The sequence below is a fragment of the Paraburkholderia sabiae genome (assembly GCF_030412785.1).
Taxonomy (GTDB): Bacteria; Pseudomonadota; Gammaproteobacteria; order Burkholderiales; family Burkholderiaceae; genus Paraburkholderia; species Paraburkholderia sabiae.
Genome location: NZ_CP125295.1, coordinates 6,200,705 through 6,257,549, shown reverse-complemented (window position 1 = coordinate 6,257,549; position 56,845 = coordinate 6,200,705). Strand labels below are relative to the sequence as shown.

Sequence of the window (56,845 nt, the reverse complement as noted above, 5' to 3'; positions counted from 1 at the left end):
CGCAGTTGAAAGCGCGCGCGTCGAACAGCGTACCGACCTCGACAAGCTCGTGATGAACATCGAAACCAATGGCGTGATTTCGCCGGAAGAAGCGATCCGTCAATCGGCGCGTATTCTGGTCGATCAGCTGTCGGTGTTCGCGGCGCTGGAAGGCACGGAAGCAGCGGCAGAAGCACCGTCGCGCGCTCCGCAGATCGACCCGATCCTGCTGCGTCCGGTCGATGATCTCGAACTGACGGTTCGTTCGGCGAACTGCCTGAAGGCCGAGAACATCTATTACATCGGCGACCTGATCCAGCGCACGGAAAACGAGCTGCTGAAGACGCCGAACCTGGGCCGCAAGTCGCTGAACGAGATCAAGGAAGTGCTCGCTTCGCGCGGTCTGACGCTCGGGATGAAGCTCGAAAACTGGCCGCCGGCTGGTCTCGACAAGTAATACGCGTCGAACAGAAGTCGTACCGCAAGTGGTCAAGACGCGGATTTTCCTTTAAAATCCGCGTCTTGCCTTTTTCACTACCGGCCTGTGCTTTCGGACTCACAGAAAGCGATAGAAGAGCTGGACCAAAACTTTGATTCAAGGAAATTGAAATGCGTCACCGTCATGGTCTGCGGAAACTGAACCGCACGAGCAGCCACCGTCTGGCAATGCTCCGTAATATGTCCAACTCGCTGATCGAGCACGAAGTCATCAAGACGACGCTGCCGAAGGCGAAGGAACTCCGTAAAGTCGTCGAGCCGCTGATCACGCTCGGCAAGAAGCCGTCGCTGGCAAATCGCCGTCTGGCATTCAACCGCCTGCGCGATCGTGACTCGGTCACGAAGCTGTTCGACGTGCTGGGCCCGCGCTTTGCAAACCGTCCGGGTGGCTATCTGCGCATCCTGAAGTTCGGTTTCCGCGTCGGCGACAACGCACCGATGGCACTGGTCGAACTGCTCGACCGTCCGGAAGTCGAGGAAGTCGAAAACGTTGCAGAAGCTGAATAAGCGTTCTGACAACAGCTAAAAAGCCAGGCGAAAGCCTGGCTTTTTTGTTTTCAGAGTGCGTTTTTCCTATGCCGTTCGACGCGCGAGCGAGGTGCCGGGACAAGGTGATACGATACCGTCACCCTGTTTTGGAATGCGTTGGAGCGGTCGGTGAACGTGAATGTTAGCTTGGTGTTGACGACCGTGCCGGACCTCGCGACGGCGCAGAAATTAGCTCAGGACGCGCTTTCAGCACGTCTTGCTGCCTGTGTGACGCAGCTCGGCAGCGTTCAATCGAGCTACCACTGGCAGGGCAAGATCGAATCGGCGGAAGAGATCCAGTTGATGTTCAAGACGAGCGTCGCGCGAGCGCTCGAACTCGAACGATTCATCCAGGCTCAGCATCCGTACGACACGCCCGAAATCCTTTCCTGGCAAGTCACCGCATCGGCCGCGTATGGCCAATGGGTGAACACCGAAACGCAACGCCCGATCCATGTTTAACGGTTTGTCCCGTCACTGGCGCGATCTCTCGCGCGTTCTCACCCTTATCGTCGGCATTTTGCTCCTGTCGTTGACTTCGGTCGGCGCTGTCCGCGCTGACGACTTCCTCGATCCCGCTGATGCGTTCAAATTCAGCGCGTCGGAGCAGCCGGGCGAGGTGCTGGTTCACTACAAGATCGCCGATGGTTATTACATGTATCGCGAGCGCTTCGCTTTTGCGACGCGCAACGGTACGGCCACGATCGGTGGGGCGCAATTGCCTGCGGGGCACGTGAAGTTCGATCAGACCTTCAATAAGAACGTCGAAACGTATCGTGGAGAACTGACCGTTCGCGTGCCCGTAAGCCAGGCGAACGGTCCGTTCGATCTCGCAGTGACGTCGCAAGGCTGCGCAGACGCAGGCATCTGCTATCCGCCAATGGAGCGGGTCTATCACGTTACGGGGGCCGCGCTGCATGCCGCCGTCGCCGGCACCGCGCAGAAGCCTGAGACACAGGAAGCGCCAGACGGCGCGTCGTGGTACGAGCGTGCAACAAGTGCCGACTACGCGCAATCGTTGCTTCAAGGCGGCGGCTTCTTCGCGATCGTAGGTCTCTATTTCGTCGCCGGCGTCGTGCTGAGCCTGTTGCCATGTTCGTATCCGATGATTCCGATTCTGTCGGCAATCATCATCGGCGAAGGGCCACGTGTCACGCGGGCGCGCGGTTTTTCGCTCTCGCTGGCTTATGTGGTCGGGATGGCGCTCGTGTACACGGTGCTCGGCATCGCGGCCGCGCTGGTTGGCCAGAGCCTCGGTGCCTGGCTTCAGAACCCATGGGTGTTGGGTGCATTTGCGGTTCTACTCACGCTGTTTGCGCTGACGCTGATCGCTGGCGTGGATATCGTGTTGCCCCAGCGCTGGCAGAGCGGCGTGTCGAAGGCTTCGGAGAGCCGGTCGGGCGGCAAGTTCGCCGCTGTCGCGGTGATGGGCGCGCTATCGGCGCTGGTGGTCGGTGCGTGCATGACGGCACCTCTCTTTGCGGTACTTGCCTTCATCGCGCACACAGGAAACGCGGTGTTAGGCGGCGCGGCCCTGTTTTCCATGGGCATCGGCCTCGGCGTGCCCTTGTTGATCATCGGGCTCGGCGCGGGTACGTTGCTGCCGCGCGCCGGGGCCTGGATGGACGGCGTGAAGATTTTCTTCGGCGTGATCCTGCTCGCGGCGGCACTGTGGATCGTCTGGCCAGTGTTGGCACCGATCCCGCAAATGTTGCTGGCAGCGTTGTGGCTGTTGATCGCGGCGGCCGCTCTGGGACTGTTTTCTCCTCATGCGGGCGCAGGCTCGATCTGGCGCGGACTGGGGCGCGGCGTCGGCGCCGCATTGGCGATCTGGGCCGCGACCTTGCTGGTCGGTCTGGCTGCGGGTTCGACGGATCCGCTGAAGCCGCTCGCGGTGCTCGCCGGTCATTCGTCGAACGGGGCCTCCGAGCAGGCCCAGCAGAGCGATCTCTCGTTTGCCCCGGTGCGCTCATCAGGTCAACTCGATGAAGCCGTCAAAACGGCTGCACAGCCCGCTATGCTCGATTTTTACGCAGACTGGTGCGTCAGCTGCAAGGAAATGGAGAAGTTCACGTTCAGTGACCCGCGCGTGCAGGCGAGGTTGAAGCAGATGAACCTGCTGCGGGCGGATGTCACCGCGAACAATACCGACGATCAGGTGCTTCTCAAACGCTTCAACCTGTTCGGGCCGCCCGGAATAATCTTTTTCGATCGCGGTGGGAAAGAGGTGCTGCGCGTCGTCGGGTATGAGTCGGCGGATACATTTCTGAAGAGTCTCGACCGGGCGATGCCCGGGCCTCAGACCTGAGTCCACGACCAACTGGCATCCAGACGCAGCCAAGCCCAGGAATGAAAAAGCGGAGGCCGCCGCAAGGCAACCTCCGCTTCTCGTCATAACCACGACACGGCCGCGTCTCGATCCGCGGCCGAAAGCTCACTTCTGCGCCCGCAGCAAGCGCGCAGCATCCAGCGCGAAATACGTCAGCACGCCATCAGCGCCCGCGCGTTTGAACGCGAGCAGCGACTCCATCATCACTTTGTCGTGATCCAGCCAGCCGTTCTGCGCGGCAGCCTTCAGCATCGCGTACTCGCCGCTCACCTGGTACACGTACGTCGGAAAGCGGAATTCGTCCTTTACGCGCCGGACGATATCCAGATACGGCATGCCCGGCTTGACCATCACCATATCCGCGCCTTCGTCGATGTCTGCGCGCACTTCGCGCAGCGCCTCGTCCGAATTGGCGGGATCGAGCTGATACGTCATCTTGTTGCCCTTGCCGAGGTTCGCTGCGGAACCCACGGCATCGCGGAACGGGCCGTAGAACGCGGACGCGAACTTCGCCGAGTAAGCCATGATCCGTGTGTGGATGTGGCCTTCGCTCTCGAGCATCTCGCGGATCGAGCCGATCCGGCCGTCCATCATGTCGGACGGCGCGACGATGTCGACACCTGCTTGCGCTTGAGTCTGTGCCTGCTCGACGAGAATCTCGACGGTTTCGTCGTTGATCACGTAGCCATTTTCATCGAGCACGCCGTCCTGACCGTGGCTCGTGTACGGATCGAGCGCAACGTCCGTCAGCACACCCAGTTCTGGGAAATGCTTCTTCAGTTCGCGTACGGCGCGCGGAATCAGTCCGGCTTCGTTGGTCGCCTCGCGGCCATCGGGCGTCTTCAGCGACGGCTCGATCACCGGAAACAGCGACAGCACAGGCACGCCGAGTTCCACGCATTGCTCGGCGACACCCAGCAGCAGGTCGACCGATACGCGCTCGACGCCCGGCATCGACGGAACGGCCTGACGCACGTTCGTCCCTTCGATCACGAAGACGGGGTAAATCAGATCATTGGTGGTGAGAATGTTTTCGCGCATCATGCGGCGCGAGAACTCGTCCCGGCGCATGCGGCGCGGGCGGTGATGCGGATAGAAGCTCATGTGAGGATATCTGCAAAAGTCAAAAATGCTGGCGGGCCCCTGCCAGAAACTTTTCGAGACAATGGTATATCATACCGATCGAGCAAGGCGCCTAGCGCTGACCTCCCCGCTTCTCCTCCCTGAGCGGGTGCCTGTCGTTTTTCGATTAGGCTGTTTAACCCGCCGTTAACAAGCGGCGGGTTTTTTTCTGGGCGAACGAAAAGCGCCGGGAGCGTGTCGCGGCGGGCGTTTCGGCCTTACAAAGGCTTTATTCTGCAGCGGCGGGATCGACGGAATCGCCCGCCAGATCGGGCGCGATCCAGCTTTCGATCAGTTCGTGCGCCTCATCGAGGCCAATCCGCTTGAGCGCCGAAAAGAGCTGGGCGCTCAGTTCGCCCTGATAACCCGCCGCGCGATATTCATCCAACCCTTTCTTCGTTGCGCGCAGCGCGTTCACGCTCTCTTGCCGGGTCAATTTGTCGCACTTGGTGAGCAAAGTGTGAATCGGCTTGCCCGTCGGCGCGAACCACTCGATCATCCGCCGATCCAGTTCCGTGAGCGGCCGGCGCGAGTCCATCATCAGGATCATGCCGCGCAGCTGCGAACGCGTTTGCAGATAGCTCGACAGCAACTGCTCCCAATGCGCCTTGGCCGCACCGGGCACTTCGGCGTAGCCGTAGCCGGGCAGGTCGACGAGATTCGCGATGGGTTCGTCCGCCGGCCCGACCGAGAAATAGTTGATGTGCTGTGTGCGCCCAGGCGTCTTACTGGCGAATGCGAGCCGCTTCTGGTTGCAGAGGATGTTGATGGCCGTCGACTTCCCCGCGTTCGACCGCCCGGCGAAAGCGACCTCTGGCTGCGTCGAAGGCGGAAGATCGCGCAAATGATTGACGGTCGTGAAGAAGCGGGCTTGGTGGAGCAGGAAAGACGACATGAGAAGACCAGAAGGACGGGTGAATGGACGTCGAGCGGACGTCCTGCGCACATCGACGGAGATGGTGAAATGCCGTGCAAGGCGATGCAGCTCCGCCGTGAAGGCCGCGCCGTGAAGCCCGTGGAGGCCCGACTGGCGCCAGATCGATTAGCGAGTTATTGTACAATACGATGGTTTACTGAAAACCTGTGAGGCCGCCGCGCGGGCCTCGGCGACCGGGTGGTCGCTGTCGTATTTTGCAGAACCTCTAATTCCCACAAGACGAAACAGGGTGTGCGAATGAATCGACTGGGCAAGTTTCTGGTGGTGCTTCACACAGCAGCAGGTCTTTCAGGTTTGGCAGCACAGGCAAGAGCGGCAGATCAGACAAAGCCGGATTTGAATCGGGGGCAGGCAATCGCAGCGCAGGTATGCGCTTCGTGTCACGGTGCAGATGGCAACAGCGCGGGCGGCGCCTATCCCAAGCTTGCCGGGCAACATCCCGAATATCTCGTCAAGCAACTCAAGGACTTCAAGACGCAAGCCGGCGCCAAGCAGGCCGCTCGCAACAATGCGATCATGGCAGGCATGGCGGCAGCGTTGACCGATCAGGACATGGTCAACGTGGCGGCGTACTTTGCGTCACAGGCACCGAAGCCGGGTTACGCGCACAACAAGGACACGGTGCCCCTCGGGCAGAAGATTTATCGCGCGGGCGTCGCCGATAAGGGCGTGCCGGCCTGCGCGAGCTGTCACGGGCCGACGGGTCAGGGCATTCCGTCGCAGTATCCGCGCATCTCGGGGCAATGGTCGGATTACACCGTGGCACAGTTGAACGCGTTCACGCAGGGGCCGGGCGCGCGCAACAACAACGAAGCGATGCACGCCATTGCATCCCGCCTGTCGGATAGCGAGATCAAGGCTGTCGCCGATTACATCGCGGGCTTGCATTAAGAGTCCGTACGAAAGCGAAGCCGGCTGCAAGACTGTCAAGCGGCTGGCGAGAAAACAAGAAAAGGGTGAGGGAATCGCAAGCAGCGATGTCCCTGCACCCTTTTTTGCTGTTCAGTCGGAGTTTGAATGAGCGTCACCACGTCGGGTCTGGAAGTGAAGTCGCGTCAGCGCTTCGTGCGCACGTCGGTCGAATTGCTGAGTTCGATGCGCTTTGCAATTTCGTTGCTCGTGATCCTGTCGATCGCGAGCATCATCGGCACAGTTCTTACGCAGGACGACCCGTATCCGAACTACGTGAACCAGTTCGGGCCGTTCTGGGCCGACATCTTCCGCTCGCTGAGCCTGTACAACGTGTACAGCGCGTGGTGGTTCATGCTGATCCTCGGCTTTCTGGTCGTGTCGGTCTCGCTGTGCGTGATCCGCAACACGCCGAAGATGATCGCGGACACGAAGAGCTGGAAGGACAAGGTCCGCGAAGGCAGCCTGCGCGCGTTCCATCACAAGGGCGAGTTCGCGGTGCCGAACGCGACGCGCGCGCAAGCTGCGGGCACGCTCGGCAAGCTCTCGACGAAGCTCGGCTACAAGTTCGTGACGCGCGAAAGCGAAGGCGCGACGCTGATCGCGGCGAAGCGTGGCGCGCTGACCAAGCTCGGCTACATCTCCGCGCACCTGGCGATCGTCATCATCTGTATCGGCGGGCTGCTGGACAGCAATCTGCCTATCAAGCTGCAGATGTGGCTGTTCGACAAGACGCCGATCCGCAGTAACACCGTCATCAACGACATTCCGCCCGAGCATCGGCTGGCGCAGGGCAATCCGACGTTCCGCGGCTATGCGTGGGTGCCCGAAGGCCAGCACGTGTCGACGGCGATCCTGAACCAGCAGGACGGCTCGCTGATCCAGGACCTGCCGTTTTCGATCGAACTGAAGAAGTTCATCGTCGATTACTACACGACGGGCATGCCGAAGCTCTTCGCGAGCGACATCGTCGTGATCGATCACAAGACGGGCGAGCGCATTCCGGCGCGCGTCGAAGTGAACAAGCCGTTCGAGTACGACGGCGTGTCGATCTATCAATCGAGCTTTCAGGACGGCGGTTCGCAGATGCAGATGACGGCCTGGCCGATGACGGGCAGCAACATCAAGACCGAACCGTTCAACGGTGAGATCGGCGGCTCGAAGGTGCTGGGCGCGTCGATTCCCGGCGCCGATGGCCAGACCGTCGAATTCGCCGATTTCCGCGCGATCAACGTCGAGAACATTTCGAACGGCAACGGCCAGAACGACGCTCGTGGCGTCGCGGCGCATCAGTCGCTGAAAGAAGCCTTCGACGAGCGGCTCGGCTCCGGCGCGAAGACGTCGAAGCCGGTCGACCTGCGCAACGTGGGCCCGTCGGTCCAGTACAAGGTGCGCGACAAGGACGGCCAGGCGCGCGAGTACAACAACTACATGCTGCCCGTCGACGTGAGCGGCGAGCGCGTGTTTCTCGCCGGCATGCGTGCCAATCCGGACGACGCGTTCCGCTACCTGCGCATTCCCGCCGACGCCGGCGGCACCGTCAACGAGTGGATGCACATCCGCTCGGCGCTCGAAGATCCGGCGGTGCGCGCCCAGGCGGCGCGCGATTTCGCGCTGCGCTCGGTGCAGTCGAACGCGGAACTGCAGCAGCATCTGGAAGAAAGCGCATCGCGCGTGCTGACGCTCTTCGCCGGCGACGACGCGACGCTCGGCAAGGCGGTCAATGGTCAGAAGGTTGGTGGCTTCCAGGCGATCGCCGCGTTCATCGACCGCTCCGTCCCCAAGGGCGAGCAGGAGAAGGCGGCAGGACTCTTGCTTCGTATGCTGGAGGGATCGATGTGGGACGTCTGGCAGATCGCGCGCAAGCAGGCGGGAGAACCGCCCGCAACGGCTGACGCCAACACGAGCCGCTTCGTCCAGAGCTCGATCAACGCGATATCCGACAGCTTTCTGTACGGTTCGCCCGTCTATTTGCAGCTTGACTCCTTCAAGCAGGTGCAAGCTTCGGTATTTCAGTTGACGCGCGCGCCGGGCAAAAAAGTCGTGTATCTTGGCAGCCTGCTCCTCGTGTTGGGCATCTTTTCGATGTTCTACGTCCGCGAGCGGCGCCTGTGGTTCTGGCTCAAGGACGCGGACCGCGGCGTGAACGTAGTGATGGCGATGTCGACGGCGCGCAAGACGTTCGATTTCGAAAAGGAATTCCTCCAGACGCGCGATGCGGTGGGCGCGGCGCTGGGCGGCAAGCCAGTCGATGCCGATTCCGCCCGCGAGGCAAAGAACGCCGACCACGCAACGAGCGAGGCGTCCGCAGATTCAACCGATTCGACCCGGTAAGCACATGGACCTGACTCAAGTTTCCTCATCTTCGCGCGCCAAGCCGCGCGCCGATACGGTGGCTCATTCGACCCCGCATCTGCCTGGCGAGACGTTGCTGGACGACCGTCCATTCCTGAAGCGCCTCGGTCTGACCGACTGGCTGTTCGCGCTGGCGCTGGTCGCGGGCGCGGGGTTCGCGCTGTCGCGCTACCACGAGTACATGAATTACTACGACAAGCTGGTGCTGGTGTGCACGGTGCCCGCGATGGTCGTGCTCGGCTGGCGCTGGAAGCCTTCCCGTCTGCTGATGGCGTGCATTGCCGTGCTGTCGCTCTCGGCGATCCAGATCTACGGCGGCGATCTGACTCGCGCCGATCACGCGTTCTTCCTCAAGTATTTCCTCTCGAGCCAGTCGGCCATCCTCTGGATGAGCGCGCTCTTCGTGCTCGCCACGCTGTTCTACTGGATCGGCATGCTGTCGCGTTCGCCGTCGGGCAGCGCGATCGGTTCGAAGATGACGTGGGTCGCGGTGCTGATGGGTTTCGTCGGCCTGATGGTGCGCTGGTACGAGTCGTATCTGATCGGCTCGGACGTCGGGCACATTCCCATCTCGAACCTGTACGAAGTGTTCGTGCTGTTCAGCCTGATCACCGCGCTGTTCTATCTGTACTACGAGCGGCACTACAACACGCGCTCGCTCGGCGCGTTCGTGCTGCTGGTGATCAGCGCGGCCGTCGGCTTCCTGATGTGGTACTCGATCTCGCGCGACGCGCAGCAGATCCAGCCGCTCGTCCCCGCGCTGCAAAGCTGGTGGATGAAGATTCACGTGCCGGCAAACTTCATCGGCTACGGCAGCTTTGCGCTGTCGGCGATGGTCGGCGTCGCGTATCTGATGAAGGAGCGAGGCGTGCTGTCCGACCGGCTGCCGACGCTCGATGTGCTCGACGACGTGATGTACAAATCGATCGCCGTCGGCTTCGCGTTCTTCACGATCGCGACGATTCTCGGCGCGCTGTGGGCCGCGGAAGCATGGGGCGGCTACTGGAGCTGGGACCCGAAGGAAACGTGGGCGCTGATCGTCTGGCTGAACTACGCGGCGTGGCTGCACATGCGGCTGATGAAGGGCCTGCGCGGCACGGTGGCGGCGTGGTGGGCGCTGACGGGCCTGCTCGTGACGAGCTTCGCGTTCCTCGGCGTCAACATGTTCCTGTCGGGGCTGCATAGCTACGGCAAGCTGTAAGATCCGTCCGTTTCGAATGATGAAAAACCGCCGTGTGCACTGCACCGGCGGTTTTTTTATGCCGATATGGAAGGATTGCGCGCCGCGTGTGTTAACAAAACGACGAACGACGACTCCCACGCGCGAGTCGAACGAATACCGATGGACGGGCAACGCCCGGCAAGGAGTTTCAGCATGTGGATCAAGCGAAGCGACCGGAGCCAACTGTATGGCGACGACATCGCGCGCAGCGAAATTACGCCGCAACGCGTGTTCGAGAATCGCCGGCGAATCTTGCAGGCGGCGGGCGCGGTCGCGCTCGGCGGACTGATCGGTGTGCACGGCGAGGCGTTCGCCGAGTATCCGGCGCAGGACCCGAAGGCGCAGAAGCTCGGCGCGAAGACCAATCCGAAGTTCGTCGTCACCGACAAGGTCACGCCGTACAAGGACATCACCACCTACAACAACTACTACGAGTTCGGCACCGACAAGAGCGACCCGGCGCACAACGCAGGTTCGTTGCGGGCGCGTCCGTGGAAGGTGAGTGTCGAAGGCGAGGTGAAGAACGCGAAGGTCTACGACATCGACGAATTGCTGAAGCTCGCGCCGCTCGAAGAGCGCGTGTACAGGCTGCGTTGCGTCGAGGGCTGGTCGATGGCGATTCCGTGGATCGGCATTCCGCTGTCGGAAGTGATCAAGCGCGCGCAGCCGACGGCCAACGCAAAGTATGTGCAGTTCATCACGCTCGCCGATCCGTCGCAGATGCCCGGTTTGTCCGAGCCGATTCTCGAATGGCCTTATTCCGAAGGCTTGCGGATGGACGAAGCGATGAACCCGCTGACGCTGCTGACGATGGGCGTTTACGGTCAGGTGCTGCCGAATCAAAACGGCGCGCCCGTGCGGATCATCGTGCCGTGGAAGTACGGCTTCAAGAGCGCGAAGTCGCTGGTGAAGATCCGCTTCGTCGACAAGCAGCCGCCGACCAGCTGGAACACCTACGCGCCGAATGAATACGGCTTCTATTCGAACGTGAATCCGAACGTCGATCACCCGCGCTGGAGTCAGGCGACGGAACGGCGCATCGGTGAGGACGGCTTTTTCACGCCGAAGCGCAAGACGCTGATGTACAACGGCTACGGCGATCTGGTCGCGTCGATGTATCAGGGCATGGACCTGAAGAAGAACTTCTGAGGCGGCGCGCATGGGAACCGACACGACACGAACTATGGCGGCGCGAGCGGACGCCAACGCGGCGAAGCGTGCCGCTACACCGCGCAAGACGAACGCAGGCGCAGCCGCGAACGGCTGGATCGTGCCCGCGAAGATCGCCGTATTCGCCGCGGCGCTGTATCCGCTCGCGCGCATCGTGCTGTTCGGCTTCACGGGCGGCCTCGGCGCGAATCCGATCGAATTCATCACGCGATCGACGGGCTTGTGGACGCTCGTGTTCATCTGCATCACGCTCGCTGTGACGCCGGTGCGCAAGCTGACAGGCTGGAACGCGTTGCTGCGCTTTCGCCGGATGCTCGGCCTCTACGCGTTCTTTTACGGCGCGCTGCATTTCACGACGTACTTCTGGTTCGACAAGTGGTTCGATCTCGCCGAGATCGTGAAAGACATCGGCAAGCGACCGTTCATCACGGTGGGCTTCGCAGCGTTCATGCTGCTGATTCCGCTGGCCGTCACGTCGCCGAAAGCGATGGTGCGCAAGCTTGGCCGTCGCTGGCAGACGCTGCACCGCGCGATCTACCTGATCGCGGCGCTCGCGATCCTGCATTTCTGGTGGATGAAGGCGGGCAAGCACGATCTGATCTTGCCGAAGATTTACGGTGCAATCGTGATCGCGCTACTGGGATGGCGTCTGGTTATCTGGGCGCGCGACCGGATTCGTGCGAGAAGCTGACCGCCCCAAAAGCTGAAAGCGACAAAAAAGGCGATGCGTTGTGAGCGCATCGCCTTTTTACTTTGAACGTCCGGAACGCGTTATTTCGGCAGAACCGTCTCGCCCGCGAACAGATCCTTCACTTCCTCGCGTTTGCGCACGACGTACGCCTTGTCTCCGTCGACCATCACTTCGGCCGCACGGCCACGCGTGTTGTAGTTCGAGCTCATCGCGAAACCGTACGCGCCTGCCGAAAGGATGGCGAGCAGATCACCGGGTTCGACGGCGAGTTCGCGGTCGCGGCCGAGCCAGTCGCCGCTCTCGCAAACGGGACCGACGATGTCGTAGACATGCTTGTCGCCGTCACGCTGCACGACGGGTTCGATTGCGTGATACGCCTCGTACATCGCGGGACGCGCGAGGTCGTTCATCGCAGCGTCGACGATCGCAAAGTTCTTCTCAGCACCGGGCTTGAGGAATTCGACGCGCGTGAGCAGCATGCCTGCGTTGCCGACCAGCGAGCGACCCGGCTCGAAATACACTTCGCGATGACCGTGGCCGCGCGCTTCGATCCGGTCGAGCAGCGTGCGCACGAAGTCGCCGATGTCGGGCGGCGTTTCATCGTCGTACGTGATGCCGAGACCGCCGCCTACGTCGACATGCTTGATCTTCACGCCGTCCGCTTCGATCTGATCGACGAGTTCGAGCAGCTTGTCGACGGCATCGAGATACGGCGCGACTTCCGTGATCTGCGAACCGATATGGCAATCGATGCCGACCACGTCGAGATGCTTCATCGCCGCGGCGGCGCGATACGTGGCGCGCGCGTCGTCGAACGCGACACCGAATTTGTTCGACTTGAGGCCCGTCGAAATATACGGATGCGTCTTCGCGTCGACATCGGGATTCACGCGCAGCGACACGGGCGCCGTCTTGCCCATTTCGCCCGCAACCGCATTGAGGCGGTCGAGTTCAGGAATCGATTCGACGTTGAAGCACTTCACGCCGGCCGCGAGCGCTTCGCGCATTTCCGCGACGCTCTTGCCGACGCCGGAAAACACCGTGTTTTCCGCTTTGCCGCCCGCCGCCAGCACACGCGCCAGTTCGCCGCCCGACACGATGTCGAACCCTGCGCCCATGCGCGCGAACAGGTTCAGCACGGCCAGGTTGCTGTTCGCCTTGACGGCGACGTGCACGGTGGCGCGGCGGCCAGCGCATGCGTCGGCGTATGCGTGCCACGCTTTGGTCAGCGCGTCGCGCGAGTAGACGTAGAGCGGCGTGCCGAACTGCTCGGCAAGCGACACGGCGGACACGCCTTCAGCGTGCAGTACGCCGTCGGTGTAAGCAAAAGCGGATTGAGTCATGCGACAGTCTTATTGAGCTTCGGATGCAGCCGATGCCGGTTGGGCAGGCGCAGTGCGCAATTCGGAATCGGGCGACAGGGACAGCGGCGTACCCGACGTATCGGGAATCGAACCTTGAGCGTCGGCGGCGGATTTCGCTTCGTCGGGCGAGGCGGGCTGCGTCTGTGCAGTCGGTTTGGCCGGAAGAGGCGGAACGGCCGGCAGATAGAGCGAGCCGCGTTGTCCGCAGCCGCTGAGCGCGACACCTGCGACAATAGCCAGAGTCGCTGCAATCGTGGCCGTGCCGCTCGTCCGGAAAACGACTCGCATGACTATCCCTGAATAAATAATCGCTGGAGTTTAGCATGTCCGACAGTGAATACCTGACCCGCGCCGAGGCCGTTCTTGCGGCCATCGAACGCTCTCTCGACGACTCGGATGCCGACATCGAATTCGAGCGCAGCGGCAATGTGCTGACACTCGAATTCGAGAACGGGACGAAGATCATCGTCAACCTGCAACCGCCGATGCAGGAAATCTGGATCGCCGCGAAATCGGGCGGTTATCACTTCCGTTTCGTCGACGACGAGTGGCGCGATACGCGCAATGGCACCGAGTTCTACGCCGCGTTGTCCGACTACGCGACGCAGCAGGCGGGCGAGGCGGTCGAGATTGCGCCGTAAGCGGATCGCCTTGACGCACTCGCAGCCCGTGCATGTGCGCAGAAATAAAAAAGCCGCCGCGTTCGATACGCGGCGGCTTTTTTTCGGGCAGCGGTCCGGACCTAGTGGCCTTTGAACAGGTTCATGATGTCCTCTTTCTCCTGCGCGCCGACGGCGGCGGGTGCACCGCTCGCATCGCTTGCTCCCGGCGGGGGCTGCGTCACGCCGACCGTCGACACGAAGCCGTTGCCCGGCGTGAAGTCGTCGAAGTACAGCTCGTCGCTGATCGTCACGACGTCTTCCGGCATCGGCATCTTGTACTCGGGCACGCCCTTTAGCGCGCGTCCCATGTAGTCGATCCACACGGGCAGCGCGAGCCCGCCGCCCGTTTCCTTGTCGCCGAGGCTGCGCGGATTGTCGTAGCCCATCCACGCGATCGCGCACAACGTGTGCTGATAGCCGGCGAACCACGCGTCGCGCGAATCGTTGGTGGTGCCCGTCTTGCCCGCGAGATCGGTGCGCTTCAATACGTTCGATTTCGCGCCTGTGCCGCGCTGTGCGACGCTCGTCAGCAGGCTGTTCATCACGTACGCGTTGCGCGGCTCGATTGCGTGCGGGGCGTTGCTGGCCGCGACGAGCGGTTCGGCGTGTGCGACCACCATGCCGCGCTGGTCCGTCACTTCGGCGATCAGATACGGGTTCACGCGATAACCGCCGTTCGCGAACACCGAGTAGCCGGCCGCCATCTGCAGCGGCGTGACGAGGCCCGCGCCGAGCGCCATCGGAAGATACGCGGGATGACGGTCCGCGTCGAAACCGAAGTGCGTGATGTACTGCTGCGCGTATTTCGTGCCGATGTGATTGAGGATACGGATCGACACGAGGTTCTTCGACTTCTGCAGCGCGGTGCGCATCGACATCGGGCCGTCGAAGCCGCCGCCGTAGTTCTTCGGCTCCCACGCCTGGCCGCCTGTTTCGGCGGCACTGAAGAAAAGCGGTGCGTCGTTGATGACGGTTGCCGGTCCAAGACCCTTTTCGAGCGACGCCGAGTAGATGAACGGCTTGAAGCTCGAACCCGGCTGGCGCCACGCCTGCGTCACGTGATTGAACTTGTTCTTGTTGAAGTCGAAGCCGCCGACGAGCGCGCGGATCGCGCCATCCTGCGGCACGACCGAGACGAACGCGCCTTCGATCTGCGGCAATTGCGTGATCGACCAGTCGCCGTCGTCGTTCTTCACGATACGGATGATCGCGCCCGGCCGCACGCGCTGGTTCGGCTGCGCGCGCGAACTCAACGCGAACGTTGCGTAGCGCAGGCCGTCGCCCTGAATCGTCACGCCGTTGCCGTCGATCAACGTGGCCTTCACCTGCTTCGGACTGGCAGACGTCACCACGGCCGCGATGATCTCGCCGTTGTCGGGATGTTCGAGCAGCGCGTCGTCGATTGCCTGCTCGCGCTCGTCGGCCTCGGCGGGCAAGTCGATGAACGCTTCCGGACCGCGATAGCCGTGACGCCGCTCGTAGTCCAGCAAGCCTTTGCGCAGCGCGTGGTAGGCGGCGTCCTGATCGGCGGAATCGATCGTCGTCACGACATTCAGGCCGCGCGTGTACGCCTCTTCACGATACTGCGCGTACATCATCTGCCGTACCATTTCCGCGACGTATTCCGCGTGCACGCTGAATTCCTTGCCCGCGCCCTTGACGATGAGCGGCTGGTGGCTCGCCGTCTCGTACTGGTCCTGCGTGATGTAGCCGAGTTCCAGCATGCGCTGGAGAATGTATTCCTGACGCACCTTCGCGCGCTTCGGATTCACCACCGGGTTGTACGCCGAAGGCGCCTTCGGCAGACCGGCCAGCATCGCGCATTCGGCCAGCGAGAGATCCTTCATGTCCTTGCCGAAGTACACGCGCGCCGCGCTCGCAAAGCCATACGCGCGCTGGCCGAGATAGATCTGATTCATGTACACCTCGAGAATCTGATCCTTGCTCAGCTTCGATTCGATCTTGTACGCGAGCAGCATCTCGTAGATCTTGCGTGTGTACGTCTTCTCGCTGGAGAGGAAGAAGTTGCGCGCCACCTGCATCGTGATCGTGCTCGCGCCTTGCGTGGCGTGGCCGTTCGTGAGCGCGACGATGCTCGCTCGCGCGATGCCCGTCAGATCGACGCCGCCGTGATCGTAGAAGCGGGCATCTTCGATCGCGAGCACGGCCTTCTTCAGATTGTCCGGCACCTCGCGCATGTGCACGATGTCGCGCCGCTCTTCGCCGAATTCGCCGATCAGCACGTGGTCGGCCGTATAGATGCGCAACGGCACTTTCGGACGATAGTCGGTGAGCGCGTCGAGCGACGGCAGATTGGGCGTCGCGACGACCAGCGCATAACCCAGCACGAGTACGACGCACATGATCCCGGCCAGAATCAGCCCGAAGAAACCCAGGAGGATCTTCAGCCAGAGGGGACGCTTGCGCTTCTGCGGTGCGGGAGGCGGAGACGTAGGAGTCGTGGATTGCATATGAACACCAGAAAACGGTCCCGCGATTATAGCCGCCCGATCTGGCAGCTTTCGGCGTGCTTACGGCTGCCGAAACCGCATGACTCTGAGAACACTGTAGTTCGTTTGATTGTCGCCGGATATCCGTTACGCAACCATTAGCCATTCGGCCGAATTTCGCTTCCGTGTCGCGCTGCGCAGAATTCTTCCCGTTGCCCGCGTCGTCGTAAATGGCGCGGGCCTTCAGTTTCCGTTGGTATCTGAGGGAGGCAGGAATGGCGTTGAAAGACTCGTTACGAATGGCGATGCGTCGTCAGGCAGTCGGAATCGATATCGCCGCGCAGGCGGTGAGGATCGTGGTGCTGAGTTGCAGCCCGCGAAAGATGAACCCTGTGCGCATCGAATGCGTGGCTATGGAGCCGCTTGCGCCGGGCGCAATGGCAGGCGCGGAGATCGTGGACCGGCAGGCCGTGGCGCGCGCGTTGTGCGCGGCGTTCGGCAACGTGCCGCAGCACTGCATGTCGGCGGCTTTGCGTTGCGCGATGGCGATACCCGGTTCCGCGACGTTCACCACGCGTCTGTACGGCGGCCACATGGACGGTCCGCCGCGTCCGTCGGCGTCGCTCGAACCTGCCGTATTGATGGAGGCCGAGCGGATCGCGGGCATCGAACGACATGCGCTGGCCGTCGACTGGTACGTCGAGGATTCGCCGCCGCATCCCGGCGCGGTGACGATTGCCGCGACGGCGCGCGAACATCTCGAAGCGCGCATCGAATGCGCCGCGATGGCAGGCGTGACACTGACCACCGTCGATGTCGAGCCGCACGCTGCGTTGCGGGCGCTGCGCCACGCAGCGAAGTTCGAACTCGAACTGCACGAACCGTACGCCGCGATCTGGATCGGCAGTGACGGCGTGTACGGCTGGCGTATCGAAGACGAAACCATCGCGGAAGAAATCCGCTATCCGTCGCCCGAGTATTCGTGCGTGGCCGACGCGTTGCGCGATCTCGCGCAAAACAACCTGAACGTGTGCGCGCTGGTGGGCGGCGAAATCGATCTGCTCGATGGCGTGTCGTTTTCGCTTGCCGATATCGGCGATGTGCTCGGTTGTTCCGTGCTGCCGTTCGACTGTTCTTCGCTGAGCGATGGCAACGTCATCCCGCATTCGGATCTGATGCAAGAGCCTTCGTTCGCGGTCGCATTCGGGCTGGCGTTGCGTGGCATCGCGCAATGACGGCGGCGCGTGTGGGCCTGCAGGGCTTCAATCTCTTGCCGCACCGGCAGCGCGACGCGCGGCTCGCGCGCCGGCGCTGCTTTGTCGAATGGACGAGCGCCGTGCTGTGCGGTTGTGTTGCCGTGGCGCTGCTGGCGACGTGGCAGACGTTCGAACGGGCGCATCTGGACAGAGAACGCTCAGCCGTCGAGCAGAAGCTTGCCGCGCTCGCGTCGCCTCTTGCCGAACATGTGCGGCTGACTGGCGAAGCCCGCAACGAACGCTTGCAGAACGAGCGCGCCGCGACGCTTTCCGAGCCGCTCGTGCATCTGCTCGATCTTCTCGATGCGTTGAGCCAGGAGTCGTCCGAGTCGGTCGTGGTCAAGCAGTTGCGGCACCGCGAGCACGAGACGGAACTGCTCGCGGTGTCCTCGGATCACGCGGCGTCGGCGGCGTGGCTGAATCGCCTCGCCGCGCTGAAAGGCGTGAAGGATTCGGATCTCAGCGACGTGCATCGCGCGACAAATGCAACAAACGCAACGAAGGCGGCCGATCCGGCGACGGCGTTCGAAGTCACCGCGCATCTGAAATGGGATGGCGGGCCAGTGAAGTCCAAAACACCGGCGGCTTCATCGCCGAACACGAGAGGTAAGAAATGAACATGACGATTGCTGGGCGCTTCGGCAGACCGGCGACGCGCAAGCGCGTGGGACATGTGCTCGTCGAACGGCTGCGCGTGCCGCTCGAAGCATGGAGCGTGCGACGACGCTGGCTCGTCGGATCGTGTTTCGCGGTGGCAGCATTCGCGCTTGGCGCGAATGCATGGCTCGCGACCGACATGAGCGGCGTGCAGTCGAGCCGCGAAGCATTGTCTGCCGCTCAACGCAAATTGAGCGAAGCCGAAGCGGCAGTCGCGCATTTGCCGGCTTTGCGCAAGGCAGCGAGCATCGTACACATGCCCGCCAACTGGACCTCTGCCGACGACATACGCGTGATCTCGCAACTCGCGTCGCGCAACGAGATGACGTTGCTGTCAATCGAACCGGGCGTAGTCACGGGAAGCGGACTCGAAGCGATGCGTCCGCTGCGAGTGACGGCGCTGGCTGACTTCGATCATGCCGCCGATTTCTTCGAGGCGCTCGCGAGCCTGCCTGTTCTCGTCGTGCCGGACGAAGTGACGCTCAAGCGCCAGGGCGAAAGCCTGGCTATGAACGCGACGCTGCATTCGTTCGCCGCGATTCATCCCGTGCAGGATGTCGCGCGCCGAAGCTTGCGCAACGATCCCGATGCATTCGATCCCGATGAAGAGATCGTTTTCTACGATCCGTTCCAGCCGGCATCGGTTGCGTCGGCACTGGAAGAGGACTCGTCGCCGATGCGGCTGGTCGGGCTGCTTGCCGACCGCATGCGCGGTCTTGCCTTGATCGAAACGGGAGAGGGCGGAACGACGCTCGAACCGGGACAGCAGTGGGGCGACGAGCGCGTCGCCAATGTCGATGCCCGTGCGCTGACGCTGGCGAAGCGGGACGGCAGCGCGCATTCGCTGACGTTACCGGAGGCCATCGAATGACATGGACCGCCACCCTGCGATGGACGCTCGTATGTGCCGCTTTCTTCACGATGACGGCGCGCGCGGCATTGCCTCCGCTTCCCGCCGACATACCGTTCGACGACGCAATGACGCCGTCCGGCATGCCGCCGCTGCCTCGCACGATCACGACGGACGCTGCCAACCCGTTCACGCCCGACGCGAGTGAGGATGGCGTAGCGCACGAAGTCATAGGTCCGCCTGCTCTTGCGCACGACGAAGCCGAGCCGAAACCTCAAACGCGAACAGAAGCGCAGCAGGAGGCGCTCGAAGGCCCGCCTGTTCCGCTCCCGCCCGCGGCGCGGCTGAGCACGAGTGTCGCAGCGTCGATTCCCGCCGACAGGCCGATCACGCTGCATTTCCAGCACGCCGAACTGGGCGCGGTGCTCGGCGCGTTCGCCAAGTTCACGGGCCTGAATATCGTCGCCAGCGAAAAGGCGCGCGGCACAGTCACACTGCATCTGGACAACGTGCCGTGGCGTGCCGCGTTCGATACGCTGCTCGACGTCAACGGACTCGCGATGGAGCAGCGCGGAAACGTGATCTGGGTCGCGCCGCTGTCGGAACTGGCCGCGCGCGAGCGTCAGCGTTTCGAAACGCATGCCCGCGCCGCCGAACTCGAACCGCTCGCCAGCCGCACGTTCGAGCTTCACTACGCGCACGCCGAAGAACTGCGCAAGCTGCTGACGGCGTCGGGCAATCAGCGCGTGCTGTCCAAGCGCGGCGCGGCGATGGCCGATGCACGCACCAATCTGCTGTTCGTCACGGATCTCGACGCGCGGCTCGCGCAGATCGCGGACCTGATCGCGTCGCTCGACCGGCCGACGCGTCAGGTGTTGATCGAGGCGCGCATCGTCGAAGCGGAGAAGGGCTTTTCGCGCAATCTCGGCGTGAAGCTGTCGATGACGGGCACCAACGAGGACGGCAAGGCGACGGGTGTGGTCGGAGGCAAGGACGGCGCGATCCTCGATCTTTCGGCGGGACCGATTTCCGGCTTCGACGCGGCGACGGCAGGGCTCACGCTGTTCGCGGCGCGGGCGACACGGCTCCTGAACATCGAGCTGAGCGCTCTCGAAGCCGACGGGCGCGGCCAGATCGTGTCGAGCCCGCGCGTCGTGACGGCGGACCGGATGAAGGCGATCGTCGAGCAGGGCACCGAGCTGCCGTATCAGGCGAAAGTCGGGCAGGGCGTGTCGGGCGTGCAGTTCCGTCGCGCGAGCCTCAAGCTGGAGGTCGAGCCGCAGATCACACCGGACGGCCGCGTCGTGCTGGATCTCGATGTCGCGAAGGACAGTGTCGGCGAGCAGACGGCATCCGGGCCGGCCATCAATACGAAGCACGTGCAGACGCGCGTCGAGGTGGAGGACGGCGGAACGGTGTCGATCGGCGGAATCTACGAGACGGACGACCGCGATGATGTGACGCGCGTGCCGCTCCTGGGCAAAATACCGCTTCTGGGCGCTTTTTTCCGTCATCGGGCCCATCGGGATCTGCGCAGCGAACTCGTCGTTTTCATCACCCCGAGGGTTGTGCAGACAAATTGACGAATCGGCGGCAAACTGCCGGCAAAGTGCCACGGGCGCGGGCCGAAAGCCTGACGCGCGGCAGCCGCGCCGGCCGTCAGGCTCGACAAGGCAGGCGCTTTGCCAGTAAGCTGCCGCACGAACTACACCGGATTAGCAGAGGATAAGTTGCAACCGCGGGACGCACACGCCAACGTTTTTTTTGTAGGGCTCATGGGGGCAGGCAAGACCACCGTGGGCCGGGCCGTGGCGCGCCGGCTGGATCGCCCGTTCTTCGACTCCGATCATGAAATCGAGGCGCGCACGGGCGCACGCATCCCGGTCATCTTCGAAATGGAAGGCGAATCGGGCTTCCGCGACCGCGAAGCGCAGGTGATCGCCGATCTCACCGGGCGCGACAGCATCGTCCTCGCCACGGGCGGCGGCGCGGTCCTGCGGCCGGAAAACCGCGAGGCGCTGCGCGCGCACGGCATTGTCGTCTATCTGCGCGCGAATCCGCACGATCTCTGGCTGCGTACGCGGCGCGACAAGAATCGACCGCTTCTGCAGACGGAAGACCCGAAAGGGCGCCTCGAAGCACTGTACGAAGTCCGCGATCCGCTTTACCGCGAATGCGCCGATTTCGTGATCGAAACAGGTCGTCCGTCTGTCAACGGGCTCGTCAACATGGTGCTGATGCAGCTCGAGATGGCGGGCGTCGCCAAGCCTACTGCGTCATAATGACGTGATGACTGCCATGATTACCGTCAACGTCGAACTGGGCGAGCGCGCCTATCCCATCCATATCGGCACCGATCTGATCGGCAACAGCGAGCTGTTCGCGCCGCACATTCGCGGCGCGTCGGTGACGATCGTCACCAACTCGACGGTCGATCCTCTGTATGGCGACACGCTGCGCCAGGCGCTCGCGCCGCTCGGCAAGGAAGTGACGACGGTCGTGCTGCCCGACGGCGAGGCGTACAAGAACTGGGAAACGCTGAATCTGATTTTCGACGCGCTGCTCGGTGCGCGGGCCGATCGCAAGACCACGCTGATCGCGCTCGGCGGCGGCGTGATCGGCGACATGACGGGGTTCGCGGCCGCCTGCTACATGCGCGGCGTGCCGTTCATCCAGGTGCCGACCACGCTGCTGTCGCAGGTCGATTCGTCGGTGGGCGGCAAGACGGGCATCAATCATCCGCTCGGCAAGAACATGATCGGCGCGTTCTACCAGCCGCAGGCCGTGATCGCCGATATCGGCGCGCTGCGCACGCTGCCGTCGCGCGAACTGGCGGCAGGCATCGCGGAAGTCATCAAGACGGGCGCGATTGCCGACGCCAAGTTCTTTGAGTGGATCGAAGCGAACATCGAAGCGCTCAACGCCTGCGAACCGCAAGCGCTGGCCGAAGCAGTGAAGCGTTCGTGCGAGATCAAGGCATCGGTTGTTGCGAAGGACGAGCGCGAAGGCGGCTTGCGCGCGATCCTCAACTTCGGCCACACGTTCGGTCACGCGATCGAAGCGGGTCTCGGCTACGGCGAGTGGCTGCACGGTGAAGCGGTGGGCTGCGGAATGGTGATGGCAGCCGACCTCTCCGTGCGTCTCGGCCATCTGGACGAAGCCGCCCGTGAGCGGCTCGTCGGCGTCATCAAGGCTGCGCATCTGCCTGTGCAGGCGCCCGCGCTCGGTGCCGCGCGCTACGTCGACCTGATGCGCGTCGACAAGAAAGCGGAAGCGGGCGAAATCAAGTTCATCCTGCTGAAGCGTTTCGGCGACACACTGATCACACCCGCACCTGACGACGCGGTGCTCAAAACGCTCGACGCCAGCGTCGGCACCTGACGAGACGCGCAGCGGCAGAATACACCGGCCGTCGCGTCTGATTCGGAGATATCGGTGAGTGAAATACACAGCGACAATCTGAGCGAATCGATCGACGTTCCGGCGACGCCTGCCACGGGCGTCGCGTCTCTGCCCACCATCGCCGCGCTCGAAGCGCATCTCGCACCGTACGCCGCGCATTCGTCGCAATCGCGCGGCCGACGTCATCACGAAGCGCCGCCCAGCGCGCGCACCGAGTTCCAGCGCGATCGCGACCGCATCGTGCACTCCACCGCGTTTCGGCGGCTCGAATACAAGACGCAGGTCTTCGTGAATCACGAAGGCGATCTGTTTCGTACGCGCCTCACGCACAGTCTCGAAGTTGCGCAGATCGCGCGTTCCGTTGCGCGCAATCTTCGTGTGAATGAGGATCTCGTCGAAGCCATCTCGCTTGCGCACGATCTCGGTCATACGCCGTTCGGCCACGCGGGCCAGGACGCGCTCAACGAATGCATGCGCGACTACGGCGGCTTCGAGCACAATCTGCAAAGCCTCGCCGTCGTCGATGATCTCGAGGAGCATTACGGCGCGTTCGACGGCCTGAACCTGTGCTTTGAGACGCGCGAAGGCATTCTCAAGCACTGCTCGCGCGAAAACGCACGACGTCTCGGTGAACTGGGCGAGCGCTTTCTGGAAGGCCGGCAACCGTCGATCGAAGCGCAGATCGCCAATCTCGCCGACGAAATCGCCTACAACAATCACGACGTCGACGACGGTCTGCGTTCGGGATTGCTCACGATCGATCAGCTCGCCGAAGTCGAGCTATGGCGCACGCACTACGAAGCCGCGCGGCGCGACTATCCCCAGATCGAAGGGCGCAGACTGGTTCACGAGACAGTGCGTCGAATCATCAACACGCTGATCGTCGATCTGATCGCGACGACGACGCGCAACATCGAGCGACATGCGCCCGCGTCGCTCGACGATGTGCGCCGCGCGCCTGCGCTCGTCGCGCACAGCGACGCGATCGCCGAACAGGCGACCGCGCTCAAGCGCTTTCTCTTCAAGAACCTGTATCGCCACTATCGCGTGATGCGCATGGCGAACAAGGCGCGACGCGTGATCGTCGGCCTGTTCGACGCGTTCATCGACGATCCTCGCCTGCTGCCGCCCAACTATCAGACGGCGGACGCAGCGAAGCAGCCGCGTCTGATCGCGCATTACATCGCGGGCATGACGGACCGTTACGCGTCGAAGGAATATCAACGGCTGTTCGTCGTCGGCGGCGATTGAAGTATCTACGCGCAGTCTTATACGCATTGCGAGGCGGCGGCGCACAGCAGCATGCGCCGCGCCCGTCCTTCGCAGCGATCCGATATACGTCTACCAGCAGAGCAAGCAGAGCAGGCTAGCCCGCTGATCGAAGCGTCAGCGCGAGCCGCCGCGAGCGATCAGCGCGCCGGCGATCAACGCCAGCCCGCCGACGACTGCAATCGTCCGCCACGGATTTTCATGCACGAAATCGTCCGCGTCGCTCATTGCGGCCTGCGCGCGATCGCGCATCACGTCGCGCGTGTCGTTCAGACGCGAGCGCGCGTCGTCGAGACGTTTGCGCAGCTGCGTCCGTAACACCGCTGCGTCGGCCTGCGTGCCGTCGCCTAGTGTGTTCTCGAGTTCGTTCATCAGAGTGCGCAACTCGCTGGCAATGTCTTCAGCAGCATGTCGACTGTGGCGCGCGATGCGCCGCGCACGACGGCCCGCCGTCGTCCAGGATTCGCCGAGTGCATCTCGCGTGTTAGGTAGTGCAGTCATGGTCGCTCCGTCGATGAGGGTGGTTGAGCATCCCCGCAACACAGCGCGGGAAATATCCTCCGACGCAACTTCGGTGCCCGCCAGGTCAGATGCGACAAGCAGGCGCTTTGCGCCGTTCGATGCACGCTGCATCCGGCAGAAATTGCACCGGCGGCGCGTGCGCCTCAGTCAAATTTACAACGGACGAGACGCGCCGCAATGCAGAGGGCGCGTGTGACGGGAATGATGTCGCTATTCGTGGGAGACGAAGTGGCATGCATACGAGTATCGTGAGCGCATGGAAAAACGCCGACACGCTTTTGCGAATCGGCGTTGTTCAAGCCCGAAAAACTCGTCTAACCTGTTGTGTTAGAACCGATAGCCGAGGTTCACATACGTGACGATCGGGTTCAGACGAATCTTCGTTTCCGATTGCACGTTGACGGGACCGATAGGCGTGTTCGCCGTGGTGTTCAGCTTGGCCGTCGTGGAAAGCGGCAGGTACGAAATCGAGAAGCCTGCGAACCAGTGATCCGTGAACGCGTAGGTGAAGCCGGCATTAAACACGGGCTCCCACGAACTATCCGTCGTGACTGTGGTCGGACCATGAAGTACGTTGGCCTCGAATGCGCCGTTCGTGATGTGCTCGTCGGTGAACGAGACGCGGCTCACGCCGAGGCCGAGATACGGGCGGAACTTCGCTTGCGGCTGGTTGAAGTAGTACTTGAACAGCAGCGTCGGGCTCCACTGTTTCGCCGAACCGAGCTTGCCGTATTGCTCGAATGAGCCCGTGCCCTTCAGGTCGAATTGCGGCGGCACGCCGATCACGAATTCAGTGGCGATGTGATCGGTGACGAAGTAGCCGGCAGTAAAGCCGATGGTGTCGCCACTGCCAAGTTCGGCGCCCGTATTGGGCACGGTGATGTTGACGGGCGTACCGTTGACGTTTGTCTCCTTCAACGGCTGACTACTGGACTGAGGCGCGAGATGGAACCACCCTGTCGTGATGAACATGCTGCCGGCCGATTGCGCGTGCGCTGTGGTTGTTATGCAAGCGAGTGCCGCGACCCCCAAGGCCTGTTTTAATTTCATTTGTGCTCCTCCAAAAAAGGCCCGCCAATTATGACCACAACGTTTCAAACAAACCATACGCGCCGGTTAGAGCGTTCTGCCTAGGCTTTTTGCCATTTCCCGGCAGACCCGCATGGCGCGTGAAGCCGCGCCGGCGCAGTTTTTCGGACCTTCGGGTATGTACCAACGCGACTTTGGATAATCCAGCATGGCACGGCTTGCACGTCTTTATGTCCCCGACCAGCCGCAGCATGTGATCCTGCGCGGACTCGACCAGCAGCCCGCATTCGTCGACGACCAGGATTACGAGCTGTTCATCGATTGCCTGAAAGCAGCTTCACGCGATCACCATCTGTCCGTGCACGCGTACACGCTGATGCCCGGCGCAGTGCAGCTGCTCGTCACGCCTACCGACGAATCGAGCTTGCCCAAGGCGATGCAGGCAGTCGGCCGGCGCTACGTCGCGCACTTCAATCGCCGTTACTCGCGACGCGGCACGTTGTGGGAAGGCCGCTATCGCGCGACGGTCATCGAAGGCGAGAAGTACTTCCTGCTCGCGAGCCGCGTGGTCGAGTTGTCGCCTGTGCGCAACCAGCTGGTCAGTGCACCCGAAGACTACCGATGGTCCAGTTATCGGCATCACATCGGGCTAACCTTAGACAGTCTGATCACCGACCATCGTTTGTACTGGTCGCTTGGGAATACGCCGTTCGAACGGCAGCGCGCGTACCGCGAACTGTGCGAGCAGCCGCTCGACGAGCGCGAGACCAATCAGCTTCAACAGGCCACGCTGAAGGGCTGGGTGCTCGGCAGCGACTCGTATCGCGAGTGGGCGGCGCGGGCCGCGAACCGGCGCGTTTCTCCGCTGCCGCGCGGTCGGCCGCGCAAGGTGCGGGAGACGCCCCAAACGCAATAAAGCTTTTGCGATCAAGCGTTTGGCAGCGGTGAAGGAAAGCGAACGGCATCCCGCATGCCGTTTTCTTTTGCCTCCATTTGATATGTCACCAATTAATTAAGGTGCAAATGCACCATATTGATAATTGGGTCTCGACCATCGCATTTTGTTTGCTATTTCTTTGATTCGTCGCGTATATTCCGATTTCCGGCGTCCCGATGTGCAACTGCAACATCCCGCATCGCACAGTCAGCGGTCGCCAGCGCGGTTACCCGCAAACCGCCGCAACGAGAAAAATGGTTCAACGGCCCCCACGGCCCCTGACAGACGGTGTCCCCATGAACGACCACCAGCAGCCGATTTCCACGGTTCCCGCCGCGCAAGGTCTTTACGACCCGCAGAATGAGCACGACGCATGCGGCGTCGGCTTCGTTGCGCATATCAAGGGCAAGAAAAGCCACGAGATCATCCAGCAAGGCCTGAAGATCCTCGAGAACCTCGATCACCGGGGCGCCGTCGGCGCCGATCCGCTGATGGGCGACGGCGCGGGCATCCTGATCCAGATTCCCGACTCGTTCTATCGCGAGGAGATGGCGAAGCAGGGCGTGACGCTGCCGCCGAATGGCGAATATGGCGTCGGCATGATTTTCCTGCCGAAGGAACACGCGTCGCGTCTCGCGTGCGAGCAGGAGCTCGAGCGCACGGTGAAGGCCGAAGGCCAGGTCGTGCTCGGCTGGCGCGACGTGCCCGTCGACCACAACATGCCGATTTCGCCGACCGTGAAGGCGAGCGAGCCGTTGATCCGCCAGATCTTCATCGGCCGCGGCAAGGACATCATGGTGACGGACGCGCTGGAGCGGAAGCTGTACGTGATCCGTAAGACGGCGAGCCACCGCATCCAGGCGCTCAAGCTCAAGCACGGCAAGGAATACTTCGTGCCGTCGTGCTCGGCGCGCACGGTCGTCTACAAGGGTCTGCTGCTGGCGGGCCAGGTCGGCGTGTACTACCGCGACCTGCAGGACGAGCGCGTCGTGTCGGCGCTGGCGCTCGTGCACCAGCGCTTCTCGACCAACACGTTCCCGGCGTGGGAACTGGCTCACCCGTATCGCATGATCGCCCACAACGGCGAAATCAACACGGTGAAGGGCAACGTCAACTGGCTGAACGCACGCACGGGCGCGATCGCGTCGCACGTGCTCGGCGACGACCTGCCGAAGCTCTGGCCGCTGATCTATCCCGGCCAGTCGGACACGGCTTCGTTCGACAACTGTCTCGAACTGCTCGTGATGGCCGGCTACCCGCTCGTCCACGCGGTGATGATGATGATCCCGGAAGCATGGGAACAGCACACGCTGATGGACGACAACCGCCGCGCGTTCTACGAATACCACGCAGCGATGATGGAGCCGTGGGACGGCCCCGCTGCCATCGCCTTCACGGACGGCCGCCAGATCGGCGCGACGCTCGACCGTAACGGTCTGCGTCCGGCGCGCTACATCATCACCGACGACGACCTGGTCATCATGGCGTCGGAAGCGGGCACGCTGCCCATTCCGGAATCGAAGATCGTCAAGAAGTGGCGTCTGCAGCCGGGCAAGATGTTCCTGATCGACATGGAGCACGGCCGCATCATCGACGACAAGGAACTGAAGGACAACCTCGCGAACGCCAAGCCGTACAAGAGCTGGATCGACGCGGTCACCATCAAGCTCGACGAAATCGAGCCGAACGCCGACGACGTCGCCACGGAGCGCCGCGAAGCGGCTGCGCTGCTCGACCGTCAGCAGGCTTTCGGCTACACGCAGGAAGACCTCAAGTTCCTGATGGCGCCGATGGCGCAGGCAGGCGAAGAGGCCGTCGGTTCGATGGGCAACGACTCGCCGCTGGCCGTCATGTCCAACAAGAACAAGACGCTGTATCACTACTTCAAGCAGCTGTTCGCGCAGGTGACGAACCCGCCGATCGACCCGATCCGCGAAAACATGGTGATGTCGCTGGTGTCGTTCGTCGGTCCGAAGCCGAACCTGCTCGACACGAACAACATCAACCCGCCGATGCGTCTCGAAGTGTCGCAGCCCGTGCTCGACTTCAAGGACATCGCGAAGATCCGCGCGATCGATCAGTACACGGGCGGCAAGTTCAGCTCGTACGAACTGAACATCTGCTATCCGGCTGCATGGGGCAAGGAAGGCATCGAGGCGCGTCTCGCGTCGCTGTGCGCGGAAGCCGTCGACGCCGTGAAGTCCGGCTACAACATGCTGATCGTGTCGGACCGCAAGACGGACCGCGACAACGTCGCGATCCCGGCGCTGCTCGCCACGTCCGCGATCCACACGCATCTCGTGCAGCAAGGTCTGCGCACGAGCACGGGCCTCGTCGTCGAAACGGGCTCGGCGCGTGAGACGCACCACTTCGCGCTGCTCGCGGGCTACGGCGCGGAAGCCGTTCACCCGTACCTCGCGATGGAAACGCTCGCGCAGATGGCAGCGGGCATGAAGGGCGACCTGTCGGCGGAAAAGGCGGTCTACAACTTCACGAAGGCAGTCGGCAAGGGCCTGCACAAGGTCATGTCGAAGATGGGCATTTCGACGTACATGTCGTACACGGGCGCGCAGATTTTCGAAGCGGTCGGTCTCGCGGAAGATCTCGTGAACAAGTACTTCAAGGGCACGGCGTCGAAGGTCGGCGGCATTGGCCTGTTCGAAGTGGCGGAAGAAGCGATCCGCCTGCACCGCGACGCATTCGGCGACAACCCGGTCCTCGCGAACATGCTCGAAGCGGGCGGCGAATACGCATACCGCGTGCGCGGCGAAGACCACATGTGGACGCCGGACGCGATCGCGAAGCTGCAACACTCGGCGCGCAGCAACTCGTATCAGACGTACAAGGAATACGCGCATCTGATCAACGACCAGACGAAGCGTCACATGACGTTCCGCGGCCTGTTCGAATTCAAGGTCGATCCGTCGAAGGCGATTCCGCTCGACGAAGTCGAATCGGCGAAGGAAATCGTCAGGCGCTTTGCAACGGGCGCGATGTCGCTCGGCTCGATTTCGACGGAAGCGCACGCGACGCTGGCTGTCGCGATGAACCGTATCGGCGGCAAGTCGAACACGGGTGAAGGCGGCGAAGACGAAAACCGCTATCGCAACGAACTGCGCGGCATTCCGATCAAGAACGGCGACACGATGAAGTCGATCATCGGCGAAGAAATCGTGACCGACATTCCGCTGAAGGAAGGCGATTCGCTGCGCTCGAAGATCAAGCAGGTCGCGTCGGGTCGTTTCGGCGTGACGGCGGAGTATCTTGCATCGGCGGACCAGATCCAGATCAAGATGGCGCAGGGCGCGAAGCCGGGCGAAGGCGGCCAGCTGCCGGGTCACAAGGTGTCCGAGTACATCGGCAAGCTGCGTTACTCGGTGCCGGGTGTCGGCCTGATTTCGCCGCCGCCGCACCACGACATCTATTCGATCGAAGACCTTGCGCAGCTGATTCACGACCTGAAGAACGTGAACTCGTCGTCGAGCATTTCGGTGAAGCTGGTGTCGGAAGTCGGTGTCGGCACGGTTGCCGCTGGTGTCGCAAAGGCCAAGGCGGATCACGTCGTGATCGCCGGTCATGATGGCGGCACGGGCGCATCGCCGCTGTCGTCGGTGAAGCACGCCGGCACGCCGTGGGAACTCGGTCTCGCAGAAACGCAGCAGACGCTGGTGCTGAACCAGCTGCGCGGCCGTATCCGCGTGCAGGCCGACGGTCAGATGAAGACGGGCCGCGACGTCGTGATCGGCGCGCTGCTCGGCGCGGATGAATTCGGCTTCGCGACGGCGCCGCTCGTCGTCGAAGGCTGCATCATGATGCGCAAGTGCCACCTGAACACGTGCCCTGTCGGCGTCGCGACGCAAGACCCGGTTCTGCGCGCGAAATTTCAGGGCCAGCCGGAACACGTCGTGAACTTCTTCTTCTTCATCGCTGAAGAAGTGCGCGAAATCATGGCGCAACTGGGCGTTCGCAAGTTCGATGACCTGATCGGCCACAGCGAATACCTCGACATGAAGAAGGGCATCGAGCACTGGAAGGCGAAGGGTCTCGACTTCTCGCGCGTGTTCTATCAGCCGAACGTGCCGCAGAGCGTCGCGCGTCTGCATGTCGAATCGCAGGATCACGGTCTCGACCGCGCGCTCGATCACACGCTGATCGAGAAGGCGAAGGCCGCGATCGAGAAGGGCGAGCACGTGTCGTTCATCCAGCCGGTGCGCAACGTGAACCGGACGGTCGGCGCGATGCTGTCCGGCGCGGTCGCGAAGAAGTACGGCCACGACGGTCTGCCCGACGATGCCATCCACATCCAGCTGAAGGGCACGGCGGGGCAGAGCTTCGGCGCGTTCCTCGCGAAGGGCATCACGCTGGACCTCGTCGGCGACGGCAACGACTACGTCGGCAAGGGCCTGTCGGGCGGCCGCATCATCATCCGTCCGACCAACGACTTCCGCGGCAAGTCCGAAGAAAACATCATCTGCGGCAACACGGTGATGTACGGCGCGATCGAAGGCGAATCGTTCTTCCGCGGCGTCGCGGGCGAGCGCTTCTGCGTGCGTAACTCGGGCGCGACGGCGGTTGTCGAAGGCACGGGCGACCACGGCTGCGAATACATGACGGGCGGCACGGTGGTCGTGCTCGGTGAAACGGGCCGTAACTTCGCGGCGGGCATGTCGGGCGGTGTCGCCTACGTGTTCGACGTCGACGGTGCGTTCGCAGCGAAGTGCAACAAGTCGATGGTCGCGCTCGATCCGGTGCTCCAACAGGCCGAACAGGAACGCACGGTCGACAAGGCGCTGTGGCATCTGGGCCAGACCGACGAAGCGCTGCTCAAGGGGCTCATCGAACGTCACTTCCAGTTCACGGGTTCGCCGCGCGCCAAGGCGCTGCTCGAAAACTGGGATGCGTCGCGCCGTCAGTTCGTGAAGGTGTTCCCGACCGAATACAAGCGCGCGCTGGGCGAAATGGGCGCGAAGAAGGCTGCCAAGGAAGTGCTCGCAGCCTGATCGATACCCGAAGCCACTGACGACATAACGAAGCGCGCCTGCCGCAAGCGAACACAGCCAAGCGGCGGGCGCCGATCCCCTCACCGATTCAGATAGACATAGAGAACCACATGGGCAAGGCAACCGGTTTTCTCGAGTTCGAGCGCCGCCACGAGGCGTACGAAGCACCCCTCACGCGCGTCAAGCACTACAAGGAATTCGTGTCGGCGCTGACCGACGACGAAGCGAAGATCCAGGGCGCACGTTGCATGGATTGCGGCATCCCGTTCTGCAACAACGGCTGCCCGGTCAACAACATCATTCCGGACTTCAACGATCTGGTCTTCCGTCAGGACTGGAAGAACGCGATCGACGTCCTGCACTCGACGAACAACTTCCCCGAGTTCACGGGCCGCATCTGCCCGGCGCCGTGCGAAGCGGCGTGCACGCTCGGCATCAACGACGATCCGGTCGGCATCAAGTCGATCGAACACGCGATCATCGACAAGGCTTGGGCCGAAGGCTGGGTTGCGCCGCAGCCGCCGAAGCACAAGACGGGCAAGAAGATCGCCGTCGTCGGTTCGGGCCCGGCGGGTATGGCCGCTGCGCAGCAACTCGGGCGCGCCGGTCATGACGTGACGGTGTTCGAGAAGAACGACCGCATCGGCGGCCTGCTGCGTTACGGCATTCCCGACTTCAAGCTGGAGAAGTGGCTGATCGACCGCCGCATGCGCCAGATGGAAGCCGAGGGCGTGACGTTCCGCGCGAACGTGTTCGTCGGCAAGGACGCGCTGCCGGCGCACATCGCCAATACGGCGAAGGAAACCATCACGCCGGACGAGCTGAAAGAACAGTTCGACGCCGTGATCCTGACGGGCGGTTCCGAAACGCCGCGCGATCTGCCCGTGCCGGGCCGCGAACTCTCGGGCATCCATTACGCAATGGAATTCCTGCCGCAGCAGAACAAGATCAACGCCGGCGACAAGGTCGCGGACCAGCTGCTCGCGAAGGGCAAGCATGTCGTCGTGATCGGCGGCGGCGATACGGGCTCCGACTGCGTCGGTACGTCGAACCGTCATGGCGCGAAGGACGTCACGCAGTTCGAACTGCTGCCGCAGCCGCCGGAAGAAGAGAACAAGCCGCTCGTGTGGCCGTATTGGCCCGTCAAGCTGCGCACGTCGTCGTCGCATGAAGAAGGTTGCGAGCGCGATTGGGCTGTCGCGACGAAGCGTTTCGAAGGCAAGAACGGCAAGGTCGAGAAGCTGATCGCGGCGCGTGTCGAATGGAAGGACGGCAAGATGGTCGAAGTGCCGGGCTCCGAGTTCGAAATGAAGGCCGATCTCGTGTTGCTGGCGATGGGCTTTACGCAACCCGTGTCGCCCGTGCTCGAAGCGTTCGGCGTCGACAAGGATGCGCGCGGCAACGTGCGTGCTGCGACGGAAGGCGACAAGGCTTACTACACGTCGGTCGACAAGGTGTTCACGGCGGGCGACATGCGCCGTGGCCAGTCGCTCGTGGTGTGGGCGATCCGCGAAGGTCGCCAGTGCGCACGTTCCGTCGATGCCTATCTGATGGGCCATTCGGAATTGCCCCGCTAAGGTCTCTATCGCTCGCCGCATATATCTTGTGGCGAGCCGCCCTGTTTGGCAGGAGAGCGTGGAGACAGACGCGGGCACCGGCGATTCGACGTCGGTAGTCACGTGAAAGCAGTAGAAGCAGGACAGAAAACCGGGCGCTCGCAAGAGCGACCCGGTTTTTTTCTGGCGCGGCGCGATAATGTGGCGATTGGCGCAAACAAACGCGCACGGAGGTATCAGCGATGCAGCGTCCCGAACGTCAGTCGGATCCGCAGGCCGATGCACCCGACCGCGACGAAGTCGGGCACGAGGCCGCTCATGCCAACGGTGAGACCGAGGCCGCCGATCCGCAGCGCGACTACCAGCGCTGTTTCATCGCGCTGGTGCCCGACGTGGCGACGCGCGATGCGCTGTCCGCCATTCCCGTGCCGCCTGCCGCGCGACGCGTGCCCTACGAACAGCTGCATCTGACGGTCACGTTTATCGGCGCGCTGCCACTCGACAAAAGCGCCGCGTTGATCGACGCGATCACGCGAGAGGCCGTGCCGCTCGAGCTTGCGCCCGTCGCGAAGATCGAACATTGGCCGGGCGCATCGCATCCGCGCCTGACTGTCGCGACGCTCGCGATGTCCGACGAATTCGTCGCGCTCGACTGGCGTGTGCGCTCGACGATGATCGCGCTCGGTCTGCCCGTCGATGCGCGCGCGTTCCGGCCGCATGTCACGCTTGCCCGTTATCGACGCGATGCCGCAGCCGTCGGTCACGCGGCTGACCTGCCAGCCGCTCTCACCGCGCGTTTCGAAGCGTTGACGTTGTATTCGAGCACGCTTGCCCGCAATGGCGCGCGATACAGATCGCTGGCAAGCGCGCCCGTTGTCTACGGTTGATGCGCACAGCCGCCACACGAAACACACCCTGTAAGAACTGATCGCGCGATCCGCAAGCCGTCCGGCTGCTTGCCAACAACGTCTCCGGCAGGTCTGTATTCCGATTCCTTACTGACTGCTACCGCGTAACCTGAAACCTGTTTTCGTCCATTACACTGCGCATCGGCGCCTTATTCCGACGGTCAGGCCGTCCACGTGCACGCATTTCGCGTGCGTCTTTCGCTTCTGCGCCGCGCTTGCGCTGTGCCCGCAACTTGTAGAAACACACGATGACTCTCCCTGCGAAAGCGGACCTTTCGCGTGCCGCTACACACGCCTTTCGTGCGTCGCCACTCGCGATGCCGGATCGGCTCGCGGCCGCGAATGCAGAGCGCGCCTCGCGCCGCCGCTTCCTGAAAGGCACGGCGGGCGCGCTACTGCTCTCCGGCGTGGGCAGCACACTGCTGACGGCGTGCGGCGGCACGAATGCGGGCGCCGATCAGGCGCCGACGCCGCGCCTCGCGTCGCTGGAAAACTTTCGTGACGTGGGCGGCACGGCCGCGGGATATCCGACCGTCGATGGCCGCGTCGTGAGGCGCAATGCGTTCTTTCGTTCGAATGCGCTGACGGAGAATGCCGCCGATGCCGCCGTGCTCGATTCGTTCGGCATGACGGCTGTTTACGATCTGCGCACCCCCGGCGAAATCGAGCGCGCTGCCGATCTGCTGCCCGCCAACGCGACCTACCAGAAGATCAACATCACGGGACGCGAAGACGCGATGACGCCCGCAGCGGATAGCGCGGCGGCCGCGGTGTCATGGATGGAAAGGGCACAGCGCCTCTACGTGACGGATGCCGTGCAGCGCGAGGCGTTCGGCACGCTGTTCACACGGCTTTCCACGACGCCCGGCCCGCAGCTGATTCATTCGAGCGCGGGCAAGGACCGCGCGGGCTGGGCCGCCGCGTTGCTGCTGAGCATCGCGAACGTGCCGTTCGACGTCATCATGCAGGACTATCTGCTGTCGAACACCTATCTGGCGAATTCGATAACGGCGCGCGTCGAAGCACGGCGCCAGGAAAGCGGCGATCTTGCCGCGAGTGTCGAAAAACCGCTGGCGAGCGTGCAGGCCAGTTATCTGCAGGCATCGTTCGATCAGGTGCAGGCAAGCTACGGCACGATGTCGGGCTACCTGACGCGCGGACTCGGCCTGAGTCAATCGGCGATCGACACACTGCGCGATCGTCTGCTTCTCTGATTTTTCCCGCACCAAGAAAAAACGGCCCGTCCCAGGTGGCAGCGGGACGGACCGAACAGGGAGGCGCCGAGGACGCCGGATTGCACTATAGATCCGCGGTTGGCTAAAACGGCGCACCCGTAAGGCAAGGTAAGCGCAAAAGGCGCTGACGTAATACGCGATGGCGCGGCAGCTTTGCTTCAGTCGTCCGGCACGACGACGGGCATCGCGATACGCACATGCAGCCCGCCTTCCGGATGATTCTCCACGGTGCACTTGCCGCCGCGATGATGCGTGAGCCGCACGACGATCGCGAGTCCCAGTCCGCAATGTCCTTCGCCGCCGCGCGCCGCGTCGAGCCGCACGAACGGCTTCATCGCGGCTGCGATGCGGTCTTCGGGAATGCCGGGGCCATGATCGCGGACATCGATGATCCATTGCTCGCCGTCGCGCGAGGTCGCGATATCGACGGGCGGCGCGCCGTGCTCGAACGCGTTGTCGACGAGATTGGTGACGAGGCGGTCCAGCAGCGTGCGCGGCAGCGTGAAACGCGAACCCGCCTGCAGATCGAGCCTGAAAAGCGGCGCTTCGGCGGTATCGTTTTCATCTTCTTCTTCAGCGCCTTCGCTGCTGCCGTCCGTTGCGGAAAACTGCTCGCGCAGAAAGCCATCGACTTCCGTCATCGGTCCCGATTCCGCCGACTGTCCCGCGAATTCCAGAAACTGCTGCACGATATTCGTCAGCGAATCGACGTCGCGGATCAGACCCGCGCGTTCGTTCTCGTCGGCGAGCACGCTCGCGCGCAGCTTCAGGCGCGTGAGCGGCGCCTTCAGATCGTGCGCGACGCCCGCGAGCATTACGGCCTGGTCGTCGCCGGCTTCGTTGAGGCGCCGCATCATGTCGTTGAACGAACCGATCAGATCGCGCAGTTCGCGCGGCCCCTGTTCTGACACAGGCTCGGGCCGCCCGCCCGAACCGAACGCGCGCGCCGCATGCGCGACGCGCGTGAGCGGCCGCTGCATCTGCCACACCGCGAGCAGCGACAGCAGCAAGGCCGCGAGCAGCATCGACACGGATTCGATCACGAAGCGCGGACGCGGCGGCACGTCGACGGGAATCACGACCCACATCGACTTGCGCGGAAAGCGCACCCACAGACGCGGCATATGCGTGTCGTCGACGGCGATTTCGGTGCCGGGCGGCAGACTCGTGCGCAGGCGTCGCGTCAGTTCGACGAACGGCTTGCGCGTCGGCGGTTCGAGATGGACGGTGGCCGGCATGTTCCATGTCGGCACGAGATGCACGCGCAGCGCGGGCGCGACGTCGGCACCGTTGACGGGCTCGCCGTTCGCGGCCTGCAACGCGAGCAGAATGCCGCGCGCGTATCCGTCCACTTCGTGATGCGGCGGCTGCATCACGACGAGCACGAACCAGCCAGCCTGAATTGCAAACAGCACCGCCGACGACAGCAACGCCATCCGGCCGAACAGCGTATTCAGCGGATTCCTGATACGGGTCACGCGGAGATCACGCGGTATCGGCGACGAACGGCGCGCCGTTCGGATCCGCATCGGGAACGAACACATAGCCTTTGCCGCGCACGGTTTGCACGTAGCACGGATTCGACGGATCGTTTTCGATCACGCGGCGCAGACGCCAGATCGGCACGTCGAGGCTGCGATCACGGAACGGCAGGTCGTCGCGATGCACGAGATCGTGAATCAGCACGCGCGACAGCACCTTGTACGGATTGTTGACGAAGATCTTCAGCAGCGCGAACTCACTGTCGCGCAGCGTGACGCGCGTTTCGTCGCGTGACAGCGTGCGCGTCGCGAAATCCAGCTCGAACGGACCGAAGCGATAACGCTTGCGTGCTTCGGGCGCGCTCGTCGTCGCGGGGCCGCGCCGGCGCAGCACCGTCTGGATGCGCGCGAGCAGCTCGCGTGGATCGAACGGCTTCGTGATGTAGTCGTCGGCACCGAGCGACAGCCCGATGATGCGATCGGCGACCGTGCCGCGCGCCGTCACGAAGATCACGGGAATGTCGTCGCCGGCGGCGCGCAACGCGGTGAGCGCACGCAGGCCGTCCGTGTTCGGCATCATGATGTCGAGCACGACGACGGAAGGCCGCTCCCGTTCGAGACGACGTTGCAGATGCGTGCCGTCATGCAGCACGGACGCATCGTAGCCATTCGATTGCAGGAAGCGACAAAGCAGATCGCGCACGACGGGATCGTCGTCGACGATGAGGACCTGTGGATTCATACCGAAATTCTAGTCTGGCATCGTGGCTCGCTGGTTGAAGCTTTCCTTACCAACACTTACTCATCCTCTCAGCCAGCCCGCGTGTGACGCGGCGTTCTGCAGACCATCCTTGCTGCGCGGGGTTTTGCGGCGTGTCGAGCCCGTTGCAGTCCGCAATATTCCTTGTGCGTGCATCTTCCGGATCTTCGGTCAAAACCTGTCCGGAGTGCGAGATATGAAAGATTTCGCGTGCATTCGCAAGCGGTCGTAAGCACCTCAGAAATCAGTGCGTTGCTTGAGCCATCGTGAGAGCGGGGCAGACGGGATCATTCGCTACGCCATAAGCCGCCGTGTGCGTGGTCGCAGCGATGCATCCGCGACGCGCACGGCGTTCCGAAGACTCTCGCACTTCATGAGGTTTGCCATGACTGTTCAGAACAATCACTTCACCACGCAATTGCAGAACATCGCGCGTCCGGCTGCAACGGACAAGGCTTCGTCGCGCAGCACGTCGACGTCCACAACGGCGACGCCGGCCGCGACGAGCGCAGCCACGCCGCAAGCGCCCGCAGCGCCTTCCGGTCTTGTCGGCAATCACGTCAACACGACGGCCTGAGTTGCCGGAGTTAGCCGTGCCGAAATCACGCTTTTTCTCACGCGCGCGGCGTGCCGCGGCGCGACTCGCGATGTGGTCGGCCGTGGGCGCGGCGGTAGTGCCGCTCGACGGTTGCGCCGTCGCGGCGCTGCCGTGCCGTCTGACCTCGGCGACGCTGAAGATTCTGCCCGTCGTCGGCCATGTGGCCGCGACGCCGTTCGACGCCTGTGCCGCAGCCATCGACTGAGCTGCGACCATCGACTACGCGAGGCGAGCCATGCAACTCACTTCGATCGGGCGCGCGCTGACGGCATGCGCCGTGGCCATGTCGTGCGCGCTGCTGCCGTTGGCGGCGGATGCGCAGAACATGTTGTCGCCGCAACAGGCGGCCGCGCTGCGCATGTCTCAGGCGGCCGCGAAGAAGCGCACCGCCGACAAGCCGTATGCGTTTCGCGGCATTTCGCTCGGCATCACGCTCGACGAGTTTCGCGCCGTCTCGCGTGTGCGTGCGACGCCGCTCGGCAGCGTGCCCGTGTGCGAGACCGACAACGTCGCGGGTTCGCTCGGCATGCGGCTGAAGACGTCGCAGAGCCTGACGATCGCGTGCCAGTGGGCGCATCGCGCGGCGGACGGCTGGGCGGTATCGCGTGCTGTCGTGGATGGCGCGCCCGCCGACGAGCATGTACTGCGCTTCGTGCGCGTCGATGGACAGAGCGCGTTCCGTTTGTACGAGATTTCGTTCGTGATCGACGAGATCACGGCGGACGATCTGCGCGACGCGTTCGAGGACCGCTACGGCGCGCCGCGCACGTCGACGCAGGTTGCCTCGCCGACGGCGGGCACGCTGCCTGTCTACATCTGGGAAAACGACGTGAGCTCGATCACGTTGTGCCTGTTGCCCGCGACGCACAACGCGACGCTCACGTATCTGCTGAAGGATCCCGACGCGTACATGAAGTCGGTGGTGCGGCAGTGGCAGACGAGCAGCCCCGACGCGGGTTGAACGCGGGCCGATTGGTTTATCGCTTCAATGGACGTACACACATCATGAACGCCATGCACATGCCGCGCGCTGTCGCCGTGCTGACGAGCGCCGCTGCTTTCTACGCGCTCGCCGGCTGCGGCAGCACGAAAGAGTCGATCGTCGACACGCCGATGCTGCCGCCGCTCGCGAGCGCGCCGCTCAACGTGAACACGCAGGGCTCGATCTATCAGGCGGGGCAGAGTCTGCTGCTGTACGAGACGCCGCGTGCGCAGCACATCGGCGACGTGCTGACGATCCGGCTGTCCGAGTCGTACACCGGCTCGAACAGCACGAACGCGCAGGCAAGTCGCGCGAGCGATATCACGGCCGAAGCCGCCGACAAATCGACGGGCACGGCGGCGCGTCTCGCGCGGCTGTTCAACATCGGCTCGGCGAGCACGACGTTCAAAGGGCAGGGATCGATCGCCGACACGAGCGGCATGACGGGCACACTCGCCGTCACCGTGATCGGCACGATGCCGACGGGCAACCTGGTCGTATCGGGCGAGAAGGTGATTTCGATGGGCGGCAACCGCGACCGGCTGCGTCTGTCGGGCATCGTGAACCCGAAGGATGTCGAGGCGGGGAATTACGTCGCGTCGAGCAAGGTGGCGAACGCGCGCATCGAGCAGGCGGGGCAGGGCATGCTCGCCGATTCGACGACGCTTGGCTGGCTGCAGCGCATGTTCATGAGCGTGCTGACGTTCTGATTGTCTTGCGCGGGTCTTGTCCTGATTGGCCCGCGCTTTCTTCTATCTGACGGCGCGCAATGCGTCAGAGACTCGCGACGGGCGCGTCGTAGCGTTCGGCCGCGCCGATCTCACCGTCCGGCACGAACACATAGCCTTTGCCCCATACGGTCTGCACGTAGCGCGGTTCGGACGGATCGACTTCGATCAGCCGGCGCAGACGCCAGATCGACACATCGAGGCTGCGATTGCGGTGCGTATCGGTGCCGCCGTGCAGCTTTTCAAGCAACTGCGCGCGCGTGAGGACTGTCATCGCGTGCGAGACGAATACTTTGAGCATCGCGAATTCGCTGGAGCGCAGCGTGATGCGCTCGCCGTCGCGGCGCAGCTCGCGCGCGGGGAAGTTGACTTCGAAGCGGCCGAAGCGATACGGCGCGCGATTTTCCGGCGCGCTGGGTGCTGCACTTTCGCGACGGCGCAGCACGCTGCGGATACGCGCGACGAGTTCGCTCGGATCGAACGGCTTGCCGAGGTAGTCGTCCGCGCCGAGTTCGAGACCGATCACGCGATCGATCACATCCGCGCGCGCGGTGAGCAGGATCACGGGGATGTTGTCGCCTGCGAGGCGCAGCGCGCGTAGTGCGCTGATGCCGTCGAGCTCCGGCATCATGATGTCGAGCACGACGAGCGCGGGCCGCTCGTGCTGAAGCGCCTGCTGCAACGCCATGCCGTTTTCGAGCACGGAGACCGTGAAGCCGCGACCTTGCAGATAGTCGCGCACGATGTCGCGGACGACGGGGTCGTCGTCGACGACCATAATGGTTGAGTTCATTCAGGCGATAGTAGAGAGTTGGCGCTTCGCGCGGAAGGTTGGGGTGCTTTCCAAATCTTTCGCCTGTAAGAGGTTTTTTTGTCTGCGACGCTAGTCGCCATTCTGGTTTTTGCTTTTTTGTTTTTTGCTGCGCTGGCGTTTGCGGTTTCGTGGCTGGCGTCCGCGATTTCGTATCGGTTTATTAGCGTTGCCCCTGTGCGGGGCGGCACCTACTTTTCTTTGCAGCGGCAAAGAAAAGTAGGCAAAAGAAAGCCGCTTTTGAACCTCCAGTGCCTGCCAGGATAACACCACGGCACACGGCCTCTGAGCGGCCGCGCAGCGACGTCCGCACTCTGTAGAAAGCCCGCAGTCAACTGCGCACGGCGCAAAAACCCCGCACACAGTCTGGAGCACATACCGCCGCAATCAAGCCGACGGCAACACGCAAAAAACAAGCGGACCGAATGTGCTCCAAGTGGATGTCATCTTTCGCGCCGCGCGCGCCTGACTGCGGGCTTTCTACGGAGTGTTTGCGTCGCTGTGCGACAGCTCGATGAACGTGTGCCGTGGTGTTATCCAGGCAGGCACCGGAGGTTTGAAGCGGCTTTCTTTTGCCTACTTTTCTTTGCCGCTGCAAAGAAAAGTAGGTGCCGCCCCGCACAGGGGCAACGCATGAAGCACCGATACGAAACCGCGGATGCCAACGACAAAAGAAAAAAAACCAAACCGCGTTAGCGAAAAATCAATTCCCAAGAGCAGAAGTCTGAATAGTCTCAGGCGACGACAAATTCTCAACCTGATTCACGACCATCTTATCGATCAACCCATCAAGCTTCACAGAAGCGCTAGAAAACCGGTCAACCCCAAGCCCACCAGTCTGATATCGAGCAGTAACCAGAATCCGCCCATGCTGAATCAAAGTAAGATCGATCATGGAAAGATACTGAGTAGCCTCATCGCTAAACGACCGTTTGCCGTAATCGACAGAAGCGTTATAGACGAGACGCGCCTCGCACCCGGCCGGCGACGTGCCCGGGTTATAAACATCCGAGCGAATCCCGCGCCGATCAAGCGCAAGTTGCAGCGCAGGTACGAAGTCGCCGACCGACACCATCTGGTTCACCTCGATGCAAACGGCGCCAATCTTCGCGCGCCGTCCGTTGACGAAGGTCGGCGACGAATAGTTCGACGCGATCGCGTAGCCCGCCTGGATCACGGAACCCGTCGCGTCCGCGGCCGTGATCAGCGTCCACGCGCAGCCGCCCAGCGACAGTACGCATGCCGCCGCGAGCACGATCCGCAGAACCTGCGCGAGAGAAGGGGCAATCACGATGGGCTCGCGAACACGTAGTTGAAGTGACGTCGGCTGACGAACGGACGCTTAGCGCGCGATGCGCAGACGCAGTTCGTTCTGGCCTTGCACGCTCGCCGTGACGCTCACGCGGCGGTCAGCCGTCTTCACGATGAAGTGCTGGCGCGTCGGCGTGTTGAGGTCGTGCACGACGTTCGGAAAGCACGCGGCAATGTCCGCGCCGATTTCTTCGAGCGGATCGTTGACGAAGCCATCGGCTTCCCAGTGCGCGCGCCAGCGGCAATCGTACGAATGCGCGCTCGCACGGCAGTCGTCGATCTGATCGACGCCCGGCAGCTTCGCAGCCGGTTCGTCGCGCAGCTTCTTGAAGTCGGCGGACGACACGATGTGCGACAGCGCCGGGCAGACATCGGCGGGTTCGGCCTGATGCACGGGCGTGCTCTGCGCGGCGTTCGCGGCCGTTGCGAAGAGCAGCGCGGCCGTCGCCGTCAGCGCGGCGTTGCGGCCGGACTGTGCAAGTTGAAGCGACGAACGAAGGGACAAGCGGGAAAACGAGAGAAGGCGGCGGTCGAATGACATGGCAGGTATTTCCAGTGACGTTGAAGATGCGTCGCGGGCTGCGCCAGGGGAGCGTTTGGCCCACGATGCAATGGTCGCTGGAATTGACCGCGCGCAAAGCACGGAACAGCGCATGCGCTTCGAGAGTGCTTTCGAGCTGTTTGGAAATCTTTCGAGATGTTGCGTCAGTTCGGTGACGCGTAAGACTTGAGCGTGACGGGCGCGGACTCTTTTTCAGATGTCGCGCCCGTCACGGGCATCATGCAAGCGCCGCGTCGCTTACGCCGCTTCGCGCTCGATCGCGCGTTCGATGAAGAGCGTCTGGTCGTGGAACGCTTCGAGCGTCTTGCGATGCGCGACGCTCACGATCGCCGCGTTCGGCAGGCGCTCGATCAGCGCGTTGTAGATGTTGCTTTCGTTGTCCGGATCGAGCGCGCTCGTCGCTTCGTCGAGGAACAGGAAGTCGGGCTGCTGCAGCAACGCGCGCGCAGCCGCGAGACGCTGCTGCTCGCCCGGCGACAGCGAGCGTTCCCAATGCGACGATTCGCCGAGCCGGTCCGCGAACTCCGACAGACGGCAGACGGTTAGCACTTCGCGGCATGCTTCGTCGGAAAACGCCGACACGTCCGACGGATACGCAAGCGCCGCCTTCAGCGTGCCGATGGGCAGATAACTGCGCTGCGGGATGAACAGCAGCTTCGCGTCGGCGGGCATTTCGATCGTGCCTTCGCCGAATGGCCACAGGCCCGCGAGCGTGCGCATCAGCGTGCTCTTGCCCGCGCCCGACGGACCGCGCACGAGCCAGCGCGACTTCGGCGCGATACGGAACGAGCCGACGTTCGCCATCGCTTCGCCGTCGGGGCGTTGCAGACGCAGGTCCGTCACGTTGATCGAATCGGTGTCCGTCAGGTGCACGTTGATGCCGCCATGTGCCGTGCCTTCAACGACCGACTCATGCAAATGTTGCGAGCGCATCACGCGATTGAATTCCCGCAGACGGTTCACGGTAGCGCGCCATTCGGCGAGCGAATCGTAATTGTTGATGAACCAGGAAAACGAATCGCTGACTGTGCCGAATGCGCCCGTCACCTGCTGATACACGCCGAGCGAAATCGACTTCGAAAAATACTTCGGCGCGGCCGCGATGTACGGAAAGACAATGGCCAGCTGCGAGTAACTGATCACGACGATATTGAAGCGTCGCGTGAAGCGCATGATCAGACGCCAGTTGTCGCGGATGTGTCCGAACACGCCCTTGAGCGCCTGCTCTTCCGAACGCTCGCCCTGATACAGCGCGATCTGGTCGGCGTTCTCGCGAATGCGGATCAGCGAGAAACGGAAGTCGGCTTCCACGCGCTGCTGCTGGTAGTTGATCGACACCAGCGGATGGTTGACCTTGTGCGTCACCCACGAACCGAGCGCCGCGTAGACGAGCGCGGCCCACACCATGTAGCCCGGAATCGAGACCTCCGTGCCGAACACGTGGAACGCGAGCGCGCCCGACAGGTTCCACAGGATCACGATGAACGAGAACAGCGTGACGGTGGTCGACAGCAGTCCGAGCGACAGATTCAGCGTTGCGCTCGCCAACCCTTGCAGGTCGGCGGAAACCCGCTGGTCGGGGTTGTCGGCGAGACTGTCGCGCTCGATCCGGTAATACGCGCGATCGCCGAGCCAGTCGTTCAGATAGCGGTTCGTGAGCCACTGCCGCCAGCGGAATTCGAGCATCTGGCGGAAGTACGTCCGGTACGAACCGAGCAGGATCAGCGCGAGCGCGATGACCGTGAACTGCAGCAGCGATTCCTTGAAGACGGGATAGTTGTACTGCTGGATCGCATCGAAGAACGTGCGCTGCCAGCTGTTGAACCAGACGTTGGCCGCGACCATCGTCATGTTCATCGCGATGACGAGCGCGAGCAGTCCCCGCGCTTTCCATCGATCCTCGGACACCCAGTAGGGCTTGATGAGGCCCCACGCGGTGATATCCGACGGATTTTTCGAGTTGTCGATCATAAGCGTCCTTTCATACGGTCGGCCCGGGCGGCGGCGCGATGCGTTGCGCCGCTGCATGCCTGCGGGTTCATGGCCCGGGCTGCGATTGTTCCGGCAGCGACTTAATCTGAACTTAAACGGACGTTTCACTACGCCCCGACACGGCCGCTCGAACCCGACAGCAGCCTTGCAACGGCGCGGCATTCCGTCCGCATTGTCGCGTGCCATTGTGCCAGAGCCACAGCGAACCTCGCCAAAATCAGCCACCGCCGATTGCGGTCTGTACGGGTTTGCGGCGCGCGCGGCTTTTATGGTCTAATGGTCTGGACGAAACAGGGGTGCTTCGTGCGCGGGCAGTCGCTGCGGCGAGGCTGAGAGAAACCCTTCGCACCCGATCCGGGTAATACCGGCGCGGGAAGTTTTCGGGAAGTATTTCCTGGAAGTTCTCCTTCCGCCGGGTCGGCGCTCCCGTTGCATCGTGAGCGCCCAATGCCCGGCTGGCCTTGCCCGCCGGTTTCGTCCTTGGGTACGAGCGCACTTCTGCCGTACGGATAGGATTCGATGACCGTTCATTCTTCAGTTATTTGCGTCAGTGCTGCTGGCTTTGCCGGCCGTTTCGCCGTGGGCGCGCGGTTTGCGACGTCCGGGGTTTGCTCTGGAGCCGCACCATGACGACCTCTGCTCAACCGGATTTCGCCGTGATCGGCGGCGGGCTGTGCGGGCGTCTCGTCGCGTGGCAGCTTGCGGGCGACGGGCATCGCGTCGCGCTGTATGAGCGCGGCGATGCCGCCGGTTCGAACGCGGCTGCGTGGGTCGCGGCCGCGATGCTCGCGCCGCTCGCCGAGGCCGCCAGCGCCGAGCTGCTGATTACGCGGCTGGGCGCGGCGTCGCTGGAAACGTGGCCGACGCTGCTCGCGCATTTGCCCGAGCCCGTGTTCTTCCAGCGCAACGGCTCGCTGATCGTCTGGCATCACGGCGATCGCGCCGAGGCGCCGCTGTTCGAACGACGCCTGCGCGCGAATGCGCCCGCCGAACTGCTCGACGGCGGACTGGTGGCGCTGGCAGGCGCACAGGTCGGTGCGTCCGAACCGGCGCTCGCGGGCCGCTTCACGCAAGGCTGGCTGCTGCCGTACGAAGGCCAGCTCGACAACCGGCAGGTGCTGTCGGCGCTGGCGGCGGGACTTGCCGAGCGCGGCGTCGAGACGCACTGGAATACGAGCATCGACGATAACGCGATGCCGCCTGCAAAGATCACGATCGACTGCCGCGGACTCGGCGCCAAACCGGCGATGCCGACGCTGCGCGGCATTCGCGGCGAAGTCGCGCGTGTGCACGCGCCCGGCATCGGTTTGACGCGGCCGGTGCGTCTGCTGCATCCGCGCTATCCGCTGTATATCGCGCCGAAGCAGAACGATCTGTATGTGATCGGCGCGACGGAAGTGGAGGGCGAGGACATGTCGCCCGTCAGCGTGCGATCGGCGCTCGAATTGCTGAGCGCGGCGTTTTCGGTGCATCCGGGTTTCGGCGAGGCGCGCATTCTCGAACTGAACTCGCAGTGCCGCCCGACGCTGCCCGACCATCGTCCCGTGCTGCTGTGGGATGGCGCGCGCACGCTGCGCGTGAACGGCCTGTATCGGCATGGCTACATGATCGCGCCCGAAGTCGCGGGCGAAGCGGTGCGGCTCGCGTCGGCGCTGCTCGATGGCCGCGTCGCCGATTCCGACGGTTTCGCCGACTGGCAGCGCAACGCGCGCTGGAGCGAACTGTTCCGGCTCGATGACGCGCACGCGCGCTCCGCCGTCACTCTCAACGTTTGAACATAACGCTATGGATATTCAGATCAACCAGAAGCCGCTGTCGCTGCCCGAAGGCGCGACCGTCGCCGACGCGCTCAGCGCGTTTGGCGCGCGGCCGCCGTTCGCCGTGGCGCTGAACGGCAATTTCGTCGCGCGCGCGCAGCATGCGGCGCGTGCGTTACAGGCAGGCGACAAGCTCGACGTCGTGCATCCCGTCGCGGGCGGCTGAAGCCGTCACGCTAGACGCACTGTCACTGACAAGGACACAAACATGAACTCACACGCGAACGCTCCCGCCGACGCGCTCACGCTGTACGGCCACACTTTCCAGAGCCGCGTGCTGCTCGGCACGTCGCGCTATCCGTCGCTGCAGTCGCTGTCGGATTCGATCGCGGCATCGAAGCCGGGCATGGTCACGGTCGCGCTGCGTCGCCAGATGAGCGAAGGCGGCGCGGAAGCCGGCTTCTTCGATCTGCTCAAGCGCCACGGCGTGCCGCTGCTGCCGAATACGGCCGGCTGCCAGACGGTCGGCGAGGCGGTCAACACGGCGCACATGGCTCGCGAAGTTTTCGAAACCGACTGGATCAAGCTCGAACTGATCGGCGACGACTACACGCTGCAGCCCGATCCCGTCGGTTTGATCGAAGCGGCTGCGCAACTGGTGAAGGACGGCTTCAAGGTGCTGCCGTATTGCACGGAAGACCTCGTGATCGGCCGACGTCTGCTCGACGCGGGCTGCGAGGCGCTGATGCCGTGGGGCGCGCCGATCGGCACCGGCAAGGGCGTCGTCAATCCGTATGGACTGCGCGTGCTGCGCGAACGTCTGCCCGACGTGCCGCTGATCGTCGATGCCGGTCTCGGCGTGCCGTCGCATGCGTGCCAGGTGATGGAGTGGGGCTTCGACGGCGTGCTGCTGAACACGGCGGTGTCGCAGGCCACGCATCCCGAAACGATGGCTCGCGCGTTCGCGATGGGCGTCGAAGCGGGCCGCGAAGCGTATCTGGCCGGCCCGATGGCCGAACGTGAAACTGCCCACGCGAGCACGCCCGTCGTCGGCATGCCGTTCTGGCATCAGGATGGGAGCGCAGCAGCATGACGGAAACTTTGAAACTGTCGGGTCGCGACCTGTTCTGGCCGCCCGCCGATGAACTCACGGAAGCCGTCGAGCGCATTCGCGCGCGCCTCGGCGACTGGCCACCGACGCACGTCGAATGGCGCATCTGCCTGACCGCGCCCGACGACGCGAACGGCGGCGATCTGATCGTCTTCACGGATACGCAGCACGGCGAACAGCATCTTGAGCGGATCGCGCGCTGGGTGACGCAGGGCGCGGGCGTGATCGAAGCGGCGGCGGGCCGCGCGGTGCTCCACCTGGGCGGCGTGCGATATCAACTGGAAGGCCATCTCGCTGAGGACTGGATTCCCGCGCTGGCGGCGTTCCTCGATTGCGGTTTCGATCCGCACGACGCGCTGACGCTCGCGCTCGCGTGGCGCGACGGCGACGAGACGAAATCCGACGATGCGTGGCCGTGCGACCTGTCGCGTTTCCCGCGCGTCGCAGGTTTGCCGGACGCGCCGGCGCAACCGTTCGCCGCGTGCCCGGATGCGCTCGGCCTCTACGCCGTGCTGCCGACGGCCGAATGGGTCGAACGCGTGGCCGGTTTCGGCGTGAAGACGGTGCAGTTGCGCCACAAGGCAGCCGATGCCGAACTGCAGCGCGATATCGAGCGTTCGGTTGCGGCGGGCCGCGAGCACGACGCGCAGGTGTTCATCAACGATCACTGGCAAGCCGCGATCGACGCGGGCGCTTATGGCGTACACCTCGGCCAGGAAGACGTGCATACGGCGGATCTGCACGCATTGGCGAAAGCGGGCGTGCGTCTCGGTCTGTCAACGCATGGCTACTACGAAATGCTGACGGCGCTGCACTTCCGTCCGAGCTATATCGCGCTTGGCGCAGTGTTTCCGACCACGACCAAAGTGATGCCTACCGCGCCGCAAGGTCTGGTGCGGCTCGTGCGCTACGTGAAACTGCTGGAGGGTGTCGTGCCGCTCGTCGCGATCGGCGGTATCAGCGGCGATGTGCTGCCGCAGGTGCTGGCGACGGGCGTGAAAAGCGCTGCTGTCGTGCGTGCGATCACCGAGGCCGCCGATCCCGCTACGGCTACCAAAGCGTTACAAAACATATTTTTGCAAGAAAAAGTTTAGAAAAGTTAAATCGTTAGCGTCGTCAAGGCAGGGTTTGCACGAAGGCCCTATAATTCGCCCTTCCGTGTAAAAGGACTGACAGTTTCGTGCCATCCTCTTCCGAGACCCTCCTTGAGCTGCGCGACGTCGACTTCGGCTACGGCGAGCGGCTCGTCCTGTCGAACCTGAACCTGCGCTTCAAACGCGGCCAGGTGGTCGCGGTCATGGGCGGCTCCGGGTGTGGGAAAACCACGGTGCTGCGCCTGATCGGCGGCCTTGTGCGCGCGCAGCGCGGCCAGGTGCTGTTCCACGGCCAGGACATCGGCAACCAGACGCGCGACGGCCTGTATGCGCTGCGTCGCAAGATGGGCATGCTGTTCCAGTTCGGCGCGCTGTTCACCGACATGTCGGTGTTCGAGAACGTCGCCTTCGCCCTGCGCGAGCATACCGATCTCCCCGAAGAATTGATCCGCGACCTCGTGCTGATGAAGCTCAACGCGGTCGGTCTGCGTGGCGCGCGCGATCTCGCGCCGTCGGAGATTTCGGGCGGCATGGCGCGCCGTGTGGCGCTGGCCCGTGCCATCGCGCTCGACCCCGAACTGATGATGTACGACGAGCCCTTCGCCGGCCTCGACCCTATTTCGCTCGGCATCACGGCTAATCTGATTCGCGCGCTCAATACTGCACTTGGCGCCACGTCCATTCTGGTGACGCACGACGTGCCCGAATCGTTCGCGATCGCCGACTACGTGTACTTCCTGGCGAACGGCGGCGTGCTTGCCGAAGGCACGCCGGCGGAACTGCGCGCGTCGACGGATCCGACCGTGCGCCAGTTCCTCGACGGCACGCCCGACGGTCCCTTCAAATTTCACTATCCGAGCAACAGGCCGCTCGCTGCGGATTTCGGCATCGGCGGAGGTCGCGCATGATCAGCACCATCGGTCGTTCCGTCATTTGCGGGCTCGGGCAGACGGGTTATGCGGCGCGCATGTTCCTGCGCCTCGTGCTCGAATTTTTCCCGCTGCTGCGCCGTCCGCGTCTTGTCACGAAGCAGATCCATTTCGTCGGTAACTATTCGCTGGTGATCATCGCAGTGTCGGGGCTGTTCGTCGGCTTCGTGCTCGGTCTGCAAGGCTATTACACGCTCAACCGCTACGGCTCCGAACAGGCGCTCGGCTTGCTGGTCGCGCTGTCGCTCGTGCGCGAACTGGGGCCTGTCGTGACGGCGCTGCTGTTCGCCGGACGCGCGGGCACGTCGCTCACAGCTGAAATCGGCCTGATGAAAGCGGGCGAGCAACTTACAGCGATGGAAATGATGGCCGTCGATCCGCTCAAGGTGGTCGTCGCGCCGCGCATGTGGGCGGGCATCATTTCGATGCCGATTCTCGCGGCCATTTTCAGCGCGGTGGGCGTGCTGGGCGGCTATGTCGTGGGCGTGCTGATGATCGGCGTCGACGCGGGCGCGTTCTGGTCGCAGATGCAGGGCGGCGTCGATGCGTACCGCGACGTTGGCAACGGCGTGATCAAGAGCATCGTATTCGGCTTCGCGGTGACGTTCATCGCGCTCTACCAGGGCTACGAAGCGAAGCCCACGCCGGAAGGCGTGTCGCGCGCGACGACGAAGACGGTCGTCTACGCATCGCTCGCCGTGCTCGGTCTGGATTTCCTGCTGACCGCGCTGATGTTCAGCTAGGCGGTCGAACCAATACATGCGCACCGCGCAGGCATCGCGCCGCGGCGGCATAGATTCTCTTTGGGATGACGATGAAAAAAACTGCTCTCGATTTCTGGGTAGGTCTGTTCGTGGTGCTCGGGTTCATCGCGTTGCTGTTCCTCGCGCTGAAGGCCGGCAACATGAGCTCGCTGTCGTTTCAGGCGACGTATCCGGTCAAGCTGAAATTCGACAATATCGGCGGCCTCAAGGTGCGCGCGCCCGTGAAGAGCGCGGGCGTGACGGTGGGCCGCGTGGCGTCGATCGGCTTCGACAGCAATTCGTATCAGGCGCTCGTGACGCTCGATCTCGACAAGCAATATCAGTTTCCGAAAGACACGTCCGCGAAGATTCTGACGTCCGGCCTGTTGGGTGAGCAGTACATCGGTCTTGAGCCGGGTGGCGACAGCGAAATGCTGAAGGCCGGCGACACGATCACGATGACCCAATCGGCAATCGTCCTGGAGAATCTGATCGGGCAGTTCTTGTATAACAAGGCAGCGGATTCAGGGGCTGCCAAACCCGGTGCATCTGCTGCGGCGCCCGAGCCCGCGGCACCCGCTCCCGCAGCGCCTGCTGCTGCGGCGTCGGGTGCATCCGGTCAATAAGGAGAACAACAAATGAAGACGACACGCATACGTGTCGCGGGGATCGCGCTGGCCGTGGCAACGTTGGCCGGCTGTGCAACCGTTCAGAACCCGACGAAAGAAGACCCGTTCGAAGGCTTCAACCGTACGGTCTACACGTTCAACGACACCGTCGATAAATACGCGCTTAAGCCGGTCGCGAAGGGCTATGTGTTCGTCACGCCGCAGCCGGTGCGCGACAGCGTCACGAACTTCTTCTCGAATATCGGCGACGTCTACATCGCGGCAAACAACCTGCTGCAGCTGAAGATCGCCGACGGCGTGTCGGACATCATGCGTATCGTGATCAACACGATCTTCGGTGTCGGCGGCCTGTTCGACGTCGCGACGATTGCGAAGCTGCCGAAGCACGACAACGACCTCGGTCTGACGCTCGGTCATTACGGCGTGCCGCCGGGTCCGTATCTCGTGCTGCCGCTGTTCGGGCCGAGCACGGTGCGCGACGGCGTGGGTATCGTCGGGAACTACTTCATCAATCCGCTGACGTACGTGCAGCCGGACAGCGTGAGCTGGGCGCTGTACGGTCTGAATCTGGTCAACACACGCGCGAACCTGCTGAACGCAAGCGACGTGCTGGAAGGCGCGGCGCTCGACAAGTATTCGTTCGTGCGTAATGCATACCTGCAACGCCGCCGCTATCTGCTGACGGGCGGCAATGCATCGTCGGCGTTGCCGGACTACGGCAGCGAAGCGCCGCTGCCGAAGTACGAAGACGTCGACGGCGGTGCGGCAGCCCCCGCGCCGGCCTCGGCGCCTGCAACGAAGCCGGCCGCGCCCGCTTCCGCGCCGGAAGCGGCTTCCGGTGCGACATCGAACGATGCAGCGGGTGGCGCGGCGGGTGCTGCAGAACCTGCATCCGGCACGGAGGCACCGCCTACCGTTCCGGCCGGCCAGTACGTGCCGCCAGCGCTTTTCGGCTATCCGTCGCTGAAGCTGCGCTAAGGCATGTCAAATGCGAGAAACGTATCTGTCAGCCGTAACACTCGGATACGAATCTCGCAGTTTGGGCGTGGATTGCGGCTGAACTCGCGTGATATTGTCGCCTCCAACGCTAAGCTTATTTTTTTTGCAGGACTGGAAATGAAAAAATTCTTCTTCTTCATCCCGTTTATTGCAGCGCTTTTTACGTTTAGTGGCGCGGCCTCCGCGCAAGCTGTGGACACGAATAATCCCGACGCAATGGTCAAGACGGTCACGCAGCAGGTGATCGACGCCGTGCGCGCCGACAAGACCATCCAGACGGGCAATATCGGCGCCGTCACGAAGCTCGTGAACGAGAAAATTCTCCCGTACACGGACTTCCGCCGTACTACGCAACTCGCAATGGGCCGCAACTGGCGCACCGCGACGCCCGAGCAGCAGAACGCGGTCGTCGAGCAGTTCAAGACGCTGCTGATCCGCACGTATTCGGGCGCGCTGGCTCAGGTGAAGGACCAGCAGATCGAATACAAGCCGTTCCGCGCAAGCCCGGAAGATACCGACGTCGTCGTGCGTTCGGTCGTGATGAACAACGGCTCGCCTGTCGAACTCGACTATCGCCTGTACAAGACGCCGCAAGGCTGGCGCGTGTATGACCTGAACGTGCTCGGCGCATGGCTGATCCAGGCGTACCAGCAGCAGTTCAACGAGCAGATCCAGAAGAGCGGCGTCGACGGTCTGATCCAGTTCCTGACGGCACGCAACCAGCAACTGGCCAGCGGCAAACAGTCGTGAACAACTTTGCAAATGCGCCCGTGACGACGCCTGTCAATACGTTCGAAACGGGCGCCACGCTGACCCACGCGAGCGCGAATGCCGCGCTCGCGGCGGGGCTCGCGAGCATCGGCGGCGGCGCGACTGCGGTCGACTGCACGCCCCTCACGCAATTCGACTCTTCCGCGCTGGCCGTGCTGCTCGCATGGCAACGCGCGGCGAGCGCGCGCGGTACGCCGCTCGTCATCGTGAACCTGCCTGCGGGGCTGTCCAGCCTCGCACAAGCGTACGGCGTCGATACGCTTCTCTCCGCACGACATTGACGCTCACGCGTCAGTGAGCTTCGCGCCGCGTTTCACCTTTCGCGCAGGCTCGCGTTCTCCCAAGGCCAGTCGGTCGTTTCGACTTTTGCCCTATAATCAAACGTTTTTTGGCGCCTGGCCGTTTCGTTCCGCATCCCGGAAACGGCCGTAGCGGTTGCAGAAGCAGCGCAAGCGGTCTTTTGCACCCGGCCCCAAATCGTTTCCCCCATGCTTCGCGCCCTTGCCGGGCGATCTATCAGGCGCTGTCCCCTTCGACGGCGCACAGTCATGTCAGCGATTGAAATTCGTAACGTCAGGAAGCGCTACAAGGATTTGCAAGCGCTCAAAGGCGTCAGCTTTACCGTCGAACAAGGCGAATTCTTCGGGCTGCTCGGTCCGAACGGCGCCGGCAAGACGACGCTCATCAGCATCCTCGCGGGTCTCGCGCGCGCCGACGAAGGCAGCATCACGGTGCACGGTCACCATGTCGTCGACGATTTCCGTCTTGCGCGTCGCGCGCTCGGCGTCGTGCCGCAGGAACTCGTCTTCGACCCGTTCTTCACCGTGCGCGAAACGCTGCGCATCCAGTCGGGCTACTTCGGCCTGCGCAAGAACGACGACTGGATCGACGAAGTGATGGCCAATCTCGATCTCACCGAAAAAGCCGATGCGAACATGCGCGCGCTGTCGGGCGGGATGAAGCGCCGCGTGCTGGTCGCGCAGGCGCTCGTGCATCGGCCGCCCGTGATCGTGCTCGACGAACCCACGGCGGGTGTCGACGTCGAACTCCGTCAGACGCTGTGGAAGTTCATTTCGCGCCTGAACCGCGAAGGCCACACGATCGTGCTGACCACGCATTACCTCGAAGAAGCCGAGTCGCTGTGCGATCGCATTGCGATGCTGCGGCGCGGTGAAGTCGTCGCGCTCGAGCGCACGAGCACGCTGCTCGAACGCTTCGCGGGCACGCAGTTGTTCATCCGTTTCGCGCAGGGCGTGCTGCCCGCCGAACTGCGTCCGCTCGAAGTCGATCCCAACAACGTCAACGGACGCCAGCATCTGCTGCGCCTCGCGAGCTACGACGACGTCGAGCGCATTCTCGCGCAGTGCCGCGCGGCGGGCTGCACGTTCGACGAAATCGAGGTGCGCAAGGCCGACCTCGAAGACGTGTTCCTGCAAGTGATGAGCGGACCGGAAGTGGTCGAGGGATTGGCATGAGCGGTTTTCGTACCCTGTTCTACAAAGAGCTGCTGCGCTTCTGGAAGGTCGCGTTCCAGACGGTGCTCGCGCCGGTCATTACGGCGCTGCTGTATCTGACGATCTTCGGCCACGCGCTGCGCGATCACGTGCAGGTCTACCCTGGCGTGCAGTACACGAGCTTCCTCGTGCCCGGCCTCGTGATGATGAGCGTGCTGCAGAACGCATTCGCGAACAGTTCGTCGTCGTTGATTCAATCGAAGATCACGGGCAATCTCGTGTTCGTTCTGCTGCCGCCGCTGTCGCACTGGGAAATGTACGGCGCCTACGTGCTCGCGGCTGTCGTGCGCGGCTTGAGCGTCGGATTCGGCGTGTTCATCGTGACCATCTGGTTCATTCCCGTGAGCTTCACTGCGCCGCTCTACATCATCGCGTTTGCGGTGCTCGGCTCGGCGATTCTCGGCACGCTCGGCGTGATCGCGGGCATCTGGGCCGAGAAGTTCGATCAGCTCGCCGCGTTCCAGAATTTTCTGATCATGCCGCTCACGTTCCTCTCGGGCGTGTTCTACTCGACGCATACGCTGCCGTCCGGCTGGCGCGAGGTTTCGCGGCTGAACCCGTTTTTCTACATGATCGACGGCTTTCGCTATGGCTTCTTCGGCATGTCGGATATCAATCCGATGTGGAGCCTGCTGATCGTCGCCGGTTTCTTCGTCGTGCTGGCCGTGATCGCGATGCGTCTGCTCGCGTCCGGCTACAAGCTGCGTCACTAGGAGCACTGAAATGCTACCCACTCCCGAACAGGTCAAGAATTACATCGCGGCGGGCCTTCCTTGCGAGCATCTCGAAGTGGAAGGCGACGGCCAGCATTTCTTCGCGACCATCGTGTCGCCGAATTTCGAAGGCAAGCGTCTGATTCAACGGCATCAACTCGTGTATGCCGCGCTCGGCGACCGCATGCGCGAAGAGATTCACGCGCTCAGCATGAAGACGCTGACGCCCGCCGAATGGCAAAACGCCTGATTTGCGCATAGCAGTCGCGCGTCAAGGTCACGCATAAAAACGTGCCGTCTGTCGGGGAACGGTGCTCGATAACCTGGCTGCAAGAAGAGCGGAAAAACAAGCTGCACAATAAGCTTCAGACGTAGCTGCAAATTTGCTGGAACATTAGTGCGTATCACACAAGACACACAGAACAGTCGCGACGCCGCGCACGGCGCCGCAGCAACCGCCCACAAGACGCCAGTTGGCAGACGGGCAGATCAGGAACAAACAGGCATGGACAAACTCGTGATTGAAGGCGGGCAGAAGCTCGCTGGTGAGATCGTTGTTTCGGGTGCAAAGAACGCGGCGCTGCCGATCCTTTGCGCAGGCTTGTTGAGCGCGGAGCCCGTGCAGCTCGACAACGTGCCCGACCTGCAGGACGTGCGCACCACGCTCAAGCTGCTCGGCCAGATGGGCGTGCGCACGGAAAGCGCGGACGGCAAGGTGTCGCTCGACGCGTCGAAGGTCGACAATCTCGTCGCGCCGTACGAACTCGTGAAGACGATGCGCGCGTCGATTCTCGTGCTCGGTCCGCTCGTCGCGCGTTTCGGCGAGGCGAAGGTGTCGCTGCCGGGCGGCTGCGCGATCGGCGCACGGCCTGTCGACCAGCACATCAAGGGCCTGCAGGCGATGGGCGCCGAGATCAGCATCGAGCACGGCTTCATCGAAGCGCGCGCGAAGCGTCTGAAGGGCACGCGCATCGTCACCGACATGATCACCGTCACGGGCACCGAAAACCTGCTGATGGCAGCCGTGCTCGCGGAAGGCGAGACGATCATCGAGAACGCCGCGCGCGAGCCGGAAGTCGGCGATCTGGCGAATCTGCTCGTTTCGATGGGCGCGAAGATCGACGGCATCGGCACCGATCGTCTCGTGATTCAGGGCGTCGACAAGCTGCACGGCGCGAAGCACACGGTCGTGCCGGACCGCATCGAAGCAGGTACGTTCCTGTGCGCGGTCGCAGCGGCGGGCGGTGATGTCACGCTGCGTCACGTGCGTCCGCAGATTCTCGAAGCCGTGACGGACAAGCTGCGCGATACAGGCGTCACGATCGAAGAGGGCGACGACTGGATGCGCGTGCGCATGAACCAGCGTCCGAAGGCCGTGTCGTTCCGCACCTCCGAATACCCGGCGTTCCCGACCGACATGCAGGCGCAGTTCATGGCACTGAACACCTTGGCCGAAGGCACGTCGCAAGTGGTCGAAACGATCTTCGAAAACCGCTTCATGCACGTGCAGGAACTGAACCGTCTGGGCGCGAACATCACGATCGACGGCAAGACGGCGCTGGTGAACGGCGTCGAGAAGCTGTCGGGCGCGAAGGTGATGGCAACGGATCTCCGCGCGTCGGCGAGTCTCGTGATCGCGGGTCTGTGCGCCGACGGCGAAACGCTGATCGACCGTATTTATCACCTCGATCGCGGCTACGACCGGATGGAATCGAAACTCACCGCAGTCGGCGCGAAGGTGCGCCGCATCAAGGGTAATCAGGCATGAGCGAATTGCCGCAAACGTCGTCGTCGCCCGCAGTGGGCAAGCCGTTGACGCTCGCGCTGTCGAAGGGCCGCATCTTCGAGGAAACGGTGCCGCTGCTCGCGGCAGCGGGCATCGAAGTCACGGATGACCCGGAGACGTCGCGCAAGCTGATCCTGCCCACGAATGATCCGAACGTGCGCGTGATCATCGTGCGCGCCACCGACGTGCCGACGTACGTCGAATACGGCGCCGCCGATTTCGGCGTCGCGGGCAAGGACGTGCTGATCGAGCACGGCGGCAGCGGCCTGTATCAGCCGATCGACCTCGACATCGCGCGCTGCCGGATGTCGGTGGCCGTGGCGGCCGGCTTCGACTACGCGAACGCAGTGCGCCAGGGCGCGCGCCTGCGCGTCGCGACGAAGTACGTGCAGACGGCACGCGAGCACTTCGCGTCGAAGGGCGTGCACGTCGATCTGATCAAGCTGTATGGATCGATGGAACTTGCGCCGCTCGTCGGTCTTGCCGACGCGATCGTCGACCTGGTCAGCTCGGGCGGCACGCTGCGCGCCAACCATCTCGTCGAGGTCGAAGAGATCATGCAGATCTCGTCGCGCCTCGTGGTGAACCAGGCGGCGCTGAAGCTCAAGCGCGCCGCGCTGGCACCCATTCTCGACGCGTTCCAGCGCGCGTCGCAACGCACCGGCGCAGCGGCCTGACGGAACACGAACACGCGGCCGACGCGCGCGCCTTACCGAAACGGATACCAGCATGTCTAT

The 56,845-nt window shown here is 63.1% G+C and carries 55 protein-coding genes and 1 riboswitch (2 of these 56 cut by a window edge); of the genes, 42 read left to right on the top strand and 13 right to left on the bottom strand.

The annotated features are described in order from the left end of the window. From QEN71_RS28135 to dsbD, 4 genes are all read left to right on the top strand, one after another. Window positions 1-436 carry the 3' end of a DNA-directed RNA polymerase subunit alpha gene (locus QEN71_RS28135; RefSeq protein WP_007730697.1) on the top strand. 542 nt of this gene lie to the left of the window's left edge, so the window shows 436 of its 978 coding nt (coding positions 543-978); its start codon lies beyond the left edge, outside the window; the stop codon is at window positions 434-436. 152 nt (window positions 437-588) lie between these two features. Further along, window positions 589-984, top strand: coding sequence for a 50S ribosomal protein L17 (rplQ, locus tag QEN71_RS28130; protein WP_007730705.1), 396 nt, complete (start codon window positions 589-591; stop codon window positions 982-984). Window positions 985-1,134: 150 nt separating this feature from the next. Further along, the gene (gene cutA / locus QEN71_RS28125; RefSeq protein WP_377791460.1) at window positions 1,135-1,467 is read left to right on the top strand and encodes a divalent-cation tolerance protein CutA; all 333 of its coding nucleotides are present in this window, start codon (window positions 1,135-1,137) and stop codon (window positions 1,465-1,467) included. Further along, complete coding sequence (gene dsbD / locus QEN71_RS28120) at window positions 1,460-3,313, top strand: protein-disulfide reductase DsbD (RefSeq protein ID WP_201655311.1); 1,854 nt, start codon at window positions 1,460-1,462, stop codon at window positions 3,311-3,313. Before cutA ends, dsbD begins: the two co-directional genes overlap by 8 nt. 126 nt (window positions 3,314-3,439) lie before the next feature. On the opposite strand, the gene hemB is transcribed toward dsbD, so the two are convergent. Further along, window positions 3,440-4,438 carry a porphobilinogen synthase gene (gene hemB / locus QEN71_RS28115; protein ID WP_201655314.1) on the bottom strand — a complete coding sequence of 333 codons (999 nt, stop codon included), beginning with the start codon at window positions 4,436-4,438 and terminating at the stop codon, window positions 3,440-3,442. Window positions 4,439-4,685: 247 nt separating this feature from the next. Beyond that, entirely contained in the window at window positions 4,686-5,351 is a 666-nt protein-coding gene (gene yihA, locus QEN71_RS28110; protein WP_201655317.1) for a ribosome biogenesis GTP-binding protein YihA/YsxC, read from the bottom strand. 279 nt (window positions 5,352-5,630) lie between these two features. On the opposite strand from yihA, the gene QEN71_RS28105 reads away from it, so the two are divergent. The 5 genes from QEN71_RS28105 to msrQ all read left to right on the top strand — a co-directional run bounded on the left by QEN71_RS28105 (window position 5,631) and on the right by msrQ (window position 11,740). Next, complete coding sequence (locus QEN71_RS28105; protein WP_201655320.1) at window positions 5,631-6,284, top strand: c-type cytochrome; 654 nt, start codon at window positions 5,631-5,633, stop codon at window positions 6,282-6,284. Between the two features lie 126 nt (window positions 6,285-6,410). Continuing rightward, complete coding sequence (locus QEN71_RS28100) at window positions 6,411-8,636, top strand: cytochrome c biogenesis protein ResB (RefSeq protein ID WP_201655323.1); 2,226 nt, start codon at window positions 6,411-6,413, stop codon at window positions 8,634-8,636. A 4-nt stretch (window positions 8,637-8,640) separates the two neighbouring features. Then, window positions 8,641-9,858 carry a c-type cytochrome biogenesis protein CcsB gene (gene ccsB / locus QEN71_RS28095; RefSeq protein ID WP_201655327.1) on the top strand — a complete coding sequence of 406 codons (1,218 nt, stop codon included), beginning with the start codon at window positions 8,641-8,643 and terminating at the stop codon, window positions 9,856-9,858. Window positions 9,859-10,032: 174 nt separating this feature from the next. Continuing rightward, the gene (gene msrP / locus QEN71_RS28090) at window positions 10,033-11,028 is read left to right on the top strand and encodes a protein-methionine-sulfoxide reductase catalytic subunit MsrP (RefSeq protein WP_201655330.1); all 996 of its coding nucleotides are present in this window, start codon (window positions 10,033-10,035) and stop codon (window positions 11,026-11,028) included. 10 nt (window positions 11,029-11,038) lie between these two features. Continuing rightward, window positions 11,039-11,740, top strand: coding sequence for a protein-methionine-sulfoxide reductase heme-binding subunit MsrQ (gene msrQ, locus QEN71_RS28085; RefSeq protein ID WP_201655333.1), 702 nt, complete (start codon window positions 11,039-11,041; stop codon window positions 11,738-11,740). An 80-nt stretch (window positions 11,741-11,820) separates the two neighbouring features. Here the strand turns inward: msrQ and lysA are convergent, their stop codons facing one another. Next, a complete protein-coding gene (gene lysA / locus QEN71_RS28080) occupies window positions 11,821-13,083 on the bottom strand; it encodes a diaminopimelate decarboxylase (protein WP_201655336.1) in 1,263 nt (420 codons plus the stop codon). Window positions 13,084-13,092: 9 nt separating this feature from the next. Further along, a complete protein-coding gene (lptM, locus tag QEN71_RS28075; RefSeq protein ID WP_201655339.1) occupies window positions 13,093-13,392 on the bottom strand; it encodes an LPS translocon maturation chaperone LptM in 300 nt (99 codons plus the stop codon). 35 nt (window positions 13,393-13,427) lie between these two features. Here lptM and cyaY point away from each other — a divergent pair, with 35 nt between their 5' ends. After that, window positions 13,428-13,745, top strand: a complete 318-nt coding sequence (cyaY, locus tag QEN71_RS28070) for an iron donor protein CyaY (RefSeq protein WP_201655342.1) — start codon at window positions 13,428-13,430, stop codon at window positions 13,743-13,745. A 101-nt stretch (window positions 13,746-13,846) separates the two neighbouring features. Here the strand turns inward: cyaY and QEN71_RS28065 are convergent, their stop codons facing one another. Further along, window positions 13,847-16,237, bottom strand: coding sequence for a penicillin-binding protein 1A (locus tag QEN71_RS28065; RefSeq protein WP_201655345.1), 2,391 nt, complete (start codon window positions 16,235-16,237; stop codon window positions 13,847-13,849). Between the two features lie 254 nt (window positions 16,238-16,491). On the opposite strand from QEN71_RS28065, the gene pilM reads away from it, so the two are divergent. The 7 genes from pilM to QEN71_RS28030 all read left to right on the top strand — a co-directional run bounded on the left by pilM (window position 16,492) and on the right by QEN71_RS28030 (window position 23,632). Continuing rightward, entirely contained in the window at window positions 16,492-17,451 is a 960-nt protein-coding gene (pilM, locus tag QEN71_RS28060; protein WP_201655348.1) for a type IV pilus biogenesis protein PilM, read from the top strand. Then, window positions 17,448-18,089, top strand: a complete 642-nt coding sequence (locus QEN71_RS28055; RefSeq protein ID WP_201655350.1) for a PilN domain-containing protein — start codon at window positions 17,448-17,450, stop codon at window positions 18,087-18,089. The genes pilM and QEN71_RS28055 overlap by 4 nt, the downstream gene beginning before the upstream one ends. Continuing rightward, the gene (gene pilO / locus QEN71_RS28050; RefSeq protein WP_201655353.1) at window positions 18,086-19,000 is read left to right on the top strand and encodes a type 4a pilus biogenesis protein PilO; all 915 of its coding nucleotides are present in this window, start codon (window positions 18,086-18,088) and stop codon (window positions 18,998-19,000) included. Before QEN71_RS28055 ends, pilO begins: the two co-directional genes overlap by 4 nt. Further along, complete coding sequence (locus tag QEN71_RS28045; RefSeq protein ID WP_201655356.1) at window positions 18,997-20,562, top strand: type IV pilus secretin PilQ; 1,566 nt, start codon at window positions 18,997-18,999, stop codon at window positions 20,560-20,562. The genes pilO and QEN71_RS28045 overlap by 4 nt, the downstream gene beginning before the upstream one ends. Window positions 20,563-20,709: 147 nt before the next feature. Then, window positions 20,710-21,261 carry a shikimate kinase gene (locus QEN71_RS28040; protein WP_201655359.1) on the top strand — a complete coding sequence of 184 codons (552 nt, stop codon included), beginning with the start codon at window positions 20,710-20,712 and terminating at the stop codon, window positions 21,259-21,261. Between the two features lie 16 nt (window positions 21,262-21,277). Continuing rightward, a complete protein-coding gene (gene aroB, locus QEN71_RS28035) occupies window positions 21,278-22,360 on the top strand; it encodes a 3-dehydroquinate synthase (RefSeq protein WP_425469840.1) in 1,083 nt (360 codons plus the stop codon). 63 nt (window positions 22,361-22,423) lie between these two features. Next, on the top strand, window positions 22,424-23,632 hold the full coding sequence (locus QEN71_RS28030; RefSeq protein ID WP_377791485.1) for a deoxyguanosinetriphosphate triphosphohydrolase: 1,209 nt from the start codon (window positions 22,424-22,426) through the stop codon (window positions 23,630-23,632). A 135-nt stretch (window positions 23,633-23,767) separates the two neighbouring features. On the opposite strand, the gene QEN71_RS28025 is transcribed toward QEN71_RS28030, so the two are convergent. After that, entirely contained in the window at window positions 23,768-24,151 is a 384-nt protein-coding gene (locus tag QEN71_RS28025; RefSeq protein WP_201655368.1) for a DUF883 family protein, read from the bottom strand. A 348-nt stretch (window positions 24,152-24,499) separates the two neighbouring features. After that, on the bottom strand, window positions 24,500-25,222 hold the full coding sequence (locus tag QEN71_RS28020) for an OmpW/AlkL family protein (RefSeq protein WP_201655371.1): 723 nt from the start codon (window positions 25,220-25,222) through the stop codon (window positions 24,500-24,502). 187 nt (window positions 25,223-25,409) lie between these two features. Between QEN71_RS28020 and QEN71_RS28015 the strand changes: the two genes are divergently transcribed. From QEN71_RS28015 to QEN71_RS27995, 5 genes are all read left to right on the top strand, one after another. Then, window positions 25,410-26,117 (top strand): transposase, encoded by a 708-nt coding sequence (locus tag QEN71_RS28015; RefSeq protein WP_201655374.1) that lies wholly within the window; start codon window positions 25,410-25,412, stop codon window positions 26,115-26,117. Between the two features lie 317 nt (window positions 26,118-26,434). Further along, a complete protein-coding gene (locus QEN71_RS28010) occupies window positions 26,435-31,138 on the top strand; it encodes a glutamate synthase-related protein (protein ID WP_201655377.1) in 4,704 nt (1,567 codons plus the stop codon). Between the two features lie 110 nt (window positions 31,139-31,248). After that, on the top strand, window positions 31,249-32,715 hold the full coding sequence (locus QEN71_RS28005; RefSeq protein WP_201655380.1) for a glutamate synthase subunit beta: 1,467 nt from the start codon (window positions 31,249-31,251) through the stop codon (window positions 32,713-32,715). A gap of 221 nt (window positions 32,716-32,936) precedes the next feature. Continuing rightward, on the top strand, window positions 32,937-33,581 hold the full coding sequence (gene thpR, locus QEN71_RS28000; RefSeq protein WP_201655383.1) for an RNA 2',3'-cyclic phosphodiesterase: 645 nt from the start codon (window positions 32,937-32,939) through the stop codon (window positions 33,579-33,581). Window positions 33,582-33,850: 269 nt separating this feature from the next. Continuing rightward, window positions 33,851-34,816 carry a tyrosine-protein phosphatase gene (locus QEN71_RS27995; RefSeq protein ID WP_201655386.1) on the top strand — a complete coding sequence of 322 codons (966 nt, stop codon included), beginning with the start codon at window positions 33,851-33,853 and terminating at the stop codon, window positions 34,814-34,816. Window positions 34,817-34,995: 179 nt separating this feature from the next. On the opposite strand, the gene QEN71_RS27990 is transcribed toward QEN71_RS27995, so the two are convergent. Both QEN71_RS27990 and QEN71_RS27985 read right to left on the bottom strand, forming a co-directional pair. Continuing rightward, complete coding sequence (locus QEN71_RS27990) at window positions 34,996-36,306, bottom strand: ATP-binding protein (RefSeq protein ID WP_201655645.1); 1,311 nt, start codon at window positions 36,304-36,306, stop codon at window positions 34,996-34,998. Between the two features lie 16 nt (window positions 36,307-36,322). Continuing rightward, window positions 36,323-37,060 carry a response regulator gene (locus QEN71_RS27985; protein WP_201655389.1) on the bottom strand — a complete coding sequence of 246 codons (738 nt, stop codon included), beginning with the start codon at window positions 37,058-37,060 and terminating at the stop codon, window positions 36,323-36,325. A gap of 403 nt (window positions 37,061-37,463) precedes the next feature. Here QEN71_RS27985 and QEN71_RS27980 point away from each other — a divergent pair, with 403 nt between their 5' ends. Genes QEN71_RS27980 through QEN71_RS27965 form a run of 4 tightly spaced genes read left to right on the top strand, consistent with a single transcriptional unit; the run spans window position 37,464 to window position 39,368 of the window. Continuing rightward, window positions 37,464-37,655 carry a hypothetical protein gene (locus QEN71_RS27980; RefSeq protein ID WP_201655392.1) on the top strand — a complete coding sequence of 64 codons (192 nt, stop codon included), beginning with the start codon at window positions 37,464-37,466 and terminating at the stop codon, window positions 37,653-37,655. A 16-nt stretch (window positions 37,656-37,671) separates the two neighbouring features. Further along, on the top strand, window positions 37,672-37,881 hold the full coding sequence (locus QEN71_RS27975; protein ID WP_201655654.1) for a DUF6726 family protein: 210 nt from the start codon (window positions 37,672-37,674) through the stop codon (window positions 37,879-37,881). Between the two features lie 30 nt (window positions 37,882-37,911). Then, window positions 37,912-38,637, top strand: a complete 726-nt coding sequence (locus QEN71_RS27970) for a hypothetical protein (protein ID WP_201655395.1) — start codon at window positions 37,912-37,914, stop codon at window positions 38,635-38,637. 44 nt (window positions 38,638-38,681) lie between these two features. Next, entirely contained in the window at window positions 38,682-39,368 is a 687-nt protein-coding gene (locus QEN71_RS27965) for a flagellar basal body L-ring protein FlgH (RefSeq protein ID WP_201655398.1), read from the top strand. A gap of 64 nt (window positions 39,369-39,432) precedes the next feature. Here QEN71_RS27965 and QEN71_RS27960 read toward each other — a convergent pair whose 3' ends face one another. From QEN71_RS27960 to QEN71_RS27945, 4 genes are all read right to left on the bottom strand, one after another. After that, window positions 39,433-40,179, bottom strand: coding sequence for a response regulator (locus QEN71_RS27960; RefSeq protein WP_201655401.1), 747 nt, complete (start codon window positions 40,177-40,179; stop codon window positions 39,433-39,435). 721 nt (window positions 40,180-40,900) lie between these two features. Continuing rightward, window positions 40,901-41,485 (bottom strand): hypothetical protein, encoded by a 585-nt coding sequence (locus QEN71_RS27955; RefSeq protein WP_377791487.1) that lies wholly within the window; start codon window positions 41,483-41,485, stop codon window positions 40,901-40,903. Window positions 41,486-41,539: 54 nt separating this feature from the next. After that, window positions 41,540-42,049, bottom strand: a complete 510-nt coding sequence (locus tag QEN71_RS27950) for a hypothetical protein (protein ID WP_201655407.1) — start codon at window positions 42,047-42,049, stop codon at window positions 41,540-41,542. A 258-nt stretch (window positions 42,050-42,307) separates the two neighbouring features. Beyond that, window positions 42,308-44,041: an ABC transporter ATP-binding protein/permease gene (locus QEN71_RS27945; protein ID WP_201655410.1), complete on the bottom strand. Its 1,734-nt coding sequence runs from the start codon at window positions 44,039-44,041 to the stop codon at window positions 42,308-42,310. 303 nt (window positions 44,042-44,344) lie between these two features. Further along, window positions 44,345-44,455: riboswitch (TPP riboswitch) on the top strand. A 233-nt stretch (window positions 44,456-44,688) separates the two neighbouring features. Between QEN71_RS27945 and QEN71_RS27940 the strand changes: the two genes are divergently transcribed. The 16 genes from QEN71_RS27940 to hisD form a co-directional block, all read left to right on the top strand. Further along, a complete protein-coding gene (locus QEN71_RS27940) occupies window positions 44,689-45,837 on the top strand; it encodes an FAD-dependent oxidoreductase (RefSeq protein ID WP_201655413.1) in 1,149 nt (382 codons plus the stop codon). A gap of 10 nt (window positions 45,838-45,847) precedes the next feature. Next, window positions 45,848-46,045 (top strand): sulfur carrier protein ThiS, encoded by a 198-nt coding sequence (gene thiS, locus QEN71_RS27935; RefSeq protein ID WP_028367605.1) that lies wholly within the window; start codon window positions 45,848-45,850, stop codon window positions 46,043-46,045. A 42-nt stretch (window positions 46,046-46,087) separates the two neighbouring features. Then, the gene (locus QEN71_RS27930) at window positions 46,088-46,912 is read left to right on the top strand and encodes a thiazole synthase (RefSeq protein ID WP_201655415.1); all 825 of its coding nucleotides are present in this window, start codon (window positions 46,088-46,090) and stop codon (window positions 46,910-46,912) included. Continuing rightward, on the top strand, window positions 46,909-48,024 hold the full coding sequence (thiE, locus tag QEN71_RS27925; protein ID WP_201655418.1) for a thiamine phosphate synthase: 1,116 nt from the start codon (window positions 46,909-46,911) through the stop codon (window positions 48,022-48,024). The genes QEN71_RS27930 and thiE overlap by 4 nt, the downstream gene beginning before the upstream one ends. A gap of 86 nt (window positions 48,025-48,110) precedes the next feature. Beyond that, window positions 48,111-48,932: an ABC transporter ATP-binding protein gene (locus QEN71_RS27920; RefSeq protein ID WP_201655423.1), complete on the top strand. Its 822-nt coding sequence runs from the start codon at window positions 48,111-48,113 to the stop codon at window positions 48,930-48,932. Beyond that, window positions 48,929-49,696, top strand: coding sequence for a lipid asymmetry maintenance ABC transporter permease subunit MlaE (gene mlaE / locus QEN71_RS27915; RefSeq protein ID WP_201655426.1), 768 nt, complete (start codon window positions 48,929-48,931; stop codon window positions 49,694-49,696). The genes QEN71_RS27920 and mlaE overlap by 4 nt, the downstream gene beginning before the upstream one ends. A gap of 71 nt (window positions 49,697-49,767) precedes the next feature. After that, window positions 49,768-50,322, top strand: coding sequence for an outer membrane lipid asymmetry maintenance protein MlaD (gene mlaD, locus QEN71_RS27910; RefSeq protein ID WP_201655429.1), 555 nt, complete (start codon window positions 49,768-49,770; stop codon window positions 50,320-50,322). A 12-nt stretch (window positions 50,323-50,334) separates the two neighbouring features. Next, a complete protein-coding gene (locus QEN71_RS27905; protein ID WP_201655432.1) occupies window positions 50,335-51,303 on the top strand; it encodes an MlaA family lipoprotein in 969 nt (322 codons plus the stop codon). A 138-nt stretch (window positions 51,304-51,441) separates the two neighbouring features. Then, window positions 51,442-52,074, top strand: a complete 633-nt coding sequence (locus QEN71_RS27900) for an MlaC/ttg2D family ABC transporter substrate-binding protein (RefSeq protein ID WP_201655435.1) — start codon at window positions 51,442-51,444, stop codon at window positions 52,072-52,074. Further along, a complete protein-coding gene (locus QEN71_RS27895) occupies window positions 52,071-52,376 on the top strand; it encodes an STAS domain-containing protein (protein WP_201655658.1) in 306 nt (101 codons plus the stop codon). The genes QEN71_RS27900 and QEN71_RS27895 overlap by 4 nt, the downstream gene beginning before the upstream one ends. A gap of 267 nt (window positions 52,377-52,643) precedes the next feature. Further along, window positions 52,644-53,570 carry an ABC transporter ATP-binding protein gene (locus QEN71_RS27890; RefSeq protein WP_201655438.1) on the top strand — a complete coding sequence of 309 codons (927 nt, stop codon included), beginning with the start codon at window positions 52,644-52,646 and terminating at the stop codon, window positions 53,568-53,570. Further along, on the top strand, window positions 53,567-54,322 hold the full coding sequence (locus QEN71_RS27885) for an ABC transporter permease (RefSeq protein WP_201655441.1): 756 nt from the start codon (window positions 53,567-53,569) through the stop codon (window positions 54,320-54,322). Before QEN71_RS27890 ends, QEN71_RS27885 begins: the two co-directional genes overlap by 4 nt. Before the next feature lie 10 nt (window positions 54,323-54,332). Then, the gene (locus tag QEN71_RS27880) at window positions 54,333-54,572 is read left to right on the top strand and encodes a BolA family protein (protein WP_028367594.1); all 240 of its coding nucleotides are present in this window, start codon (window positions 54,333-54,335) and stop codon (window positions 54,570-54,572) included. Window positions 54,573-54,827: 255 nt separating this feature from the next. Further along, a complete protein-coding gene (gene murA / locus QEN71_RS27875; RefSeq protein WP_201655444.1) occupies window positions 54,828-56,090 on the top strand; it encodes a UDP-N-acetylglucosamine 1-carboxyvinyltransferase in 1,263 nt (420 codons plus the stop codon). Continuing rightward, window positions 56,087-56,785, top strand: coding sequence for an ATP phosphoribosyltransferase (gene hisG, locus QEN71_RS27870; RefSeq protein WP_201655447.1), 699 nt, complete (start codon window positions 56,087-56,089; stop codon window positions 56,783-56,785). The genes murA and hisG overlap by 4 nt, the downstream gene beginning before the upstream one ends. A gap of 52 nt (window positions 56,786-56,837) precedes the next feature. Further along, a protein-coding gene (gene hisD / locus QEN71_RS27865; RefSeq protein ID WP_201655450.1) for a histidinol dehydrogenase crosses the window boundary here: on the top strand, window positions 56,838-56,845 show its beginning. The gene runs 1,315 nt beyond the window's last position; only the first 8 of its 1,323 coding nucleotides appear in the window; its start codon is at window positions 56,838-56,840; the stop codon falls past the right edge of the window.

Bases quoted from the DNA above. Each gene is read 5' to 3' on its own strand.
- msrP (WP_201655330.1), top strand. From the start codon at position 10,033: ATGTGGATCAAGCGAAGCGACCGGAGCCAACTGTATGGCGACGACATC.
- QEN71_RS28100 (WP_201655323.1), top strand. From the start codon at position 6,411: ATGAGCGTCACCACGTCGGGTCTGGAAGTGAAGTCGCGTCAGCGCTTC.
- aroB (WP_425469840.1), top strand. From the start codon at position 21,278: ATGATTACCGTCAACGTCGAACTGGGCGAGCGCGCCTATCCCATCCAT.
- QEN71_RS27890 (WP_201655438.1), top strand. From the start codon at position 52,644: ATGTCAGCGATTGAAATTCGTAACGTCAGGAAGCGCTACAAGGATTTG.
- pilM (WP_201655348.1), top strand. From the start codon at position 16,492: ATGGCGTTGAAAGACTCGTTACGAATGGCGATGCGTCGTCAGGCAGTC.
- QEN71_RS28025 (WP_201655368.1), bottom strand. From the start codon at position 24,151: ATGACTGCACTACCTAACACGCGAGATGCACTCGGCGAATCCTGGACG.
- mlaE (WP_201655426.1), top strand. From the start codon at position 48,929: ATGATCAGCACCATCGGTCGTTCCGTCATTTGCGGGCTCGGGCAGACG.
- lptM (WP_201655339.1), bottom strand. From the start codon at position 13,392: ATGCGAGTCGTTTTCCGGACGAGCGGCACGGCCACGATTGCAGCGACT.
- QEN71_RS28105 (WP_201655320.1), top strand. From the start codon at position 5,631: ATGAATCGACTGGGCAAGTTTCTGGTGGTGCTTCACACAGCAGCAGGT.
- mlaD (WP_201655429.1), top strand. From the start codon at position 49,768: ATGAAAAAAACTGCTCTCGATTTCTGGGTAGGTCTGTTCGTGGTGCTC.
- QEN71_RS28005 (WP_201655380.1), top strand. From the start codon at position 31,249: ATGGGCAAGGCAACCGGTTTTCTCGAGTTCGAGCGCCGCCACGAGGCG.
- QEN71_RS27995 (WP_201655386.1), top strand. From the start codon at position 33,851: ATGACTCTCCCTGCGAAAGCGGACCTTTCGCGTGCCGCTACACACGCC.
- QEN71_RS27900 (WP_201655435.1), top strand. From the start codon at position 51,442: ATGAAAAAATTCTTCTTCTTCATCCCGTTTATTGCAGCGCTTTTTACG.
- yihA (WP_201655317.1), bottom strand. From the start codon at position 5,351: ATGTCGTCTTTCCTGCTCCACCAAGCCCGCTTCTTCACGACCGTCAAT.
- msrQ (WP_201655333.1), top strand. From the start codon at position 11,039: ATGGGAACCGACACGACACGAACTATGGCGGCGCGAGCGGACGCCAAC.
- QEN71_RS27950 (WP_201655407.1), bottom strand. From the start codon at position 42,049: ATGTCATTCGACCGCCGCCTTCTCTCGTTTTCCCGCTTGTCCCTTCGT.
- QEN71_RS28065 (WP_201655345.1), bottom strand. From the start codon at position 16,237: ATGCAATCCACGACTCCTACGTCTCCGCCTCCCGCACCGCAGAAGCGC.
- pilO (WP_201655353.1), top strand. From the start codon at position 18,086: ATGAACATGACGATTGCTGGGCGCTTCGGCAGACCGGCGACGCGCAAG.
- QEN71_RS27880 (WP_028367594.1), top strand. From the start codon at position 54,333: ATGCTACCCACTCCCGAACAGGTCAAGAATTACATCGCGGCGGGCCTT.
- ccsB (WP_201655327.1), top strand. From the start codon at position 8,641: ATGGACCTGACTCAAGTTTCCTCATCTTCGCGCGCCAAGCCGCGCGCC.
- QEN71_RS27980 (WP_201655392.1), top strand. From the start codon at position 37,464: ATGACTGTTCAGAACAATCACTTCACCACGCAATTGCAGAACATCGCG.
- thpR (WP_201655383.1), top strand. From the start codon at position 32,937: ATGCAGCGTCCCGAACGTCAGTCGGATCCGCAGGCCGATGCACCCGAC.
- QEN71_RS28015 (WP_201655374.1), top strand. From the start codon at position 25,410: ATGGCACGGCTTGCACGTCTTTATGTCCCCGACCAGCCGCAGCATGTG.
- murA (WP_201655444.1), top strand. From the start codon at position 54,828: ATGGACAAACTCGTGATTGAAGGCGGGCAGAAGCTCGCTGGTGAGATC.
- rplQ (WP_007730705.1), top strand. From the start codon at position 589: ATGCGTCACCGTCATGGTCTGCGGAAACTGAACCGCACGAGCAGCCAC.
- QEN71_RS27940 (WP_201655413.1), top strand. From the start codon at position 44,689: ATGACGACCTCTGCTCAACCGGATTTCGCCGTGATCGGCGGCGGGCTG.
- QEN71_RS27885 (WP_201655441.1), top strand. From the start codon at position 53,567: ATGAGCGGTTTTCGTACCCTGTTCTACAAAGAGCTGCTGCGCTTCTGG.
- QEN71_RS27970 (WP_201655395.1), top strand. From the start codon at position 37,912: ATGCAACTCACTTCGATCGGGCGCGCGCTGACGGCATGCGCCGTGGCC.
- hemB (WP_201655314.1), bottom strand. From the start codon at position 4,438: ATGAGCTTCTATCCGCATCACCGCCCGCGCCGCATGCGCCGGGACGAG.
- QEN71_RS27965 (WP_201655398.1), top strand. From the start codon at position 38,682: ATGAACGCCATGCACATGCCGCGCGCTGTCGCCGTGCTGACGAGCGCC.
- QEN71_RS28020 (WP_201655371.1), bottom strand. From the start codon at position 25,222: ATGAAATTAAAACAGGCCTTGGGGGTCGCGGCACTCGCTTGCATAACA.
- QEN71_RS27905 (WP_201655432.1), top strand. From the start codon at position 50,335: ATGAAGACGACACGCATACGTGTCGCGGGGATCGCGCTGGCCGTGGCA.
- QEN71_RS28055 (WP_201655350.1), top strand. From the start codon at position 17,448: ATGACGGCGGCGCGTGTGGGCCTGCAGGGCTTCAATCTCTTGCCGCAC.
- thiS (WP_028367605.1), top strand. From the start codon at position 45,848: ATGGATATTCAGATCAACCAGAAGCCGCTGTCGCTGCCCGAAGGCGCG.
- QEN71_RS28045 (WP_201655356.1), top strand. From the start codon at position 18,997: ATGACATGGACCGCCACCCTGCGATGGACGCTCGTATGTGCCGCTTTC.
- thiE (WP_201655418.1), top strand. From the start codon at position 46,909: ATGACGGAAACTTTGAAACTGTCGGGTCGCGACCTGTTCTGGCCGCCC.
- cyaY (WP_201655342.1), top strand. From the start codon at position 13,428: ATGTCCGACAGTGAATACCTGACCCGCGCCGAGGCCGTTCTTGCGGCC.
- QEN71_RS27930 (WP_201655415.1), top strand. From the start codon at position 46,088: ATGAACTCACACGCGAACGCTCCCGCCGACGCGCTCACGCTGTACGGC.
- QEN71_RS27960 (WP_201655401.1), bottom strand. From the start codon at position 40,179: ATGAACTCAACCATTATGGTCGTCGACGACGACCCCGTCGTCCGCGAC.
- QEN71_RS28010 (WP_201655377.1), top strand. From the start codon at position 26,435: ATGAACGACCACCAGCAGCCGATTTCCACGGTTCCCGCCGCGCAAGGT.
- QEN71_RS27945 (WP_201655410.1), bottom strand. From the start codon at position 44,041: ATGATCGACAACTCGAAAAATCCGTCGGATATCACCGCGTGGGGCCTC.
- lysA (WP_201655336.1), bottom strand. From the start codon at position 13,083: ATGACTCAATCCGCTTTTGCTTACACCGACGGCGTACTGCACGCTGAA.
- dsbD (WP_201655311.1), top strand. From the start codon at position 1,460: ATGTTTAACGGTTTGTCCCGTCACTGGCGCGATCTCTCGCGCGTTCTC.
- hisG (WP_201655447.1), top strand. From the start codon at position 56,087: ATGAGCGAATTGCCGCAAACGTCGTCGTCGCCCGCAGTGGGCAAGCCG.
- QEN71_RS27985 (WP_201655389.1), bottom strand. From the start codon at position 37,060: ATGAATCCACAGGTCCTCATCGTCGACGACGATCCCGTCGTGCGCGAT.